39 protein-coding genes and 1 riboswitch are annotated in these 43,558 nt (G+C 43.5%); of the genes, 24 read left to right on the top strand and 15 right to left on the bottom strand.

The genetic code is table 11. The features are described from left to right. Both H6G17_RS26765 and H6G17_RS26760 read left to right on the top strand, forming a co-directional pair. Positions 1 to 506: tetratricopeptide repeat protein (locus H6G17_RS26765; protein WP_206757177.1), on the top strand; the 506-nt coding region annotated here is incomplete at its 5' end. Positions 507 to 586: 80 nt separating this feature from the next. Then, positions 587 to 1,141: an exonuclease domain-containing protein gene (locus H6G17_RS26760; RefSeq protein ID WP_192161613.1), complete on the top strand. Its 555-nt coding sequence runs from the start codon at positions 587 to 589 to the stop codon at positions 1,139 to 1,141. A gap of 46 nt (positions 1,142 to 1,187) precedes the next feature. Here the strand turns inward: H6G17_RS26760 and H6G17_RS26755 are convergent, their stop codons facing one another. Further along, the gene (locus H6G17_RS26755; RefSeq protein WP_192161612.1) at positions 1,188 to 1,769 is read right to left on the bottom strand and encodes a Crp/Fnr family transcriptional regulator; all 582 of its coding nucleotides are present in this window, start codon (positions 1,767 to 1,769) and stop codon (positions 1,188 to 1,190) included. A 390-nt stretch (positions 1,770 to 2,159) separates the two neighbouring features. After that, positions 2,160 to 4,079 carry a 4-Cys prefix domain-containing protein gene (locus H6G17_RS26750; protein WP_192161611.1) on the bottom strand — a complete coding sequence of 640 codons (1,920 nt, stop codon included), beginning with the start codon at positions 4,077 to 4,079 and terminating at the stop codon, positions 2,160 to 2,162. 112 nt (positions 4,080 to 4,191) lie between these two features. On the opposite strand from H6G17_RS26750, the gene H6G17_RS26745 reads away from it, so the two are divergent. The 5 genes from H6G17_RS26745 (at position 4,192) to H6G17_RS26725 (ending at position 9,180) form a co-directional block, all read left to right on the top strand. Then, the gene (locus tag H6G17_RS26745; RefSeq protein ID WP_192161610.1) at positions 4,192 to 5,169 is read left to right on the top strand and encodes a Gfo/Idh/MocA family oxidoreductase; all 978 of its coding nucleotides are present in this window, start codon (positions 4,192 to 4,194) and stop codon (positions 5,167 to 5,169) included. A 169-nt stretch (positions 5,170 to 5,338) separates the two neighbouring features. Next, the gene (locus tag H6G17_RS26740) at positions 5,339 to 6,832 is read left to right on the top strand and encodes an MFS transporter (protein WP_192161616.1); all 1,494 of its coding nucleotides are present in this window, start codon (positions 5,339 to 5,341) and stop codon (positions 6,830 to 6,832) included. A gap of 85 nt (positions 6,833 to 6,917) precedes the next feature. Next, a complete protein-coding gene (locus H6G17_RS26735; RefSeq protein WP_192161609.1) occupies positions 6,918 to 7,127 on the top strand; it encodes a hypothetical protein in 210 nt (69 codons plus the stop codon). Position 7,128: 1 nt separating this feature from the next. Continuing rightward, a complete protein-coding gene (locus H6G17_RS26730; protein WP_192161608.1) occupies positions 7,129 to 7,641 on the top strand; it encodes a GNAT family N-acetyltransferase in 513 nt (170 codons plus the stop codon). A gap of 201 nt (positions 7,642 to 7,842) precedes the next feature. After that, positions 7,843 to 9,180 (top strand): hypothetical protein, encoded by a 1,338-nt coding sequence (locus H6G17_RS26725; protein WP_192161607.1) that lies wholly within the window; start codon positions 7,843 to 7,845, stop codon positions 9,178 to 9,180. A gap of 75 nt (positions 9,181 to 9,255) precedes the next feature. Here the strand turns inward: H6G17_RS26725 and H6G17_RS26720 are convergent, their stop codons facing one another. The 3 genes from H6G17_RS26720 to H6G17_RS26710 form a co-directional block, all read right to left on the bottom strand. Next, a complete protein-coding gene (locus tag H6G17_RS26720; protein WP_192161606.1) occupies positions 9,256 to 10,602 on the bottom strand; it encodes a DUF3370 domain-containing protein in 1,347 nt (448 codons plus the stop codon). A gap of 92 nt (positions 10,603 to 10,694) precedes the next feature. Next, positions 10,695 to 12,071, bottom strand: coding sequence for a serine hydrolase (locus tag H6G17_RS26715; RefSeq protein WP_192161605.1), 1,377 nt, complete (start codon positions 12,069 to 12,071; stop codon positions 10,695 to 10,697). Continuing rightward, a complete protein-coding gene (locus H6G17_RS26710; RefSeq protein WP_347276475.1) occupies positions 12,072 to 12,704 on the bottom strand; it encodes a peptidase C15 in 633 nt (210 codons plus the stop codon). Between the two features lie 58 nt (positions 12,705 to 12,762). On the opposite strand from H6G17_RS26710, the gene hisH reads away from it, so the two are divergent. Together hisH and rsmD are read left to right on the top strand one after the other, a co-directional pair. Beyond that, positions 12,763 to 13,398, top strand: coding sequence for an imidazole glycerol phosphate synthase subunit HisH (gene hisH, locus H6G17_RS26705; protein WP_192161604.1), 636 nt, complete (start codon positions 12,763 to 12,765; stop codon positions 13,396 to 13,398). Positions 13,399 to 13,487: 89 nt separating this feature from the next. Further along, entirely contained in the window at positions 13,488 to 14,063 is a 576-nt protein-coding gene (rsmD, locus tag H6G17_RS26700) for a 16S rRNA (guanine(966)-N(2))-methyltransferase RsmD (protein WP_192161603.1), read from the top strand. A 59-nt stretch (positions 14,064 to 14,122) separates the two neighbouring features. Here rsmD and petG read toward each other — a convergent pair whose 3' ends face one another. Further along, positions 14,123 to 14,239, bottom strand: a complete 117-nt coding sequence (gene petG, locus H6G17_RS26695; protein ID WP_015154651.1) for a cytochrome b6-f complex subunit V — start codon at positions 14,237 to 14,239, stop codon at positions 14,123 to 14,125. Positions 14,240 to 14,495: 256 nt separating this feature from the next. On the opposite strand from petG, the gene H6G17_RS26690 reads away from it, so the two are divergent. After that, entirely contained in the window at positions 14,496 to 14,870 is a 375-nt protein-coding gene (locus tag H6G17_RS26690; RefSeq protein WP_192161602.1) for a cytochrome c, read from the top strand. A gap of 31 nt (positions 14,871 to 14,901) precedes the next feature. Continuing rightward, entirely contained in the window at positions 14,902 to 15,234 is a 333-nt protein-coding gene (locus H6G17_RS26685; protein WP_192161601.1) for a YlcI/YnfO family protein, read from the top strand. A 631-nt stretch (positions 15,235 to 15,865) separates the two neighbouring features. Here H6G17_RS26685 and H6G17_RS26680 read toward each other — a convergent pair. From H6G17_RS26680 to ahcY, 3 genes are all read right to left on the bottom strand, one after another. Then, entirely contained in the window at positions 15,866 to 17,590 is a 1,725-nt protein-coding gene (locus H6G17_RS26680) for an ABC transporter ATP-binding protein (protein ID WP_192161600.1), read from the bottom strand. 89 nt (positions 17,591 to 17,679) lie between these two features. Beyond that, a complete protein-coding gene (locus H6G17_RS26675) occupies positions 17,680 to 18,279 on the bottom strand; it encodes a DedA family protein (protein ID WP_192161599.1) in 600 nt (199 codons plus the stop codon). Between the two features lie 87 nt (positions 18,280 to 18,366). Continuing rightward, the gene (gene ahcY, locus H6G17_RS26670; protein WP_192161598.1) at positions 18,367 to 19,644 is read right to left on the bottom strand and encodes an adenosylhomocysteinase; all 1,278 of its coding nucleotides are present in this window, start codon (positions 19,642 to 19,644) and stop codon (positions 18,367 to 18,369) included. 351 nt (positions 19,645 to 19,995) lie between these two features. Here ahcY and H6G17_RS26665 point away from each other — a divergent pair, with 351 nt between their 5' ends. The 5 genes from H6G17_RS26665 (at position 19,996) to H6G17_RS26645 (ending at position 28,106) form a co-directional block, all read left to right on the top strand. Beyond that, complete coding sequence (locus H6G17_RS26665; RefSeq protein ID WP_192161597.1) at positions 19,996 to 21,801, top strand: mechanosensitive ion channel domain-containing protein; 1,806 nt, start codon at positions 19,996 to 19,998, stop codon at positions 21,799 to 21,801. Positions 21,802 to 21,991: 190 nt separating this feature from the next. Beyond that, positions 21,992 to 22,519, top strand: a complete 528-nt coding sequence (locus tag H6G17_RS26660) for a universal stress protein (protein ID WP_192161596.1) — start codon at positions 21,992 to 21,994, stop codon at positions 22,517 to 22,519. An 86-nt stretch (positions 22,520 to 22,605) separates the two neighbouring features. Beyond that, positions 22,606 to 26,217, top strand: a complete 3,612-nt coding sequence (locus tag H6G17_RS26655) for a response regulator (protein ID WP_192161595.1) — start codon at positions 22,606 to 22,608, stop codon at positions 26,215 to 26,217. Between the two features lie 38 nt (positions 26,218 to 26,255). Next, the gene (gene dtd / locus H6G17_RS26650) at positions 26,256 to 26,708 is read left to right on the top strand and encodes a D-aminoacyl-tRNA deacylase (protein ID WP_192161594.1); all 453 of its coding nucleotides are present in this window, start codon (positions 26,256 to 26,258) and stop codon (positions 26,706 to 26,708) included. A 51-nt stretch (positions 26,709 to 26,759) separates the two neighbouring features. After that, positions 26,760 to 28,106, top strand: a complete 1,347-nt coding sequence (locus tag H6G17_RS26645) for a hypothetical protein (RefSeq protein WP_192161593.1) — start codon at positions 26,760 to 26,762, stop codon at positions 28,104 to 28,106. Between the two features lie 82 nt (positions 28,107 to 28,188). On the opposite strand, the gene H6G17_RS26640 is transcribed toward H6G17_RS26645, so the two are convergent. Then, positions 28,189 to 29,571, bottom strand: a complete 1,383-nt coding sequence (locus tag H6G17_RS26640) for a heterodisulfide reductase-related iron-sulfur binding cluster (protein WP_192161592.1) — start codon at positions 29,569 to 29,571, stop codon at positions 28,189 to 28,191. Between the two features lie 78 nt (positions 29,572 to 29,649). Continuing rightward, the gene (locus H6G17_RS26635; protein ID WP_192161591.1) at positions 29,650 to 30,966 is read right to left on the bottom strand and encodes an FAD-binding oxidoreductase; all 1,317 of its coding nucleotides are present in this window, start codon (positions 30,964 to 30,966) and stop codon (positions 29,650 to 29,652) included. A 113-nt stretch (positions 30,967 to 31,079) separates the two neighbouring features. On the opposite strand from H6G17_RS26635, the gene H6G17_RS26630 reads away from it, so the two are divergent. Then, entirely contained in the window at positions 31,080 to 31,832 is a 753-nt protein-coding gene (locus tag H6G17_RS26630; RefSeq protein WP_192161590.1) for a hypothetical protein, read from the top strand. Positions 31,833 to 31,850: 18 nt separating this feature from the next. Next, positions 31,851 to 33,920 carry an ATP-binding protein gene (locus H6G17_RS26625; protein WP_192161589.1) on the top strand — a complete coding sequence of 690 codons (2,070 nt, stop codon included), beginning with the start codon at positions 31,851 to 31,853 and terminating at the stop codon, positions 33,918 to 33,920. A gap of 46 nt (positions 33,921 to 33,966) precedes the next feature. Here H6G17_RS26625 and H6G17_RS26620 read toward each other — a convergent pair whose 3' ends face one another. The 3 genes from H6G17_RS26620 to H6G17_RS26610 all read right to left on the bottom strand — a co-directional run bounded on the left by H6G17_RS26620 (position 33,967) and on the right by H6G17_RS26610 (position 35,885). Beyond that, on the bottom strand, positions 33,967 to 34,569 hold the full coding sequence (locus tag H6G17_RS26620) for a tetratricopeptide repeat protein (RefSeq protein ID WP_192161588.1): 603 nt from the start codon (positions 34,567 to 34,569) through the stop codon (positions 33,967 to 33,969). 147 nt (positions 34,570 to 34,716) lie between these two features. Continuing rightward, entirely contained in the window at positions 34,717 to 35,361 is a 645-nt protein-coding gene (gene raiA, locus H6G17_RS26615) for a ribosome-associated translation inhibitor RaiA (RefSeq protein ID WP_192161587.1), read from the bottom strand. 245 nt (positions 35,362 to 35,606) lie between these two features. Next, entirely contained in the window at positions 35,607 to 35,885 is a 279-nt protein-coding gene (locus H6G17_RS26610) for a hypothetical protein (protein WP_192161586.1), read from the bottom strand. On the opposite strand from H6G17_RS26610, the gene lipB reads away from it, so the two are divergent. Continuing rightward, positions 35,884 to 36,561, top strand: a complete 678-nt coding sequence (lipB, locus tag H6G17_RS26605) for a lipoyl(octanoyl) transferase LipB (protein ID WP_192161585.1) — start codon at positions 35,884 to 35,886, stop codon at positions 36,559 to 36,561. The genes H6G17_RS26610 and lipB overlap by 2 nt on opposite strands. Here lipB and H6G17_RS26600 read toward each other — a convergent pair. Next, on the bottom strand, positions 36,531 to 37,259 hold the full coding sequence (locus H6G17_RS26600; protein ID WP_192161584.1) for a pentapeptide repeat-containing protein: 729 nt from the start codon (positions 37,257 to 37,259) through the stop codon (positions 36,531 to 36,533). The genes lipB and H6G17_RS26600 overlap by 31 nt on opposite strands. A gap of 198 nt (positions 37,260 to 37,457) precedes the next feature. Beyond that, positions 37,458 to 37,553, top strand: a riboswitch (TPP riboswitch). Between the two features lie 7 nt (positions 37,554 to 37,560). Between H6G17_RS26600 and thiC the strand changes: the two genes are divergently transcribed. The 5 genes from thiC (at position 37,561) to H6G17_RS26575 (ending at position 43,292) form a co-directional block, all read left to right on the top strand. Next, positions 37,561 to 38,931, top strand: coding sequence for a phosphomethylpyrimidine synthase (thiC, locus tag H6G17_RS26595; RefSeq protein ID WP_015154628.1), 1,371 nt, complete (start codon positions 37,561 to 37,563; stop codon positions 38,929 to 38,931). Positions 38,932 to 39,190: 259 nt separating this feature from the next. After that, on the top strand, positions 39,191 to 40,108 hold the full coding sequence (locus H6G17_RS26590; RefSeq protein WP_192161583.1) for an SDR family oxidoreductase: 918 nt from the start codon (positions 39,191 to 39,193) through the stop codon (positions 40,106 to 40,108). Between the two features lie 128 nt (positions 40,109 to 40,236). Next, positions 40,237 to 41,430: a succinate--CoA ligase subunit beta gene (locus H6G17_RS26585; protein ID WP_192161582.1), complete on the top strand. Its 1,194-nt coding sequence runs from the start codon at positions 40,237 to 40,239 to the stop codon at positions 41,428 to 41,430. Next, positions 41,430 to 42,314 carry a CoA-binding protein gene (locus H6G17_RS26580; protein ID WP_192161581.1) on the top strand — a complete coding sequence of 295 codons (885 nt, stop codon included), beginning with the start codon at positions 41,430 to 41,432 and terminating at the stop codon, positions 42,312 to 42,314. The genes H6G17_RS26585 and H6G17_RS26580 overlap by 1 nt, the downstream gene beginning before the upstream one ends. Before the next feature lie 75 nt (positions 42,315 to 42,389). Then, positions 42,390 to 43,292: a DMT family transporter gene (locus H6G17_RS26575; protein WP_192161580.1), complete on the top strand. Its 903-nt coding sequence runs from the start codon at positions 42,390 to 42,392 to the stop codon at positions 43,290 to 43,292. Positions 43,293 to 43,558 lie beyond the last annotated feature (266 nt).

The raw sequence follows: 43,558 nt of genomic DNA, 5'->3' as shown, positions 1-43,558 counted from the left end.
TACACAACGTCAACCACACGTTGTACAAAACTTTTTTCGTGAGAAACATGTTGCTTACTCCGCTGCCTAAAACTGTTCACCATTCTATGCTCTGGTTAGTAGATCCTTGCGAGCTTTCAGCGTATAGTAGTCGTGCTTGGTTGAGATATAAATCGGGAGACAAGCAGGGTGCGATCGCAGATTATACGCAAGCAATTAAGTTTGGCAACGAGACAAGTTTCTCTGCTTTTAATTATTACGGTAGAGCTGAGGCGCTTTTTGCTGTGGAAGATTATCGAGGTGCGATCGCTGACTATACAACAGCTATTCAACTCGATCCAGCATCAGCTGCTACAACTTATTCTAAAAGAGCTATGGCACGCGATCGCATTGGTGATAAAAAAGGTGCAGCCGAAGATCGAAAAATAGCAGCTAGCTTACCTCCAGAACCAGAACAGCGAGTATTTCAAACCATAGATTTCAGTCATAGACAATGTGAAGATAAATCTAATTCTTTCTCACCCTAATATTTTTTTACGTTCTTCTTGGCGACTTTGCGACTTTGCGCGAAACAAAAACGATCTTTAACCCTAATGAGTATAAATAAGTGGCTAAAAAAACAGATCGAATTATAGTCATTGACATCGAATCTACTTGCTGGCAAGACAAACCACCAATCGGACAAGAAAGCGAAATTATCGAAATTGGAATTTGTACAGTTGATGTAGCTTCAGGAAAAAGACTAGAAAAAGAAAGTATTTTAGTCAAACCCGAAAAATCTCAAGTCAGCGAATTTTGTACCCAACTTACCACTCTAACCCAAGCCCAAGTAGAACGAGGTATTTCCTTAAAAGAAGCCTGCACAATTCTGAAAAACAAATATCAATCGCAACAGCGAATTTGGGCAAGCTTTGGAGATTATGATAGAAGACAATTTGAAAAACAATGCCAGTTCAAAAAGATAAATTATCCTTTTGGTTCCAGACATATCAACGTCAAAACTCTATTTGCAGTTATTCATGCTCTACCCAATGAAATCGGCATGGCAGAAGCATTAGAAAAACTCAATTTTCTCCTCGAAGGCACGCATCATCGCGGTGGGGATGATGCTTGGAATATTGCCTTGATTTTATCAGAACTGTTGTTGAAAAGTAGATGTTAATCTGGTGGGCAATGCCCACCATAAGCTAATAATAAATCGTTATAAATCAGGCAAATTTAGTTTGACGATCTAATAAGACAATGAAATGGCGGCGGGGGCGATCGATGATACCTTCTTGTTCGAGCTGAGATAGCAGGCGCGTCACGGATACGCGAGTCATACCAATAAATTCTGCGATCTCTTGATGAGTCAGGCGTAGGTCAATTAACCGTCCGCGTTCCACAGGACGGGCAAACTTACGCGCTAACCACAGTAGCATTTGTAGCAGGCGATCGCGAGCGTTGGTTTGACGAATAATACTTAGTAGTTCCTCCGCTTGTTGTACGTGCCGGCAAATTGCCGTCAATACCCATTCTCGTTGGTACGAGGGAACGTAACTGACTTCTACACTCGTAATGCACTCAACTTGATAAGGTTGGATATTCGACAAAGGCTGACCGATGACATCACCTGTACCCCAATACCCCAATGTCATTACTGTTCCCTCCTCACTCCAAGTGACAGTGCGAACAACTCCCCGCTCGATATGCAATAGCATCTCCGATTTTAGGGGAATTGAGTCATGACGCTTGAACATTTGCTGAGATAAATTCTCAGCTATAGTAATCGTCGGCGAGAGAGATGACATAAGCAGTTACCAGATGTAGATTTCCAAATTCAGGTATGTTAAATGGCATTATTGACGAGCGTAAGATCTATATTTCAGAATGTAATTAGGTAGGTTTGCGCTTGAGCGGAGGTCTAGAAAACAAGAATTGCCTCACAAGAGAGTATAAAGTCATTCAAACATTGTTGCAAGCTAATTGAGAATTTTTATCACTTGCATCAAGAAAATTGAGGAAAGTTTCTTCTCCTCTGGTTTATCTTCCTTGGCTAGTTATTTCTAGGGTAGAAATACCCAAAATATACTGAAAATATACTAAAAAATATGTACTCTTTGTCAAATGACGAGCTGTCAAGGACGGGGACAAGTCAAACGTCACAAGTCACAAGTCATAATTCATTCCGAATTCTCCCCTCATTGCGGTACGCGCCACACCTTAACTGTTTTGTCCTCACTCGTACTTACCAACTTGCGCCCATCAGGGCTGAATGCCACAGCCCAAACTGCTGCTGTATGCCCTTTAAACGTGGCGAGTTCTGCGCCCGAAACGATGTTCCAAAGCTTTATTGTCCGATCGTCACTACACGTAGCGATTGTTTGCCCATCTGGACTCACAGCCACGAAATTAATATCGGCAGTATGACCTGCGATCGTCCGAATTGCTCTACCAGTGTTGAGATTCCAAACTGCGATCGCCGTGCCGTCGCTGACGCTGTAAAGTTTCTGGCTATCTGGACTAATGGCAACAGACCAAACCGCACCTTTGTGTCCTCTGAGGGTGCGCAATTCTTTGACTGGATTATGGTTTAAATCCCAAATTTTCATAGTCTTATCGCCGCTTCCAGTGACTAGCTTCTGTCCGTCGGGGCTGATGGCAACGGTGAGAACTTCCGCTGTATGCCCTGTAAGGGTAATATTTTTCCCTGTTTTCAGATCCCAAATTTTAGCCGTCTTGTCATAACTGGCACTGGCAATCTTTTGTCCGTCTGGGCTAATGGCAACGTAATTGACATAGCTTTTATGCCCGCGTAGAGTTTTGAATTCTCGCCCAGTGTTGAGATTCCAAACTTTTACGGTATTGTCTTTACTGCCACTGACAAGGGTTTGATTGTCATTACCGATCGCCACCGAATAAACCCAGTCTAAATGTTCCTCAAGCGAGCGAATTTCTCGCCAGCTAGTTGCATCCCAGATTTTGACAGTGAGATCGTCGCTACCAGTAGCAAACTTTTTACCGTCAGGAGTAAAGGCAACACTATTCACTTCATCTGTATGCCCTGTTATGGTAGTGACTTGCCTTTGTTGCCAGTAATACAAATATGCTACTAGTGCCAGTAACAGCAGAAAGCAGCCACCTAAAAGCCGACTCCGTTTAGATGGTTTTGCTGCTGGAGTTATGACTGTGGGTTGAGGCGATGTGGCTGAAGTGTTTGCCTGCGGGGATACTAAAGCTGCGGTTTCTACTGCGGTTAACGGGGTTGTCAGTGCAGGTACAATCGGCTGAGGCGATCGCGCTACTGCAAGATAGTTTTGCTGAGGTTTTTTTTGTAGTAACCGATCGATCGCCTGCGCGAGTTCCTGGCTAACTGTTTGTAATAACTGGTGGCGTTGCCAATTCGCACTCCAGTTGCGATCGCCTTGAAGCCAAGAAAAATAGGGATGTCCAGATAATAAATGCAGACAAGCTACACTTAAATCGTAGAAATCGATATTTGTTTGTGATGCCCAGTCATCATCAAATGAGTTGTTTGGATGTACATTGTTTGGATGAAATAGCTGTTTGGTCAGATCGAAGTTAATTAACATCAACCTGTCATCACTATTACGGCGGATAATACTTTCTAAGTTTATATTTCCGTGAACGATCTGGCGCTTGTGGATGAAATAGAGTAACGGCAATATTTGACCTAAGACATCCCAAATTTGTTGCTCGCTAAATGTTCCTTGCTGAACTAATTCCTGTTTTAAGGTTTGCCCCGAAATTGCTGGTTGAACTAAATAAAAATAATTTCCTTGGGTAAAATAAGCCGACAGAGTAGGAATTCGCTCGTTTTCGCCAATTTGTGCTAATTTCTTCGCTAGAGACTGAAAAATATTCGAGACGAGACGGTAGTTATTAGCTCTAGGCAACGTCAATTGTTGTACCACGTAAGATTCTCGTACATCTCGATCTTGAGCGAGAAATATTTGACTCAAGCCACCACCAGCTAGGGGGTAAAGTGGACGGAAGCGATCGCCCAAACTCGGAACGAGCTTTATGCCACAACTGAAGCAATATTCCCGATCGTCAGGGTTAACTGGATTTTGGCAGTTGGGATTGAGGCAGCAGAGCATAACTTCAGCACCTACTAGCCGTTTCGGAACATCATAAACAAGTTAAAAGTCAAAAGTCAAAAGTCAAAAGTCAAAACTTTTCTTCTTATCTTTTACCACGCACCACTCACTAATGACCAATAACCAAATACATATCGGAATAGTAGGTACTGGCTATGCAGCGAAGTTAAGAGCAGAATCTTTTGGACGAGACGAGCGATCGCGTGTCGTTGCAATTGCTGGGCATACTCCCGAAAAGACAGCCACTTTTAGTCAGACATATCAAGCCCAAGCGGTTGATTCTTGGCAACAGTTAGTAGCACGGGAAGATATCGATCTCGTTGTTATCTGTACGATTAACTCAGATCATGGAGCGATCGCCAAAGCTGCTTTACAAAACCATAAGCACGTCGTTGTAGAATATCCTTTGGCTTTGGATGTGGCTCAAGCAGAGGAAATTATTGCTTTAGCTAAAAGTCAAAATCGGTTATTGCACGTCGAACATATTGAGTTACTCGGTGGCTTACACCAAGCTTTAAAACAGTATTTACCACAAGTTGGTAGCCCGTTCTACGCCCGTTACAGCACGATGAATCCCCAACGCCCCGCGCCTCGACGTTGGACTTACAATCAAGAGATGTTTGGCTTTCCTCTATGTGGTGCGCTATCGAGAATTCATCGCCTTACAGATTTGTTCGGTACGGTTGAGACTATCAGTTGTCAAAATCGTTATTGGGGTACAGATCCCGAGTCATTTTTTCAAGTGTGTTTGTGTACGGCGCAAATTCGATTTACTAGCGGAGCGATTGCCGAAGTTAGTTATGGTAAAGGGGAAACTTTGTGGCAAAACGAGCGCAAATTTGAGGTTCATGCCGATCGAGGTGGTTTAATTTTTGATAAGGATGATGGCGTTTTAATTCAAGCAGAGGAAACAACAAAAATTGATATTGGTTCTCGACGTGGATTATTTGCTAAAGATACAAGTATGGTATTAGACCATTTACATATGGGTGTGCCTTTGTATGTATCTCCAAATGAAAGTTTGTATGCTCTGAAAGTTGCAGATGCAGCGCGGCGATCGGCTCAGATAAAAGAGACGATTGTGATGTAGGGGCGGGTTTGCTCAAGATATTTAAGAAAATTAATGTCGCGCAAAGTCGCAAAGTCGCAAAGAAGAGCGCTAAAGGTCTTTTGCGTGAGATTCTAAAGGTTTGATTAAGAAACCACCAGAAAAGCGATCGCTGATTTAATGCTGTTGTATCTGATGGGAGTCTTTGAAAGTGACAGCAATGCGATCGCTGGTACAAGTTTTTCAAAGTCGCAAGATGGCGGCTTTGTTGCTGCTGGGTTTTGCTTCGGGTTTACCGTTGTTTTTAACGAGTCGAACTCTGCAAATCTGGATGAAGGAGGCAAATATCGATTTAGGGGTTATTGGCTGGTTCAGCTTAGTGGCTTTACCCTATTCTTTAAAGTTTTTGTGGTCGCCTGTGTTGGATCGGTTTGTACCCCCTTTTTTGGGGCGTAGGCGGGGGTGGTTGGCGATAACTCAAATTGGGTTAATTGTGGCGATCGCTGCTTTGGCTTTTCAACAACCTACTCAAGATGTAAGAGTCTTAAATTTATTGGCAATTACTGCTTTAATTGTTTCTTTCTTCAGTGCAACTCAAGATATTGTGGGTGATGCTTATCGAACTGATGTACTGAAGCCACAAGAATTAGAAACTGGGGCATCTGTTTGGGTACTCGGTTATCGGATGGCTTTGTTAGTCACGAGTTTTTTAGCTTTAGTTTTAGCTGATTATTTACCTTGGCAAGTTGTTTATTTGTTAATGGCGGCTTTGATGGGAGTTGGACTATTTACAACTTTTTGGTCGCCCCAACCAGAGAACGATATTTTAGAGGAGCGATCGCCTCCTACTGTTAAAGATATAGTCTTTTTAATTGGCGGTGGCTTGTTAATTTCAGGACTCCTTTTAGCAGTGGGGATGGGTTATCTACCTTTACCTATATTTTATTGGATAATCGCAGCTTTAATTGTAGTGTGGTTGGCTGTATCATTTTTGTTACCAACAAAAACTAGGGAAATAGCCACAGAGCGATCGCCACAAACATTGCAAGAGGCAATTTACTTACCCTTCCAAGAATTTTTTCAGCGTCAAGGACTTGGGGCAGGAATTCTAATTTTACTATTTATCTTGCTTTATAAGTTAGGAGATGCCTTAGTAGGAAATATGGCAAATCCATTTTTAGTAGATTTAGGTTTTAGTAAAAGCGCAATTGGCGCAATTCAAGGAGGAATGGGATTTTTAGCCACAACTGTAGGAGTATTAATTGGCGGAGTTATTTTAACAAAAGTTGGGATTAACCGCGCCTTGTGGGGATTTGGAATTCTGCAACTGATGAGTAATTTAGGCTATTATGCCCTAGCGATCGCCGGAAAAAATAGTTCGCTACTCGTCATAGCAATTAATATTGAAAATTTCTGTGCTGGCTTAGTCACAGTCGTAACTGTTGCCTACCTAATGAGCCTATGCGATCGCCGCTTTACTACAACTCAATTTGCCTTATTTTCGAGTTTAATGGCAATGAGTAGAGATATTTTAGCTGGACCGGCTGGTGAAATTGCCAAAGCAACAGGTTGGGCAACCTTCTTTTTACTAACAATAGTTGCTGCCATACCAGGACTGTTACTTTTACCTATCGTTGCCCCTTGGAACTCGAAGTATATATTACCCAGACCAGGACTAGATGAAGAAGACTGGCAACAGTTGTAGGATGGAATAGGTAATAGGTAATAGGTAATGGGTAATTGGTAACAACACTCAACCAACAACCAACAACTAACAACTAACAATCAAAATGGCTATCTTCCGTCAATACATCGCCCCGTTATTAGTCGTACTCGTATTCTTAATTGCTTTAGTTGCAGTCAGCGCCCGTATATTCATTCCGGCTGATATGGCTGCACCCGCACCTACCGAAGAAGTCAGTCCTCAATCAGACAACGCCCAAGTTAACTTAGATAGAACGATCGCCACCGCAGGTACAATCGCACCTCACATACTTTGAAGTGACTCAACAGCTACTACCAGGCTACTTAATTTATCCTGGCTCTAGCTCGGAGCGATCGCTGCTGATCCAATTCATGCAGCAGAGTTACCGAGAAATCTTCCCCAAACAGAACTTTGCTCATCTGGCGCGCACCGTCGAGCAATATTTTTCCAAGGATACACCCTTATGGTGGGTGGAGGAAAGTCAAAATTCAAAATTCAAAAGTCAAAATACCATTCCCGACTCCCCTGAAAAAGTAGCATGTCTGTGGGTAGGAAATGCCGTAGATCAAGTCAAAGGCGATCGCCATACATATATATTCTTACTCTACGTCAAACCCGAACACAGACAACGGGGTATCGGTAAAGCATTAATGAGATATCTTGAAGATTGGGCGCGGACAAAAGGCGATCGGCAAATTGGTCTACAAGTCTTTCAATCTAATACCCTAGCCTTAGACCTATACCACAAACTAGGCTATCAAATTCAGTCTCACTGGATGATCAAAACACTAGAGGAAGAGAGTCGGTAGGGGCGGGTTTCCAAACCCGCCCGTACAGGAGTAGGGAGTCGGGGAAGAGATACTGTAATTCTTGCAAGTTTTCCTTTTGCATTCTTACTTTGCGTCTTCGCGTCTTTGCGTGACATAATTTCTGTCAATCTCACACCAGTCAGATCCTCAAATTCCCATACAAGCTTTAACCTAGTAAAAGCCATATTACTAAAAAACCTCATGGTAGAAGCAATCCTAGAGCGATCGCGCCAACTCAAACAAGACTTAACCGATTTCGTCCTCGATGCAGAAGGAGAACTCGCTGAGGCTTTAGAGGCTTATGCTGCTGCCAATGCGCGTAAAGATCGCTATGATGCGGTTCAGCAAGAGATAGTCATCGATACTTTCATCACCGAAGGACAGGTTGGCGACAAAACACCCATAGACTTATTTATCGAAAACCAACCTGAGTTGACTAAGAGCGATCGCCAATTGCTAAATAGTTGGAAACGTAGTTTTATCGGCTTATTTACTATTACTAAACTTCTACCTGATGGTTTGGAATTCATGAACTGGCTGACAGCAAAACACTACACTGTGAAGCCAAACGACGAGAAAACATTACAAGAAATGTCTCGGTGGAAAGAGGGAGAAATCTTACTGACTCGCATCGCACCCGTCACCGATGATTATTGGACATTTTCTTGTGCTTACACGCTGATGGGTAAATTAGGCAAACCCAAACTTGCCGTAGCAATTGGTAATTTTAAAGACAACTATAGAAAACATCTTTACAGCGATGCTCCAGATTTATTAGCAGAAGCTTGGCAATCTGTGGCTAACTATCATCAAGAATTTATAGATTTCTTTGGAAATGAAGAAGTGACGATGCCTGGTTATCAACTTAATAAAAAAGTCGCTGAATTTCAAGAAATACTAACTCAACAACGCCTCAAAGCAGCCGGAGTTGACGAATCTAAAAGCTTATCAGAACTGGCTGAAGAAGCGGGAGTAGGAGATGAGGAAATCGCAGCAGCCGCCAAGGAAGTAGGCGCAGACTCGCAAGCAATTTCTCAGATTCTTACTGATAAAAGCAAGACTAAAATGGTAGCACCAAAAGTAGAATTACCAGCAGATCTGAAAAAAGCCGAACAGGTGACGGCGATTTCTCATCCTCGCTGGGGACAAATGTTTCTACCTACATATACTAAGTTCGTAGAGTTGTTAGAAGCTGAGGACTGGCGATCGCAAGAAGGTGCGGAAAAATTAGTTAAGTATTATTTAGAAAATGCTACTATCAACACTTTTATCTGGCAGAAATTAGCACGACAATACCCCAAGCAATTAGAAAAAGTATTGCAAACGATCTTAGAACGCCCTCAGCTCAAACTTGACAGCGACTTAGAACTGCTATTGCAAGAATACAATAAACCGATAGAACCCGAATTGCCGGAAATTGCTAGCGTTCCTATTCATCTACACAACTTATTTGAAGAAGCTTTTGTAGAGGTGAATAAATCTAGTTCTAAAAACAAGGGTGGAAGTAAGAAGAAGACGGGTTTTGGTTTAAAAAAATAAGATTGCAAATCTCGTTTGCATCTATGGCATGTGTAGAGACGTTACATGTAACGTCTCTACAATTATGTAATGTCTCTATTTTGTACCAATTGTTAAAACCTGCGGAGGGGTTGCATCTGGCGGGTAAAGAAAGTCTAATCGTACCAAACGGCGATCGCCCGGTTTCATCTGTAAAGTTACTAATGGTTCTCCCTGCTGTCCCCTCGTCTGAACCAAATGCACGTACTTCGTCCGAGGTAAGTTTTGGTCGTCGTTATAACGCAACCTTACCGTACCGCGAAAGAAGACTTGCTTTGCTGGCGAACTAAAGAAACGCAATCCGCCTTGACTGAGTTTGTCTTCCTTCAGGGGTGTTTCTAGAGATACGGTGACAGTTCGATCGCGATCGCTATTGTTTTGTAGTGGCAAACTCAGACTATATTGAATCCCATAGTTACCGTGAGCGCGATAAGCTGTATCTGGGTAACGAATCAGCATCGGCGCACTTTGAATTTGACTCGTTCCCAACGTCCCTTGGTTCAACATACTCAAACCATAGGAAAAAGCTTCACCTGGCGACGGGATACTTAAAGAAGAAGCACCCGAACTATCAACCAATTGCGATCGCCATTGAGAACCCTGCGCCACTCCCGCCACGCGACCGTAAACAACTTTACCGCTCGTTTGTTCTGGTGGTGTAGGAGTTTTATCGCGGGGTCCAGCTAAATTCCCACGCTCTAAGATTTGCTGCCATTCTTCTAGAGTAGGCGATCGCTCTTGTCCGCTAGCATCGGTCGGCGCGTACATTGCCAAACTTGCAGCATATACCGTTCCACTACTCCGCAAGCGCATGAATGTAGACCGTCCGTTAATCGGCGGTTCTAAACCTTGTACTGGAATTGGCAAGTTAACTAACATCTGGCTTTGTCCGGGGGGAATAATCAGTTGCGGCGGAAAACTCGACTGTCGCTGTCCGCGCAAAATCTCATTCATGACGCGATCGCCTGGTCCTGCAAATATCGTACCCAAGTTATTTTCAGTTACAGGTGGTAATTCTGCAAATGGTGCATCCGGTTGGCTGAGATAACTGGCTGCTTGCAAAATATCTACACGGATCGATCGCTTGCCAGGATTGTGTAATATGACTCCTAAATAGAGCGATCGCAGATCGTCCGGTGTAGTCGGTTGAAAAACGTGATGAGCAAACAGATCGAATCTACCCCTAAAAGGAAAATTCAGATGAGCGGATTTAGATTTTTTCCCACCAGGCGGAAAAGTGGAAAGTAAGATTCCTTCTGCCTGTACTTTTTCGGGACTATTACTATTAAATACTGGCACTGCATCCAAACTGCCAGCTAAAGGACGCACAATTCGCGGTTGTACGATTTCTTGTGGTGGGGGAGTGGTTTGAGCAATGGGGAAAATTGGCAACAAAGGCAGCATAAGCAAGTCAAAAGTTAAAAGTCAAAAGTTGTAGAGGCGGTTTCACGAAGCATCTTTGACTCCAACAAATATTTCCTGTAAACCCATCCAAATTAATTAGCAAAAGCCGCTAAAACGCGAGGAATAAATTGTTGGCGCGTTCTGTTTTTATTCCTACCAAGATGAACGATAACGAGTTGGTGTGAAGGAATAATAGCAGTGTACTGATCTTGAAATCCTTGAGCGGTCATAATTTTGCTGTGTCCAGAGGGTGTAGAAACATTCATTAACCAAAAATGAGCGCCATAATTTTTCTTGGGTGCTGCTGGAGTTGGCGTGCGACTGTACTTCACCCAGCCTTCGGGTAGAATGCGTTGCCCTTCCCACATGCCATCTTGTAAATAAAGCAAACCAAACCGCGCCCAATCCCTTGCCGTAGCATACATGAAAGCAGAACCGATAAAGGTTCCCGATGCATCCGGTTCGATAACTGCACTAGACATCCCCAGAGGATTGAATAGAGCGCGACGGGGAAATGTGAGATAATCGGCATCGCGATCGCCGATCGCGCGGCGCACAATCCGAGAGAGAATGTTGGATGTACCGCTGGCATACTGCCATTTACTACCTGGATCGGCTTCCAGAGGTTGACTTGCAGCGTAAGCAGCTACGTTACTCTGACCGAATAGCATTTGAATTAGATTACCCAAAGGATTGCCCTCATTCTCATCAAACTTCAAACCGCTACTCATGCGGAGCATCGAATCTAGCGTAATTTGGCTGCGGCGATCGCCTGGATGATTCCACTCTGGCATGAGATTTTTGTCGGTTAGCGACAGCTTACCCTCCTTGACTAAAATGCCTATCAGTGAATTCATCACGCTCTTAGTCATCGACCACCCTAGCAAAGGCATTTGAGCTGAAAACCCTGATACGTAGCGTTCTGCCACAATCTGACCTTTGTAGACAATGACAACAGCTCTAGAGTCATGCTGGGAACTGAAAATCCAGTCCATAGCTGCTGTAAGTTGTTTTTGGTTAATTTCAGGTGGAAGTTGGTTTGTCTTTTCTGTCAACCAACGTCGATCTTGTTGTGGAGTTAAGTTGAGTTGCTGAGCCTGCGATCGCAACTCTTGTACAGAGCGATCGATAACCAAAGTACAACCAAGCCCAGGACGAAAAATCGCTTGGTGTTTTGCCAAGCCCAAAATACTTGCAGTGACAGATTGCTGCGGGCGATCGATATTTACTTGAATTGACTTGACAATTGACTGTTCCAAAGTTGATAAACCCGCAATCTCAGCCAAGACATCTCGATTGAAAATAGACTCTGGAGTGCGTTGAGAGACAAACACACCCGAACAAAATTGTTTTGCTTGATAAGCCGTGCCAATACTCAAGACTCGCCATAAGGTAAAGCTAACATAGCCAACAATACCTAAACTAATTACTCCAAAACTCCACAAGACATATTTGAATGCTGGTTTCATCTAATAGTTGCCAAGTTTTTGCAAAATGAATTCAAAATCATTCACAACTAAATCGAAATTTTGCTCTGTCAAGATAGGTACGTGGATAAAAATACAACTTGTCGATAATTGATGACGAACAATCCATTCTAAAACTGAATAATAGAGTCCTTCGCAAACAAACTTACCTGCATCGTAACTAATTTTTACTCTCTCATTTTCCTGTACTAACTTTTCTAAATCGATATTTGTCTGTAAAATCCTACCATTACAAGTTGCATTAGATTCAATAGTCAAATGCTGTCGGCGTTCTGCCATACCGCAACAAATAATTAAATTAGGTTCTAAAACCCAAGCTTTTTTCATCACTATATTGCTGGCAAGTCGAATGTTGACAGGCAACTGGCGCAAAAAGTTGAGAACAACAAATGTATAGTTAAGTTGAGATATTTTTTCTAATAGGTCGTCAGAAGAATTCGTTGTGTGATGGGGTAGCCAGGTTGTAAAGGAAGTTAGCAGAATTTTTTTTGCCATCAAAGAATGTCTAACTCCAAAGATGAGTTTAGTCTTGGTAAAGGTAGGAAAAATTGTACACTCATTGACCAACAGCCTCAGCACGGCGATCGCCGCATCATACATGACTTGCTTTCCCACTCGCTACCTACTACTCACTTTGAAATAGAATAAGAGAGTGCCGGAATGAGGATGAAATATGGCAACGATCGCAGTTGTAGATTATGACATGGGAAACTTGCACTCTGCCTGTAAAGGACTAGAAAATGCAGGCGCAACCCCAAGAATTACGGATTCCGCTCGAGAAATACTACAAGCAGATGCGATCGTCCTGCCAGGAGTCGGCTCATTCGATCCAGCCGTGCAACATTTGCGATCGCGGGGTTTGGAAGCACCCATCAAACAGGCGATCGCCAGTGGGATACCTTTTTTAGGAATCTGCCTTGGTTTGCAAATTTTATTTGAAAGCAGCGAAGAAGGTAAAGAGCCAGGGTTGGGAATTATTGCTGGTACTGTCCGCCGCTTCACCTCCGAACCAGGAATTACAATTCCCCACATGGGTTGGAACCAATTGCAATTTACTCAACCCGAATGCACGTTATGGCAAAAGTTGCAACCTAATCCTTGGGTTTATTTCGTTCATTCCTACTACGTCGATCCCGTCAATTCTGAAGTTCGCGCCGCTACAGTCACTCATGGCAGCCAAATCATCACAGCTGCGATCGCCCAAGATAATCTCGTAGCTGTCCAATTTCACCCCGAAAAGTCTTCTACATCAGGCTTGCAAATTTTATCTAACTTCGTGGCGCAGGTAAGGGAAACAGTTCTTGTATAGTCGGGAGTTAATTCAATTCACAATTCACAATTCACAATTCACAATTCACAATTACCCATTACCCATTACCAAAGCCCCACTCACTTCCAATGAGTCTCAGAATCTCTGGTAATCGCCAATTAAAATCCCTCCCAGGTAGAGATACTCGCCCTACTAGTGGTAGAGTGCGGGAGGCTGTTTTCAATATTTGGCAGGGAAAAATTACCGATTGCCGCTGGTTAGATCTCTGTGCTGGAACTGGATCGATGGGTGCGGAAGCATTATGTAGAGGCGCTAATTATGTAGTCGGGATCGAACAATCCAGCCGTGCTTGCAGCATTATTCAACAAAACTGGCAGAAAATAGCCAAACCAGAACAACAGTTTCAAGTATTACGCGGTGACGTATTGAAGCGGTTGAGAACTCTAGCCGGACAGCAATTCGATCGCATCTACTTCGATCCACCCTATGCCAGTGGATTGTATCAGCCAATATTAGAGGCGATCGCCCAATATCAACTATTGCATCCAGAGGGAGAACTCGCTGTAGAGTGCGATCCTGTTCTTTGGCAACCCCAAGCCTTACCTGGTTTAGAAATCTGTCGTCAAAAAGTTTACGGTAACACAACTTTAGCTTTCTATACTAGGGAGTCGGGAGTTGGGAGTCGGGAGTCGGAAGAAAAATGAGAAAGATAGTAGTACTCTCCTCCTTGTCTCCCTTGTCTCCCTTGTCTCCTGAAACGTTCTTAGTCAATCCCCAGCTTTTTACCGCGCTTGAATTGCTCGTAAGCTTTGAAAAACAGCCCTGCCAGGGTAACAAAAATTAGACCTAGTACCATGCCATCGAGTAAGGGTTCAACCACGTCAAATCTCCTGAATGTCAGATGTAGTAATATGTTTGCTTAGATTAAGTTTTTCTGCACGTCTTTAATCATACCTCTGTTTACTTGTATGTAGAGGGCTGACTTAAAACTCTTTAGCTGACTGAATGCTAGTCGATTTTAACAAAAATTTAATGGGTATAAATTAGCGCTATTTGCTTGCCGATAAGGTCAAGAACTTTTAAGCTATGTGTAGGATATAGAAAAGATTTGTCAATTTGACTTTTAGTGAAACCTTTTGGATAACCAGCACGTCCTCAGTCAAAATTCGCTCCAGCGGTTCGCAACGATCGCTCTAGCGCTATTATTGGCGATCGCCATAGCGATTGTGGGTGCTTACTTGCTCAGTCCCGCCGATCCCTATATTAAGGGTGTTTTATCTTTATCTGGCGATCCGATTCAAGGCAATGCGATCTTCCAGATGAACTGTGCTGGTTGTCATGGTTTTCAGGCAGAAGGTAATGTTGGTCCCAGCCTGCAAGGAGTTTCTAAACGGAAATCTGGCTACGGTTTAATCCATCAGGTGATTAGTGGGGATACACCACCAATGCCAAAATTTCAGCCTAGCGAAAAGGAAATGGCAGATTTGCTCAGTTATTTGGAAACGCTTTGAACAGGAGTCAGAAGTCAGAAGTTAGTTAAACATGAGTAGATTAACAGTACGTCTACCAGAAACGTTGCATCACCAGTTAGTGCGCTTAGCCGAAAGCGAAGGTGTCTCTTTAAATCAGTACATCGTGTATGCTTTGACTCGTCAAGCAACATCAGCTTACACGGTTGATACTCTACCTGAAACAACACGCGATCGCCAAAAAGAATCTTTTAATACTCTATTACAGAATTTAGGACAAGCTTCGCCTGCTGAGATTGAGGTAATAATAGCTGAACGAGAATTTGTTGAGCCAGAAGAAAGTTTAACTTCTGAAGTTATTAGCCGCTTGCAAGAGCGTATGAGTAATAAAAAATTGTCACGCTAAAAAATCAATAAAATGCTAGGTTATTTCACTAATTGTAACACTCGTGGATTAATTCTTTCCTAAGAATTCCAGGGAATACTCTTTTGTGTCTCACCCAAGCTCTACAAATATTTCCGTTATCGTGAAAACCATAAGTTGTATACTCATACACGCTAATAATATTGTCTTTTGACTCTTGAAATTTACGTACAAGTCTCCCATCGCCAAATACAATTCCAGGTAGGACAAAAGCTGAATATACTATAAGAGTAATTATGCTAAGAAAAAAGAATGTCAATATGCTCAAACCTTTTATCCACTTGTTTTTAAACAAAAAGCTATTAATAAATAAAAATATTAGGATTAAAAATGCAAAATTCAGTACAATTAGATTTAAAAATTCTACTTCAAAAATGAATCTACTTGAATATGCCTGATAATTACTACACAAAGCTAAAAAAATGAACAATAATATAAGTAAATTTTGTCAAGGACTTTTACTTCTACTTGCAAAAAAATTATAAAACTTGTGACTGATTTTCTTTCCCAAGATTAGCAAGAAACCAATTATTTTCATTTCTCTCATCCATTACAGTAGACTCTGTAGGGGCGCACAGCTGTGCGCCCCTACTCTGCGATATATATTAGCAGTTTAACTAAACTGCTGCGCGTAAAACCGCGCATAACGTCCCTCTAATACCAACAACTCCTCATGCGTACCCGATTCGACAATTTGTCCTTTTTCCATTACCAAAATGCGATCGCTACGACGTACAGTAGTTAAGCGATGGGCAATAATAAATACGGTGCGATTTTGCATCAACCGTTCCAAAGCTTCCTGTACTAAAGCCTCTGATTCTGAGTCTAAAGCAGAAGTAGCTTCATCTAATATCAGAATACGCGGATCGAGTAAAACGGCACGAGCGATCGCAATTCTTTGTCTTTGTCCTCCTGATAAATTTACGCCTCTTTCTCCTACTTGGGTGTAATAACCATCAGGTAATTGCATAATAAATTGATGAGCATTGGCAATTTTGGCGGCTGTTTCTACATCTTTTAAATTATAGTTAGCTTGTCCAAAAGCGATATTTTCAGCGATCGCACCTGAAAATAAAACTGTTTCTTGAGGCACAATTCCTATTTGTCGTCGCAGACTTTTCAATTGCACGTCACGAATATCAATACCATCAATTAAAATTTCTCCCGACTGCGGATCGTAGAAGCGTGGGAGTAAGTTAACTAAAGTTGTTTTTCCCGCCCCAGAAGCACCAACTAAAGCAATTCTTTCGCCTGGGTGCGCAATTAAATTTAGGTTTTCTAGTACTGGTTGACCGAGTTTATAGGCAAAACCGATCTGACGATATTCTACTTTACCGCTAACTAAAGGCAGAGCGATCGCCTGAGGTTTTTCTTCTACTGTGGGTTGAATTGCTAATAATTCAAATATGCGATCGACCGAAGCTTCTGCTTGTTTAAACTCGTTATAATTATTAGTTGTATGACTAATAGGATCTATAATCGAAACTGCTGCTGTTAAATAGCTGAAAAATCCGGCTACAGTCAAATTATTTTGAGAGATTTGCCATGCTGCAAACAACAGGACAAATAGAAAACTCACTGCTTGCAGAAATCCCACTACTGGAATTTGAATGGCTTTGAGTCGTTCTGTAGAATATTTAGCTTGTAAAGTCCGTTCGGCTTCGTGGCTGAATCGAGCAATTTCTCTTTCTTCTGCTGCAAAAGCTTGAATAATCCGAATACCACTAAAAACTTCAGTTAAAATTGCTGATAAATCTGAAATACGATTTTGACTCTTGAGCGAAAATTTTCTAACTCGTTCGCCGAACCAAGTAATTAAAATACCGATTAATGGTACGACTAAAATAATTGCGATTGTCAGCCGCCAATTTAGATATAACATGTAAATTGGAATTGCCACCAACTGCAAAAGACAAGGAATAAAATCGTGAAAAATCTTGTTTACGATTTCTCCAATGCGATCGATATCTTCAGTCAGTCGATAAGATAAATCGCCAGCTTTTGCAGTTTCAAAATAGCTGAGGTTAAGTTTTTGTAGATGGCTGTAAACGTTTTTGCGCAGGTAAAAAGCAACTTTTAAAGCTGCTTTCGCCATATAAATATCTTGGATTGCTTGAGCAATTCCTCTAATTAGAAAAACGGCAGCGCATAAACTAGAAAGTTGAGCGATCGCAACGACATTACCTTGTCCAAACGGTGTAGTCAATCTTCCAGCTAAATGAATTAAGGCTAACGTAGCGATGACAAAGCCGAAAATTCCTACGCCACCTTTAGCGAGATTTTGCCATTGGGGACGAATGTACGGTATTAGCTGCCAATAGTAAGAACGAGTTTTCAAAGTTGCGATCGCACAAATCAGATATTCTTTACATTATCTGTAGGGTGCGTTATTAACGCACCCTACTATGGCGCAAACATTAATATATTTTACCGCCGCTGTCTCCGTCTAATAATCACTATTATTAAACCAATAACTAGAGCTGCAAGTACAATTTTAGAAACAGGTGCGAGGTATTCCTCTACTATTTGGTAGTGATCTCCCAAAACGTATCCAGCAGCAGTTAAAAGTCCTACCCACAATATCGTTCCGACAGTTGAGTAGATCAGGAACGGTACTACATGCATATCACCGATTCCGGCAGGCAGGGAAATCAAAGTGCGTACCCCAGGAACCATGCGACATAGAAGTACGGCTTTAACTCCGTGTCTGTCAAACCAGTGTTTCGACCTGTCAATATCTTTACCAGTGATAGTTATCCATTTCCCGTATTTATCTGCCCAATCCCTTAATCGTTCTTCGCCTAAGAATTTACCTGCATAGTACCAAGGTAACGCTCCAATGATAGTTCCTATTACACCTGCCGCGATCGCCCCTACAATATTCAACTTACCTTGTGCTGCTGTAAAACCCGCCAATGGCATGATCAATTCTGAAGGAATGGGGGGAAAAAGGTTTTCTAAAAACATCAACAATCCGATTCCCAAATAACCAAGGGAAGTCATGATATTTACAATCCATTCAGTCATTGAACTGCCTCGACAAGAACGTTGAATATGCAATAGGGTGGGCAATGCCCACCCTACATCTAGATCCCTAAGAGAATCTCAGATCGATTATGTTCCAGAAGTCCAAGAATTGATGTATTCAACTTGTTCTGGTGTGAGAGTATCAACGCTGATACCCATTGCTTGCAGTTTCAAACGAGCAATTTCTTGGTCAACTTCAACTGGGATGGAATGTAAGCCAGGAGCGAGTTTACCCTTGTTTTTCACCAGATATTCGCAAGCCATAGCTTGGTTAGCAAAGCTCATATCCATGACAGCACTGGGGTGTCCTTCTGCTGCTGCCAAGTTTACAAGTCTGCCTTCACCGATGACGACAACTGATTTGCCGCTATTGAGTTTGTATTGTTCGGTGAACGGACGAACGTTTTTGACTTCTGCTGCTTTAGATTTTAAAGACTTGAGGTCAATTTCAATATCAAAGTGACCGGAGTTACAAACGATCGCGCCGTCTTTCATTACGTCGAAATGCTCGCTACGAATAACGTGCTTGTTACCTGTAACTGTAATGAAGATATCTCCTTGAGGTGCAGCTTCTGCCATTGGGAGGACGCGGAAACCATCCATTACTGCTTCAATTGCCTTGATTGGGTCGATTTCGGTCACGATGACATTAGCACCCATGCCACGCGCCCGTAGTGCCGTACCCTTACCGCACCAACCGTAACCAGCAACAACTAAAGTTTTGCCAGCTAGCAGAATATTGGTAGCGCGAACGATCCCATCTAGGGTAGATTGACCCGTACCATAACGATTATCAAAGAAATGCTTAGTATCGGCATCGTTAACATTCACCGCTGGGAATGTCAGTACGCCATCCTTTAACATCGCTTGCAAGCGAACGATACCCGTAGTGGTTTCTTCGGTTGTACCGATTAAATCAGCGATTTGGTTTTGCCGCTCTTGGATTAAAGTTGCAACTACGTCACTGCCATCATCGATGATAATGTTGGGGCGATGATCGAGGGCGATTTGGACGTGTTTGTTATACGTGGCGTTGTCTTCCCCTTTGATGGCAAAGACAGGAATGCCATGATCTACAACTAAGCTAGCTGCTACATCATCTTGAGTAGACAGGGGGTTGCTAGCAATTAAAACGGCATCTGCACCACCAGCTTTGAGGGCGATCGCCAAGTGTGCTGTTTCTGTAGTGACATGACAACAAGCGACCAAGCGAATTCCGGCAAAAGGCTTTTCTTGGGCAAAGCGATCGCGGATCTGCCGTAACACTGGCATCTCGCGCCCAGCCCATTCAATCCGCTGCTTACCTAAGGTTGCTAGAGCAGGATCTTTGATTTCGTACTTTAGTTTATCGAGAGCAACCGTCATGTAGTTAATTCCTAAAGAGTTAATTTAGGTGGTCTTACTTAGCTTAACTGCATTTTTCTAGAAGGGGAATTATTCACTGAACATTAGGTACAGCACGCATATCCCCTGCACAAATACCAGTCCAGACTATGAAGACCATCTAACAGCTGTCAACCCATCAATAGCTGTTACGCGCAAAATTTACACTTATTTCATACTTTAGCGAACAAACTTTATGTTTTTTTAATCGGGAGTCGGGAGCTGAGGGAGAGTCGCGGAGAAAAACAAAAGTGCCTCTCGCCTCTTAACAAATGACAAATGACAAATGACAAGTAGTAATGTGTATAAATGTGAAAAGTAGGAGGTGTGGAAGTGCGCTCTCAAATTCAGGCGATCGCTAAACCAAAAAGCAGACGACGGCTAGTCATGTGTTTCACTTGTGGCATTTTGGGTTCAATCGTGCTGAATGCTTTAGTTATTGCCCCCACTCTAGCCAAGCCGACACAACCAGCTAATTTACAGCAATCGTTACCTATTCCAGGTTTACATTCATTCGATCTCCCAGGAATAGACAATTTTCTATCTGCTTACCAACCAACTCGCGATCGCAATAATCCTCAAAGACAGATCTATACTGACTGGATTACCTTAGATGGTCGCCGTTTGTTTCAGGTTACGGCATCTTCTAGGGAGGAGTTAGCCAAGCGGGTAAATGAGGTGCAGTCAAACTTAGAAAGAATCAGCGAAGATTACTTTGCAAGCGATTCTGAGGAGGAACCGGAAGTCAGATCTCAACGCCAAACGATTACGGATGCCAATAGCCCGACGGGTGTATCTCAAACTCTGCCAACTATTTCGATTAATCAGCAGTATCTCTTCACTCCTACCGATTTAGATGCTGAGGTTCAAGGAGAAACAAGCGTGCAAAATTTGGCACGCAAATTAGTACAATCTCTGCCACAAGAGCTGAAAGCAGCAAAAGAGGAACGAAAACCTCCAGTTTTGATCCGCCGAGGTGCGATCGCCACTGGAATTTTTGTGGGGATCGTAGTGGCTAGCTGGGGAATTCGCCGTTGGCGCGATCGTTTAGATCGAGTCATACCGATTCCGACGACTCCCACAGATCCCTCAGAGTCAGTCACGACACAATTAACGCAGCAACAGCAAACTAACTTACGGGAAGTCAGACGAAGAATATTTCAACTATCTCAAACTGGCGTATGGGTTGGCGGAACGTTAGTAATTTTAGGGTTGTTTCCTTACACGCGGTTTATTCCAGTTTGGATTTTGGCGTTATTGCAAATTCCAGTCATTAGAGTTCCTGCGGTGATTGGGCTGGTTTCAATTGGAGCCTATGTCGCCACTCGCGCTAGCTATGTGGCGATCGATCGCTTTACTCATGCATTGGCAAATAATGCTTTATTAGGCGCTCAAGACTACGTGCGCTTACAACTGCGGGTAATGACAATTTCTAGTGTTGCTAAAAGCGTGACTACCATTAGTATTGCTGCTTTGGGCGTACTCCTTACCCTTTCTACTTTGGGTGTAGACTTAGTTCCCGTCCTGGCTGGTGCGGGGCTATTAGGTGTAGCGATATCTCTAGCTTCCCAAAGCATAATCAAAGACGCGCTCAACGGCTTTTTGATTATTTTAGAAGACCAGTACGCCGTAGGTGACGTAATTAACGTCGGTATTTTTGGCGGTTTGGTAGAAAATCTCAATCTGCGAATCACTCAGTTACGCGATGCCGAAGGTAGACTAATTACTATTCCCAATAGTGAAATTAAAATTGTGGCAAACCTTTCTAGTCGGTGGTCGCGTGCCGATTTAAGTATACCCGTTGCTTACAATGCCAACCTCGACCAAGCATTATTTTTAATTGAGGAGGTGGGTGTAGAAATGGATCGAGATCCCCAGTGGCGAGATCAAATTCTAGAAAGACCAGAAGTACTAGGAGTTGATAATTTTGGCGATCGCGGTTTAATTATTCGGGTTTGGATTAAAACCCAACCCCTCAAACAATGGGATGTAGCCAGAGAATATCGCCGTCGATTGAAAAAGGCTTTCGATCTCGCCGATATTGCTATTCCCGTACCGCAACAAGCTGTCTGGGTGCATACTCCTCCTGTTTTGCGATCGCACCTCGATACTAATGACACTTCTAAGGTTGGGAAGTAATTTTTGTAGAGAAGCACTATAGCGCTTCTCTACCTATTCCCCATAATGTCCCCCTGTTACCTTGCCTCTAAACACGACATATTGATAACCAATCGCCGATTCCTCACAATTTCCTCAAATTATTTTTATATATTGAACATTGACTCGATTCATAAATAATTACGAATTACGAATTGCAAAGGCGGTTGTTATGTTCCAGAAAATTTTGGTTGCAGTAGATACGTCAAAAAGTAGCAAACAGGTGTTTGATACAGCTTTGTCTTTAGCTAAGGCAAACAACGCCAGCCTGTTGTTGTTGCACGTAGTATCGGAAGAAGAACTCGGCAGCCCTACACCGATTTTACCTAGCTTGGAATACTATCCATCGGTGTATGAAAAAAATATGGAATTGTACCAACAGCAGCGAGAAGCGTTTACAAAACAAGGTCTGGACATGTTGCGATCGCGCCATCAAGAAGCAATGGCTGCTGGGGTCAATGTGGAATTTCGGCAATTATCGGGTAGTCCTGGGCGGCTGATTTGCGATTTTGCTTTGGCTTGGAAGGCAGATTTAATTGTCACCGGACGCAGGGGACGCAGAGGTTTATCTGAATTTTTTATGGGTAGTGTTAGCAATTACGTCTTGCATCACGCTTCTTGTTCTGTCTTAACGGTACAGTCCCCAGTACAGCCAGCAGAGAAACTACAGTCGGCTGAACGTGAAGTATCGGTAAGATAAAAGATTAGCAATTGACAATTGCGCATTTCCTCTGTACTTTGCTCGTTAATTGCTATCTTCTATCGCCAGGGAAAAGCTAGTTAGCAATGAAAATCTTAGTTGTAGAAGATGACGAATTAGTCGCCCATGCGCTAACTGCCGTCCTCACCGATCGCAACTATGCAGTTGAGATTGCTGTCGATGGTCTTGCTGCTTGGGATTTAGTCCAAGCTTTCGACTACGACTTAATCCTACTGGATGTCGTCATACCTAAACTGGATGGCATTAGTCTTTGCCGTCAAATCAGAGCTAAAGGTTTGTCAACGCCAATTTTATTGTTAACTGGTCGAGATAGCAGCCACGATAAAGCGGTTGGACTAGATGCGGGTGCAGATGATTACTTAATTAAACCTTTTGACGAAGAAGAATTAGTTGCTCGGATCAGAGCGCTATTGCGTCGTAGCGGCTTAGTTGCTCAACCAGTACTACAGTGGGGTGACTTGCAATTAGACCCCAGTAGTTGTGAGGCAACCTATCGTCAAAAGCATTTATCATTAACTCCCAAGGAATACGCACTTTTGGAGCTGTTTTTACGTAACAGTCGCCGCGTTTTTAGTTGTGGCACGATCTTGGAACATCTCTGGTCTTATGAAGACCTTCCCAGCGAAGAAGCCGTGCGAACTCATATTAAGGGATTGCGGCAAAAACTCAAAGCCGCAGGAGCTAATAGCGATCTGCTTGAAACTGTCTACGGCATTGGATATCGTCTCAAGCCTTTGGAGGACAAGGGAGCAGGGAGCAGGGACGAGCTGGGAGCAGGGGGGCAGAGGAGCAGGGGAGCAAGACAAGTCACAATTCACAATTCACAATTAATTCCGAATTCCGAATTCTCCCCGCGCACCACCCAACAAACAACACTATCGGCAGTTGTAGGAATTTGGCATAAATTTAAGCCTAGGATTGCAGAACAGATCGGTGTGTTGGAGCAAGCATCTGCTGCTGTCAGCGCAAATAATACCTTGTCTCCAGAACTGCTCGAATCAGCACGAAAAGAAGCGCATACCCTAGCAGGATCGTTAGGAACTTTCGGCTTGGCGCAAGGATCGAAACTGGCGAAAGAAATTGAGCAGATGCTAAAAGGCGATCGCGCACTCTTGCAATCTGAAGCAACAAATTTTTGCCGTTTAGTATTGGCTCTGCGTCAAGAAATTGAGCAGGAAGAAGAAGCAGGTAAGCCACAAGCAGTGGCGCAAGCATTAGAAAATGTACCCAATGCAGAAGCTCATCTACTCGTTGTGGACGACGATCCAAAAATCCTCGCAGTGTTACCAGCATTGCTCAATCCTTGGGGATTGAAAGTGACAACTTTAGAAGATCCGCGTCGGTTCTGGGAAACTTTAGAAGCCACTGCACCGGATCTGTTGATACTAGATGTGGAAATGCCCTATGTCAATGGCATCGACCTATGCCAGGTGGTACGTAACGAGCCGCGCTGGAGCGATCTACCAATTTTATTTTTGACAGTCCATCACGATGCCGACATTGTAGATCGGGTTTTTAGTGCTGGTGCAGATGATTTTGTGAGTAAGCCGATTGTAGGTTCCGAACTCGTAACTCGGATCGTCAATCGCTTAGAGCGGATGAAACTACTACACCGGATTAACCAAGTCAGAGCAACGAACAATGTCGAAAGCAAAAATCGCTTCAAGCTGAACGAGCAACTCCAGTCAGAGTTAAACGAGCGCCAGCGCACCCAAGCAGCATTGCAAAATTCTCAAGCCTTATTTGCCGGAATCGTCGCAATAGCCGATGACGCGATTATTTCAATCGATAGCAATCAACGCATCACCTTGTTTAACTCTGGAGCCGAGAGAATATTCGGCTACTCAGCAGCAGAAGCGATCGGACAACCGCTTGACTTGTTGCTACCAAAGCGTTTTGCCGCAGCACATCGTCAGCACGTAGATGAATTCGGTCAATCCCCAAATTTAGCTCGCCGGATGGGAGAACGACGCGAAATTTACGGTTGTCGCAAGGATGGGACTGAATTTCCTGCCGAGGCGAGTATCTCCAAGTTAAATTTGGGAGGAGAAACAGTATATACGGTTTACTTGCATGATGTGAGCGATCGCAAGCAAATCGAGCGGATGAAAGATGAGTTTATTTCCGTTGTCAGCCACGAACTCCGCACGCCTTTGACTTCGATTCACGGTTCTTTAGGGATGCTTGCTAGTGGTTTACTCCAGCCAGACTCACCGCAGGGACAACGCTTATTGCAAATTGCCACCGATAGCACCGAACGCTTGGTGCGCCTGATCAACGACATTCTCGATATCGAGCGGATCGAGTCGGGTAAGGTGAAGATGGAAAAAGAAAGCTGCGATGTTACCGAGTTGATAACTGAAGCAGTGAACGTGATGCAGCCTCTCGCCGACAAAGCTGGGATTACCTTATCTGTCTCTAGCCTACCGATTCAGGTATGGGCAGATCCAGACCGCATCGTTCAAACTCTCACCAATCTACTTTCTAACGCGATTAAATTCTCGCCTAGTGGTAGTACTGTTTGGTTGAGTGTGGAATTAGGGAGCAGGGAGAAGAGAGCTGAGGGAGCCCAGGGAGCTGAGGAAGCTGAGGGAGAAAAAATCCCACTCACCACTTTCTCACCAACTACCAACGTTATATTCCAAGTGCAAGACACCGGACGCGGTATTCCAGCTGATAAGCTTGATAGTATATTTGAACGATTACAACAAGTTGACTCAACAGATTCTCGCAAGCATGATGGGACTGGTTTAGGGTTGGCAATTTGCCGCAGTATCGTACAACAGCATGACGGGCGCATTTGGGTTGAAAGCGTTCTGGGTGAGGGCAGTACTTTTTACTTTACGCTGCCTGTCTTGCAAGCTAAGTCTAGTCGCGAGTCAGATAGCTCTTTAAATCTTCCCTCACTCCTTACTTCTGACTCTTCTCCCCTCATACTTATCTGTGATGACGATCCTCATGTTGGGACTGAACTACAAACCTTGCTGGAGAATAAAAGCTATCGCACGGTCGTCGTGCATTCTGGACAAGAAGCGATCGCCTCTGCTGCTACCTTACATCCTGATGCAATTTTACTAGATTTGCTGATGCCAAAAATGAATGGCTGGGAGGTAATGGCAAAGCTGAAAGAGCGATCGGATACGAAAGACATTCCCATCGTCATTTGTAGTATTTGCGCTCCTAGTCAGAGTCCGCTCAGTCAAAATTCGAGCGCTTGGGTGAGTAAGCCAGTTGATGAAAACTCGCTGTTTGACTCTCTCCAGCTAGCTCTAGCTAAAAGCGCTCGACCAGTCCGCGTATTGCTGGTTGAGGATGATGCCGAGTTAGCCGAACTTTTGCTTGCACTGCTTAAAAGTCATAATATTGAAACTTTTCTTGCCAAAAATGGACGCGAGGCAATTCGTTTAAGTCAAGAAATCAAACCCGATCTACTGATTCTCGATCTGATTCTGCCTCAAGTGGATGGATTTGGTGTCGTTGAGTGGCTGCATCAACACGATCGCCTTTACAGTATTCCTTTAGTCGTCTATTCTGCCAAAGACCTCGACCACTCGGAGCGAAATCGGCTCAAGCTAGGACATACGGAGTTTCTGACCAAAGGACGAGTCTCTCCTCAAGAATTCGAGCAAAGGGTATTGGAGTTAATCGGACAAATGACTCAAAGCAAACAACAATAGTAATATGGCGATCGCTCTCTACTCTCGATTCCCTTGTTATGCGCGTCATCATTCAGCGAGTTAAATCTTCTTACGTCACCGTTGGCGAACAAACTATTGGCAAAATTGGACGGGGTTTAAACTTGCTGGTGGGAATTGCCAATACTGATACGGAAGCAGAACTGGACTGGATGGCGCGTAAATGTTTGGAATTGCGTCTATTCGGTGCAGAGGAAGGGAACGATCGCTGGCAAAAATCCGTCACAGAAATCGATGGCGAACTCTTAGTTGTCAGTCAGTTTACTCTGTATGGCGATTGTCGTAAAGGTCGCCGCCCTTCCTTCGATCGCTCGGCTGCACCAGAAGCAGCGAAAAACCTATACAATCTGTTTGTGGAAAAGCTACGCGACAGTGGTTTAAAAGTAGAAACGGGAGAGTTTGGCGCGATGATGCATGTTTTTATTGATAATGATGGTCCCGTGACTTTGCTACTAGAGCGAGAAGCCATATAAAAAAGTCAAAATTATTGATTCATGATGTTAAATAAAGTTGTTGTGAAAAGAATGCAGATATTTTTTGCATTCTTATTTTTGGTTGCAATATTAACAAAATTAGAAACCAATTCTTGGAACGATGCTTCCAGAATGGCAACGATTGAGTCATTGGTGGACTTTCACACTTTTAGTATCGATCGCTCTACTTATATCTGGACTGGCGATAAATATTTCTATCAAAATCATTTTTATTCTGACAAGCCACCAATTATGGCTTTGTATAGTTCGGTATTTTATTTATTTCTAAAATCTGTCTTTAGTCTGACTATTGCCACGCATCAATCTGCAACCTACTTTCTATTAACAGTTCTAATCATGGGCGTTATGTCCAGCTTAGGACTAGTTTGCTTGTACGAGATTTTCAAATTTTTTCGGATTGACGAGTGGTGGACAAATATTGTGCTGCTGCTTGCGGGGGCGGGAACGCTAATTTTACCATATTCAATTGTTTTTAACAACCATGCTTTTAGTGGCAGTCTTTTACTCTTCAGCTTTTACTTTTTATTACTCAGACGACACGAAGTAAGAAATGCCGCGATCGCCGGATTTTTTATTGCTTTTGCTGGTAGTACTGATATTACAATGTTCGCCTTAATTCCGTTGTATTCTATTTTGTTATTCGATCGGAGTCATCGAGCTAAACTTTCTTTCGTTTTGGCTTGTATTCCCGTCATATTGCTGTATGTATGGTTGAATCTTTATACTTCTGGCAGTATCATTCCTCCAGCAATGAATGCTAAATTATGGGACTATCCAGGCTCTTATTTTGGTGCAGGTAATCTTTCAGGATTGGTAGGACACGATTTACAGAGTCTCGCTATTTATGCTTTTCATATGCTTGTTGGTAGTAGAGGGCTGCTATCCTATACTCCAATTTTATTATTTGCAATTTATGGTTGGAGTAGAGCCATAATGCAACCAGGTTTTAAATATAAGAAAGAGTATTTATTCATTGCTGCAATTTGTCTAGCTTACGTAATGTTTTATATTTTTCGTAGCAATAACTATAGCGGTCATAGTTATGGAGTCAGATGGTTCGCTTCAATTATGTTATTAGCGTGCGTGCCGTTAACTCACGTTCTCGAACCCATCCAAAAATCAAAACTACTGCGAGGAATTTTTCTCGCGATCGCCTCAGTTTCAATTCTAATTTCCTTAGTAGGTGCGATCGCGCCATTCGGTGGAATCAACGTCAACGGTTACAGTTCATTTTTCCTGAATCTAGAACTGTGGCAGAAACAACTGTTATGGGACAAAGTAAAAGTTATCGTAGCTGCGATCGCGGTATACGCAACATTCGCTTGGTTTTGGATACAGTTTAATCCAAACTTGGGTAGGCGATCGCAATCTCTGTGAAGATTGTCATTTGTCATTCGTCATTTGTCATTGGTGAATAGCTAGTGACAAGAGTTGAGTCTAGTCACTAGTCACGCTTTCACTAGTCACTGGTCACTGATAACTGTATGCCTCGGATTGCCAAATCTAACAATTCCATCGGATGCATGACAGAAATCTTTTTCTCTTGTAATTTCAAATGCTTGCTAATTTGCAGCGTACAACCAGGATTGGCAGATGCAATCAAATTCGCACCTGTATTTAATAAATTTTGAACTTTTTGCTGACCTAATTCATCGGCAACATCTGGTTGCAGCATATTGTAAACTCCAGCGCTGCCACAACACAAAGCTGCGTCGATTGGTTCGCGCAACTGCACTCCTGGGATTTGTCGCAACAACTGACGGGGTTGGACGCTGATTTTTTGCCCGTGCAACAGATGACAAGCATCCTGATAAACCAAAGTTAAAGGTTTTTCAGATAGGGGTGAAAGTTTTGTCGTTAAGCCGACAGTAGCGAGAAACTCCTGTACGTCCTTGACATTGGCTGCAAATGCTTGTGCTTTTTCCCGATATTCTGGATCGTCTTGCAATAAGTGTCCGTACTCTTTCAAAGTATGACCGCAGCCAGCAGCGTTAATAATGACCGCATCTACGCCTGTATCGGCAAAAGCATCTATCATCTGTCTGGCTAGTGCTTTCGCCTGTTCTTCTTGTCCCTGGTGATGCGGTAGCGCCGCACAGCAGCCTTGAGATTTAGGAATAACGACTTCACAGCCATTTGCTGTTAATACCCTGACAGTAGCTTCATTAATCGGGGAGAAAAATAGCCGTTGAACGCAACCTAAAATTACTCCTACCCGATAGCGCTTTTCTCCCTGTGCTGGAATTACCGTAGGCAAATCGTCCCGAAAAGATTTCAGCGTAATTTTGGGTAAGATTGATTCCATCGCCGCCAATCTAGGAGAAATGTATTTCAAGATTTTGGTAGCGCGGACGAGTTTTTGCACGCCTAACAATTGATACAAAAATAAAGGCACTAGCATCCACCGCAGGCGATGGGGATAGGGGAAGAAGGAGAAAATAAGCTTTCTGTAGAGGCGATCGCCTAAACTACGAGGATAGTTGCGTTCTACTTGGGGACGAGTCGCAGAAATTAATTTGTCATACTGCACCCCTGAAGGACAAGTGGTGACGCAAGCAAGGCATCCCAAACAAGAATCAAAGTGTTCCACTGTAGCGGCATTGAGGGCAATTTCGCCTTCGTTAATTGCATCCATCAGGTAGATTCGACCTCTAGGCGAATCCATCTCTTTGCCAATGACGCGATAACTAGGACAAGTAGATAGGCAAAAGCCACAGTGAACGCAGGTATCGATGAGTTTCGGATCGGGGGGATGTTGTGGATCGAACCCTTTTAAATTCTTAATTGACCCTGTTTCTGGATCTAGTAAATGATGATTTAAAGGATTTTCTGAAGTTTGCATAGTGGTTGATGGTTGATAGTTGATAGTTGATGGTTGACAGCGATCGACAATTAACTATCAACAATTAACTAATGTTTATTAAATCTCGCCGACAAACCTTTGCGGACTCAAAACATTTTTTGGATCGAACTGTTGCTTGATGCGTCGCATTAAATCTAAAGCATTGCCTCGATAACCCCAGACATCAAGCTGCTGCTTAAATACTGCTGGGGCTTCTAAAACAGACAAATAACCTCCTTGATTTTGGCAGTGAGTTCTCATACTTAAAACCGTGTTTGCCTTGACATTAGTATTGTCAAATCTGATAACTCCTAAACCGCTACCAACATGGATTGTACCGATCGCCGATTCTGGCGCAATCCGATCTAAATAGAGCAAAGTTGCAACAGCAGTTGCTGGTAATACTCCTATTTTGCAAGTAACTGCTTGCATTGGTTGAGGAGAACGTATTTGTACTTGTAATTGTTGCCATAAGTTAGCTTCGTCCGCATCTGAGTAGGTGGTGCTTTGCAATCCCAATTGTTGTCCCATTTCTACTAGCCGTGCGGTTTGTTCTCGGACGCTAGCACTCAGGCTTTGGAAGCGAACCATTAATCCTAATCCTTGACCTATTCCTATGGTAGTGACTAGATGAGAAGATAGCAGGTCGGCTTGGGTGGGAGTTAACGCCGAACTCCTGATTTTAGATGTCGCTTGGGCGATCGCCTCAGCTGTGCCTGTCAGCGTCACCGTCCCCGATGCGGGTGGTAGGGGGTAAACCCGTAGTGTTACCTGGGCGATCGCGCCTAGCGTGCCGTAAGAACCTGTAAATAGCTTCATTAAGTCGTACCCAGCGACGTTTTTAACGACTCGTCCCCCAGCTTTGGCAATTTCTCCATCAGCACGGACAAAGGAAATACCTAGTAGTTGATCGCGCACGCCGCCGTAACGTTGTCGGAGTGAATTGGTATCAGCCGTGGCGACAATGCCCCCGATTGTAGCTGATTCTGGTGCGGTGGGGTCGAGGGCAAGAAATTGTCCTGTAGGGGCTAACACTGCTTGTAGATCGGCAAATTTCATCCCCGCTTCTACAGTTACGGTTAAATCTCCGACAGCGTGTTGGATGAGTCGGTTTAGGCGTGCGGTACTGACAAGCACCTGGATATTTTTTGCCAGTCCTCCCCAGCTGAGTTTTGTACCGCTACCATAAACTAAAATTCGCCAGTTGTTGCTGTCGGTATATGCCATGACTGCTGCTAGTTCGGCTGTCGTTTGGGGATAGACAATGCAGCTAGGTGCGATACTGGAGGCGATCGCCCCCTTGATGTGTTCTTGTCGCATCGCATCTATATCTTCCCATTCCAAGACAGATTCTGGGCTGACAATAGCTGCAAGTTGGGTCGCGATCGCTTTCATCAGTAATTTTACTCATCCTGAAAATTTCGGAACTGGACTAATCTAACAACAGTGGTTTTGCCCGTAATTACTACGAGGCGATGCTAAAAAGCCGCAGTAACTAAAAGTTAACCATGTTACTACCCCCAATTCCTAGACGCTCGTGGTTGCCAATGGCGATTTTGCTATTGGCAGGGTATGCAGGTAATTATTTCAGCTTGCCGCTCTTTTTTGGCGTAGATTTTTTGTTTGGTAGTATTTCTGTTTTATTAGTAGTGCGCTTTTTCGGTATTCGCTGGGGAACAATTGCCGCAGCGATCGCCTCCGTACACACTTTCTTTCTCTGGAATCATCCCTACGCCGCGATCGTTTTGATTGGCGAAGCATTATTTATTGGTTTACTGTGGCGCAACCAAAGACAGAGTTTAGTGCTATTAGATGTCTTTTACTGGCTGCTATTAGGTATTCCGTTGGTGTGGCTGTTTTATTCCCGCTTGTTGCATGTCGATTCGGCTCAAACTTGGTTAGTGGTGTTGAAACAGTCTGTCAATGGCATTTTTAACTCTATTATCGCTAGCTTGACGATTAATTACTTACCTATTTCTAGATGGGTGAGTCGTTCTCAAGTTAGGCATACTCCATCCATGCGACAGGTTTTGTTATCTCTTTGTGCGACTTCCTGTTTTTTACCTGCACTAATTTTAGTTGTTTTAGATTGCAATTTGGTTTTCCAACAGATCCACAACACAATTCAAGTTGAACTTAAAGATACCGCTCAAGAGGTGATAGCTGGTTTGGCAGATCGCCAGCGCGAATATTTAAATGTTTTATCTCAACTCGGTCAATTAGCTACTAATAATGCGGACGCTAACGCGCCTTCATCATAATTACAGCACAGCCTGGAGTTGCTACAGCGAGTTTATCCCGAATTAATTCTATTACAAGTTATTAATGCTACCGATACTATTGTTGCCTCTGCACCCCAAATCGATCCAGCCTTAACTTCACCTGGTAAATTAGATGCACAGCATGTAAGAACTTTAAAGCAGATCGAAACTAGTCTCAAACCTACTATAGGCAACGTTCACATCCATCCGACTGAACGAATTCCCCAAATCGATATTGGCGTACCGATACTAACTAATAATCGCTTGTCTGGTGTAGTATACGCTCACCTCAACCTCTCCTATTTAGAGGACTTTTTGCGATCGCAGCTTTCTCAAAGAGTTCACCAAATTATTCTTCTCGACTCTCATAACCAGATCGTTGCCAGTAGCAATTCCAAATTACAACTGATGCAAAATTTCGATCGCCTGCGTGGGGGAGAAATGCGGTCGCTGAGTCAAAAGACAGCCAGTGGGAATATATATTTTGAAAATACATATTTATGGTTACCACCTAAAGGCAAACTTCCGGCGATGGTACGCTGGCGACGCTCTCTATATGTTAAAGAACAGCCGCTGAGCGATCGTTCTCAATGGAAACTTATTTTAGAAATTCCGGCTGCACCTTATATCGACCACCTACAACAAACTTACATCAACGACCTTACTTTCATGCTAGTTACGGTATTGATTGTTTTAATTGGCGGCATACTACTCAGCCGTAAATTAGCAAATCCATTAACCCAGTTAGCTACCGTAACTACAGATTTATCCTCTCAGTTGCCAGAAAAGAATTTGATGCGATTTCCTACTAGCCAGGTAGTAGAAATTAATTCGTTGATTGGTAATTTTCAGTTCATGACAGTGGCTTTAAATGAAAAGTTTCAAGAAGTGCAGACAGCAAACGAATCTCTACAAAAAAGAGTCCAAGAGCGTACCAAAGAACTATTGCGAACTAATCAAAAGTTAGAGCGTGAAATTAACGAGCGTCAGCAAGCTGATGCGGCTTTAAGAGAAAGTGAAGAACGCTATAGAGATTTATTTGAAAATGCTAGCGATCTAATTCAAAGTGTTACACCGGACGGTCATTTAGTATATGTAAATCGAGCCTGGAAAGAAACTTTAGATTATAGTGAAGATGAAATTTCTCGTTTGATAATTTTTGATGTTATTCATCCCGACAATTTAGAGCATTGCCAGAAAACTTTTCGGGAAGTCATGTCAGGAAAACAAATTTCGGAAATTGAAACCGCATTTATAACTAAACAAGGTGAGAAAGTTTGGGTTGCAGGTAGTATTAATTGTAAAATTATCAATGGTAAGCCAATCGCTACCCGTGGTATATTTCGCAATATCACAGAACGAAAGTTAGCCGAAGCTGAGATGATTTACGCCTTAGAAAAAGAGAAACAATTAGTAGAGTTGAAATCGCGATTTATTACTACAGCATCTCACGAATTTCGGACTCCGCTCACGACAATTCTAATGTCAGCTAAGCTCCTCGAACAATTTGGCGATCGCGCTTCAGAAGATAAAAAACGCATGTATCTCGATCGAATTCAAATTGCCACCAAACGCATGACACAATTGTTAGATGATGTTTTATTGATTGGTAAAGCTGAAGCCGAAAAACTCGAATTTAATCCCACACCAGTATCCTTAGAAAAATTTTGTCATGACTTAGTAGAAGAAATGCGAATGAGTGCTAGTAGCAAACACTCAATTATTTTTACCAGTCAAACACAACAGATAACTGCTAATGTCGATGAAAAATTGCTCCGTTATATTTTGAGTAACTTACTTTCCAATGCAATCAAAGACTCGCCAAAAGGCGGCGACATCGATTTAAGCTTATCTATTAAAGCCGGAAAAGCAATTTTTTACATCCGCGATCGAGGAATTGGTATTCCTACTCAAGATATAGAACAACTCTTCCACTCTTTTCATCGCGGTAGTAACGTAGAAAATATCTCTGGTACGGGCTTGGGAATGTCTATTGTCAAACAGTGTGTGGACTTGCACGGCGGCGAGATTAGCGTCACTAGTGAAGTTGGAATAGGAACGACTTTTGTGGTGACTCTGCCGATATAATCAGTTATCAGTGACCAATTACCAATTACCAACTACCAACTACCCATTACTTTTCCATCTGTTGCAAAATCTGCTCTACATAACTTATGCCTGTTGAGTTGTTTTGCGTGGAGTAGAGATCTTTGGCTTTATGCAAAGATGCTTGTGCTTCGGGCAAATTTCCTTGACTCCAAAATGCTACACCGAGGTTTTGGTAAGAGGTTGGATCGTTGGGTTTGAGTTGAATTGCTTGTCGAAAAGCAGCGATCGCTTCTGCAAATTTGCCTTGACTACCGAGGGCGATTCCTAAATTATTGTAGGTTTCAAAATTACGCGGATTGATGGCAAGAGCATGTTTGAAGGCGTTTTCTGCTTGGATGTACTGTTGCTGATTGCCAAAAGCAAGCCCTAAATTATTGTGAGCGTTTTCGTACTGAGGATAAATATCAATTGCTTGATTGAAAGCCGCGATCGCTTCTGAGAATTTTCCCTGTTCGGCTAACTCTACGCCTCGATTGTTGTGCGTTGCTGCTACCTGTAAGTTTTCTTGCGGTTTGACTTGCCTTGGTAACGTTTCTACAGCATAGCTAGGTTGCATCCCTAGCATCAGTATGCTGACACCGACAAATGCAGCTCGGAATTTTGTCAAGAAAGCCTGTGGTACTCTCATCGCTACCTTCCTAGCAACTTCTCGCCTAATTCCATTGTAGGGCTTAGACAGTGTAGAGACGTTACATGTAACGTCTCTACAAAAGTTGTTGTGACTAGCGAGTCAGCTAAAAAGTAAGAAGTAAGAGGCAGAACGCCAACTTAGGAGTTACGACTTAGAAACCTGTGGCTTTTCTACCGAAGTTTGGGCTTTACCATTCTTAGCATTACCGTGCGTGTGTCCGTTGCCGTTGCGGGGTTGAATCACGCCATAACCGCCATGATTGCGTTCGTAAATGACGTTTATTTCTCCAGTTTCGGCATTGCGGAACATATAAAAATCGTGATCGACGAGTTGTAGTTGTTCTAGGGCTTCATTCAGCGTCATTGGTGGCATGGCGAAGTATTTCGTCCGAACGACTTCGCTAGGTAATTCGGGAGTGCGATCGCCAATCAGATCGGTAACAACAGGTGGTTCTACTGCCTCTAAGCTGGTTTTTGGCTGAGTTTTCTTGTCTTGCAGTCTTTCTTTATACTTGCGTAGCTGTCGGGCAATTTTATCGGCAACTAGATCGATGCTGGCGTATAAGTTCTCGCTACTTTCCTCTGCCCGAATTACAGTTCCGTTGGCGTAAATTGTGACTTCCGCTGCTTGTTTTGGGTTGATCCTGGGATTGCGGGCTACTGACAAATGAACATCTACTTCAGTGGTTAGAGTTTGAAAATGATTGACTGCCTTTTCTATTTTCTGATTCACGTACTCGCGAATGGCATCGGTGATTTCGATGTTTTTGCCATGGATCACAAGCTTCATATTTAATTCTCCCGATGGATACGAACCAAATTTGTGTTAGGTTAAATACAAAGCAGCAACAATTTGCTGTCAGTGTCTACTTACTAAAAGCCCGAATTCTGGTGTTTTAAGTACTCCAGAAATCAATCGATTGGTGCGCTCTTTGTCACCATTTCACCACGCTTTAGTTTATCAACTTCGCTATTTTGCGATGAAAATTTACCAGTCGCACTTCCTGTCGAAAAGGGTTTGTTCCTGCTGATAAACTACAGGTATTTCCCAGTTGGAGGGCGATCTGGGATTTTTCCTAGTAGAATCTCGACTTCCACATCGAGTCTGGCGTGGTGGTAAAGCCTTCCTCCCTGCTGTGTTTGTGTTTCTACTTTCAAGTTAGCACTTTGTATTCTGGAAAACAGAGAGGTTTTAGTTCTTTTTAATATCCTTCGCATTCCTTGACATTTCTTGATGTAGTCAATCGCAAATGCAATAAAATTTGGTAAAAAATACGCTTGAATTTTTCTGCGATCGCTTGTAGTCATCTCCATGAAACGCCATCAATGCTATCTTTATAATTACGGACTCGTCTGTTATGCTAAGGCTTGGAATTGGCAAAAAAATCTGTTGCAACAGCGCCGCCAAGATCCCGATTTACCTGATGTCTTAATTTTGTTGGAACACCCGCCAGTCTACACTTTAGGACACGGAGCTAGTTTAGATTTTCTGCAATTCGACCTTGACAAACATGCAGAAAAAGTATATAGGATAGAAAGAGGTGGAGAGGTAACTTATCACTGTCCCGGTCAACTGGTAGGCTACCCGATTTTAAATCTGCAATTCCACCACAAAGATTTGCACTGGTATTTGCGGCAGCTAGAAGAAGTCTTAATTCGCGTATTAGCAGTTTACGGGTTGCAGGGCGATCGCGTCCCTGGTTTAACTGGGGTATGGTTGGAAGGATACAAGGTAGCAGCGATCGGGATTAAAGTCAGTCGCTGGGTGACAATGCACGGTTTTGCTTTGAATGTCTGTCCCGATATGGCAGGTTTTAGTAAAATTGTCCCCTGCGGGATTGCCGATAAACCCGTGGGTAGTTTAGCTCAATGGATACCAGATATTCAACTAGAGCAGGTGAAATTGCAAGTTGCGCGATCGTTTGCAGAGGTATTTGAAGTAGATTTGGTTGATTCAGATTACTCATTTCTCATACCATCAGGTAAATAAACACCTTTAAGATCTGCACCGCGCAGATTAGTTCCTGCTAATTTTGCCCCTTGCAAATTTGCATCTTGTAGAGAAGCATTTCGTAAATCGGCATTTCTTAAGTTTGTATTTCCCAAATAAGCATCATCTAGTACAGCATCTCGGAGAATCGCCCGTTGAAAATTAGCATCTTGAAGATTAGCATTTTCTAATATTGCGAGTTGCAAATCGGCATCTCGAAAATTAACGCCCCTGAGATAAGCAGTATCTAGTTTTGCACCTCGAAGACTGCTACCCTCCAGATTGGCATTTTCCAGGTTTACTTTTTCTAAGTTGGCATTATTCAAGTTAGCATTGTCTAAATCGACAGATCTCAGGTAAGAATTTTCTAATTTTGCACCTCGAAGATTGCTACTTGCTAAATTAGCATTTTCTAAATTTGTATTTTCTAAGTCAGCATTTTCTAAGTTGGTATAGCTAAGATCGGCATTTCTCATATTTGCACCTCTCAGTTTTGCGCCCCTCAATTTTGCACCTTGAAGATCGGCATTTTCTAAGTTACATCCTTCACATTCATTAGTAGATAGTAACTGTTCGATCGCGCTATTTTGTTGCTTAACTAATTGGACGCTGCGATCGCTCGATCGGATGCTGGGATTGTAGGGTGCGATCGGTGGAGCGTTCGCGTAAGCCAGTAAACTTAGTATAGGAGCTAACATCGCGTATAAAATCCTGAAGCGATCGGTTATTAATTTTTAGTCTAATCTTTTCGGAAATAGACGGTGTACTTTTCCCGCCAAATATTATTTTTACGATTTTTCGCTTTACTCCAACAATCATTTAGCTTGCATACATAGAAAAAATTAATTAACTCAAAAATTAACAAACTGCGGCTAGGTAGAAGTGATACAATCGACAACCATAGCTAGGGGTGTCTGGGAAACCAGGCTGAGACAGTCCCTTAGAACCTGAGACTGGGTAATACCAGCGGAGGGAAGCTGTTTATGCGAGGAACTCGAAATGCGTACAGAATGGATCGCGAAGCGTCGCGGGCAAGATAACGTGTCTCAAATGCACTTTGCCCGTAAAGGTGTGATAACCGAAGAAATGCATCATGTCGCCCGACGGGAAAATTTACCCGTGGAGTTGATTCGAGATGAAGTAGCACGGGGCAGAATGATTATCCCTGCCAATATCAATCATCCCAATTTGGAACCGATGTGTATTGGCATCGCCTCCAAATGTAAGGTGAACGCTAATCTTGGTGCTTCGCCCAACTCTTCCAACTTAGATGAAGAAGTTGCCAAGCTCAATCTAGCGGTAAAATACGGAGCCGATACCGTCATGGACTTATCCACAGGCGGCGGTAACTTAGATGAAATTCGCACTGCAATTATTAACGCTTCTCCCGTGCCAATTGGCACTGTACCAGTTTATCAAGCTTTAGAAAGCGTCCACGGCAGTATTGAAAAGCTCACTGCGGAAGATTTTCTCCACATCATCGAGAAACACGCCCAGCAAGGTGTAGACTACATGACAATTCATGCTGGGATCTTAATCGAGCATTTGCCATTAGTCAAAAACCGAATTACTGGAATTGTCTCCCGTGGTGGAGGTATTTTAGCGCGGTGGATGTTGCACCACCACAAACAAAATCCGCTGTACACGCACTTACGCGACATTATTGAGATTTTTAAGAAATACGACGTGTCTTTTAGTTTAGGTGACTCTTTACGCCCTGGCTGTCTCCACGATGCATCCGACGAGGCACAGTTGGCAGAATTAAAAACTTTGGGACAACTGACTCGTAAAGCCTGGGAACACGATGTCCAAGTCATGGTAGAAGGACCAGGACACGTCCCGATGGATCAAATCGAGTTTAACGTGCGCAAGCAGATGGAAGAGTGTTCGGAAGCACCCTTTTACGTGTTGGGACCACTGGTAACGGATATTGCTCCAGGCTACGACCATATCACTTCTGCGATCGGGGCAGCAATGGCAGGTTGGTATGGTACGGCAATGTTATGCTATGTCACACCTAAAGAACATTTAGGCTTACCCGATGCTGAAGACGTGCGGAATGGTTTAATTGCCTACAAAATCGCCGCCCATGCTGCGGACGTGGCAAGACACCGCATCGGTGCTAGAGATAGGGATGACGAGCTTTCAACCGCCCGTTACAATTTCGACTGGAATCGTCAGTTTGAATTATCCCTCGATCCAGACAGGGCAAAGGAATATCACGATGAAACCCTGCCAGCAGATATCTATAAAACTGCTGAATTCTGCTCGATGTGCGGTCCCAAATTCTGCCCGATGCAAACAAAAGTTGATGCTGATGCGCTGACCGAACTAGAGAAGTTCTTGGCGCGAGAAACTGTAAAAGGATAAAGGATAAAGGACAAAGGAGACAGAAAAGGTGTGGGGAGAATTCGGAATTCGGAATTCGGAATTAATTGTGACTTGCGACTGATGGCTGGTGGAACCAGAATTGTCTCCCTTGTCCCCCTTGTCTCCCTTGTCCCCTGCTGCCTTAATTGTGTCTCCTCAGATATAAGACAAGTTTGCCCTCGTCGCTTTAAAATCTTTGCAGAACATAGGGTAGGATTGTCTGTCTCGCCCTAATTGTTGCTCGTTAAATTGACTAAAAATGCTTTCTTTATCCGAACAAGTTGTATTAATTACTGGTGCTTCTACTGGCATTGGGGCAGCATTGGCAAAAATTTTAGCAGAACGATTTAAGACGATTCGCTTAGTCTTGGCAGCTAGAGATGCAGACAAGTTGGAAAAGGTCGCTAGCCACTGTCGGCAATTAGGGGCAGAAGTTCTCATCGTTCCCACAGATTTAGCACAGACTGACCAAGTTGAAGCCCTAGCCCAAGCCGCGATCGCAAAATTCGGTCGCGTTGATGCTTTAGTTAACAATGCTGGCTACGGACAGATGGGACCCATAGAACTCATTCCTCACGAAGCTGCTGCCAGACAATTTCAAATCAACGTGCTAGCACCCTTAGCACTGATCCGCAGCTTAATTCCGCTGATGCGCGATCGCGGTGGTGGCAGAATTATCAATATTAGTTCGCTGGGTGGCAGGATGGCTTTTCCGTTTGGCGGTTTGTATAGCGGTTCAAAGTTTGCCCTCGAAGGACTCAGCGATGCTTTGCGGATGGAACTAGCACCATTCAATATTAAAGTCAGCGTCATCGAACCAGGTCCAGTCAGCACGGATTTTTTTGCCGCCGCCGCCCAAGCTGTAGAATCAACGGTAGCCACCCCCGAACGCACCCCCTATCGCGCTGCTTTTGAAAAATTAAAAGATTTAGAGAAACACACGAGTAGCCGTGCTTGGAGTGCCGAACGAGTTGCAGAAGCAATTGTTAAAGCACTGACAGACTCTCATCCCCGTCCGCGCTATATTGCAGCAACAGGGGGAAATTTTTTGGTGTTTATGATGACGAAAGTTTTATCAACTAAAATTGTCGATCGCTTTTGGCAGCGATTTTATGGCATTAACCTCGTAGCGCAAGACTGGCAAAAGCATCGTTTAGGCTTGAAGGATGAAGTATAAATGAATTGGTAATTGGTAATTGGTAGTTGGTAGTTGGTAGTTCTCGATCGCTACCCCAATCCCTTAGTGCTAAATCCTAATCCCTCCTTACCCATTACCCATTACCTATTACCTACTACCATCAAAAAATGGATCTACTAGAGTATCAAGCTAAAGAATGGTTTCGCGAGATTGGTATTCCAGTTTTACCTTCCCAAAGAATCGATCGTCCCCGCGATTTGAAGGGGTTGAAGATTCCCTATCCAGTAGTACTCAAATCGCAAGTGCGAACGGGAGGTAGGGGAAAAGCTGGGGGAGTAAAGATCGTCACGAATACGATCGACGCGATCGCTGCGGCGCAAACGATCTTCAACTTACCAATTTTAGGGGAATTTCCTGAAGTTTTACTAGCGGAGGCAAAATACAACTCCGATCGCGAGTTTTACCTAGCCATAGTTATCGATGCAGTTGCTCGCCGTCCGTTGCTTCTGGGTTCTACGCAAGGGGGAGTCGATGTTGAATCCAATCCAGAAGCTTTACAACAAGTCATAGTCGAACGAGATTTTTCACCCTTTTATGCCCGCCGATTAGCAGTCAAAATGGGCTTGCAGGGAGATGCACTGGCATCGGTCAGCGCTATCGTGGAAAAAATGTACGGTTTATTCGTGCAGAAAGATTTGGATTTGATCGAAATCAATCCTTTAGGGGTCAGTTCGACTGGGGAGTTAATGGCATTGGATGGTAAAGTTACTGTCAACGACCAAGCGATCGCCCGCCATCCCGATATTTTGATGATGGCAGAAAAAAAAGCTAGCCGTCCTAACGGTTATCCATCAGTCGCTCAAGTTGGCAAGTGGAATGAGGTAGATAAGTCAGGGAATATTGCAATTTTGGGCAATGGCGCGGGGTTATTGATGGCAACTTTAGATTTGATCGCCACAGCCAGTCACCGCAAACCATCTGTTTGTTTAAATGTCGGACATGGAAGAATTGGCGCAAATGGGGGGTTGAATTTTTGCGATCGCGTCATCCAAGGTCTAGAATTGATCGCTCAAGATAAATCTATCCACGCGATCTTAGTTAATATTCTTTGTAGCGTGCCGACAACTGTAGAAGTGGCTGAGGCGATCGCAACTTTCGTACAACAGCACGACAATAAGACGCACAAAACCCGTTCTCATGCGCAATACCCTAAACTAGTCGTGCGCTTGGCAGGAACGGATTTAGCAGATGCCAAAGCAAAGCTAGATGCAGTACAAGTCTCATCAATGGAAGATTTAGACGAAGCGATCGCCCAAGCCGTCCGTGTTGCGAAAAGTTCGTTGCCTAGAAGAAGTGAGTGATGAAATTAAAGCCTGATAGTAAAGTTTTAATTCAGGGCATGACAGCATCGCTCTGGTCGCCGTATATTGCTCGTATGCAAGCCTACGGGACGCAGATTGTTGCCGCAGTTAGTCCCGGTCAAACGACATCTATTGACGATTTACCCATGTTCGATTTGGTCGAACAGGCAGTAGCGGCAGTTGGGGCGATCGATACGACGATTATTTTCGTCCCTCCCTATCAAGCTTTAGATGCTGCTTTAGAGGCGATCGCTTCTGGGATAAAACAAATTATTATCATCTCTGCTGGCGTACCTCCTTTGGATATGGTGCGCTTGTTGCGTAAAGCAGAGGCAAACGAAACCATAATTGTAGGACCAAACAGTCCGGGTATTATCATTCCTGGCAAATTACTTTTGGGAACCCATGCCAGCGAATTTTATACTCCAGGTTCGATTGGTATTGTCAGTCGCAGCACGACTCTGACTTACGAAATTGCCTTGGGATTGACTAAAGCAGGGTTAGGGCAGTCAATTGCTGTCAGTATCGGCAGTGATGCAATTATTGGTTCTTCTTTTCTACAATGGCTGCAAATTTTTGATGAAGACGATACTACAGAAGCGATCGTTTTAGTCGGGGAACCTGGGGGAAATAGTGAAGAAGCTGCGGCGCGTTACATTGCCGAGGCGATCGATAAACCAGTTATTGCCTACATTGCTGGCTGTCATGCACCAGCAGGTAAACACTGGGGGCATACCGGGACGCTAGCAGCCGTGGTTGGCAGAGGAGATAATGTCGGTACGGCAAAAAGCAAGTTAGAAGCTTTCAAAGCGGCAAAAGTTCCAGTTGCAGAACGCCCTTCGCAAATTGCTGAATTGGTGAAAAAGGCATTAAAGAAAAAATAAAAGATGCAGTTTGATACTTCCGAATTTACTTGAAATCTTTGATTAACAGGGAACAGTCAAGGCTATGAAATCTAGATGACTCAACCCACACTAAACACCCAAGGCTTGATGGCGGCTCTATGTGCCGCAGCTACTTGGGGTATGGTAGGTGTCTTTGTCCGCTGGCTTCCAGGATGGTCTCCCTTTGCAGTTTTGGCAGGTCGCTTTCTCGTCGCCACTACTGCAATGCTGCCGATACTTTTTCTAGCGCCGAGTGTCCGACACGATCTGATTCGCTCCCTTCGCACTTCAACGATCTGGTGGCTGAGTTTGCCAGCTATTGGGGGTTATGTCTTAGGCACGACAGCATTTCAGCTAGCACCTGTAGGAGAAGTGACATTATTATTCACAACCTCACCCTTATTTATCATTGCCTACAAATATGTCGCACGCTTACACGTTAAACGAAGTGAAGGCTTTGGAATGCTGCTGGCTATGGCTGGAGTCAGTGCGATCGTGCTGCCTCAGCTATCTACCGATCGCGCTGTCTCTTGGACAACTCTAGCAGGCTACCTTTTGGCATTAGGTGCTGCTGGTTCGATCGCAATTTATACACTTTGGTTTAATGCATTTGCTAAGCAAAACATTGCTCCAAAATCGATAAATATTGTTTTTCTCACCTGCTTGCTTGGAAGTATTCTATCTTTTTTGTGTGCGGTTCTCTTTCAAGCGACAATTGGAATCGAAGTCGATCGACAAGTTATTCTCATATTATTAGGGTTGGGAATTTTCTCCACTGCTTTACCATTTTTATGCTACACAGTGGCAGCGCAGCGTTTACCAGTATTACTGACAACTGCAATATTACTGCTAGAGCCAATGTTTGCAGTGTTATTTGCATCTGTAGTTCTACAAGAAATTCCGTCGCTTTGGTTTGGCATTGGCAGCGCATTAGTTTTCTGGGGATTGCTGTCGATCGCTGGCTTCGCTTCTAGGTGATGATACTAACCCAGTATTTTTAGCATTTCCATGAAGTTTGAAATTTCTACACCGCTTGGATTTACAGTTAGAACATCCGAAGAATACTGGCAACGGCTAATTGTCAAGCATCCGGATCTTGAGGAATTAGAGGAGCTAATTCGATTAGCTCTTGCTGCACCGGACGGTAGTGATACGGAAGTAGTGGTGAGGTATAACCCCTGCCCCGTCAGCATCCTGTATAATATTAGCTAATGCAAATAATCCTCACATAATCGCCCAGTAAT

The sequence above is a fragment of the Chroococcidiopsis sp. [FACHB-1243] genome, assembly GCF_014696895.1.
GTDB lineage: Bacteria > Cyanobacteriota > Cyanobacteriia > Cyanobacteriales > Chroococcidiopsidaceae > Chroococcidiopsis.
Note: the sequence above shows the minus strand (reverse complement) of the source record. Positions and strands in the feature narration are given on the sequence as shown.

Bases quoted from the DNA above. Each gene is read 5' to 3' on its own strand.
- H6G17_RS26755 (WP_192161612.1), bottom strand. From the start codon at position 1,769: ATGTCATCTCTCTCGCCGACGATTACTATAGCTGAGAATTTATCTCAG.
- H6G17_RS26750 (WP_192161611.1), bottom strand. From the start codon at position 4,079: ATGCTCTGCTGCCTCAATCCCAACTGCCAAAATCCAGTTAACCCTGAC.
- H6G17_RS26745 (WP_192161610.1), top strand. From the start codon at position 4,192: ATGACCAATAACCAAATACATATCGGAATAGTAGGTACTGGCTATGCA.
- H6G17_RS26735 (WP_192161609.1), top strand. From the start codon at position 6,918: ATGGCTATCTTCCGTCAATACATCGCCCCGTTATTAGTCGTACTCGTA.
- H6G17_RS26725 (WP_192161607.1), top strand. From the start codon at position 7,843: ATGGTAGAAGCAATCCTAGAGCGATCGCGCCAACTCAAACAAGACTTA.
- H6G17_RS26720 (WP_192161606.1), bottom strand. From the start codon at position 10,602: ATGCTGCCTTTGTTGCCAATTTTCCCCATTGCTCAAACCACTCCCCCA.
- H6G17_RS26715 (WP_192161605.1), bottom strand. From the start codon at position 12,071: ATGAAACCAGCATTCAAATATGTCTTGTGGAGTTTTGGAGTAATTAGT.
- hisH (WP_192161604.1), top strand. From the start codon at position 12,763: ATGGCAACGATCGCAGTTGTAGATTATGACATGGGAAACTTGCACTCT.
- rsmD (WP_192161603.1), top strand. From the start codon at position 13,488: ATGAGTCTCAGAATCTCTGGTAATCGCCAATTAAAATCCCTCCCAGGT.
- H6G17_RS26685 (WP_192161601.1), top strand. From the start codon at position 14,902: ATGAGTAGATTAACAGTACGTCTACCAGAAACGTTGCATCACCAGTTA.
- H6G17_RS26675 (WP_192161599.1), bottom strand. From the start codon at position 18,279: ATGACTGAATGGATTGTAAATATCATGACTTCCCTTGGTTATTTGGGA.
- ahcY (WP_192161598.1), bottom strand. From the start codon at position 19,644: ATGACGGTTGCTCTCGATAAACTAAAGTACGAAATCAAAGATCCTGCT.
- H6G17_RS26660 (WP_192161596.1), top strand. From the start codon at position 21,992: ATGTTCCAGAAAATTTTGGTTGCAGTAGATACGTCAAAAAGTAGCAAA.
- H6G17_RS26655 (WP_192161595.1), top strand. From the start codon at position 22,606: ATGAAAATCTTAGTTGTAGAAGATGACGAATTAGTCGCCCATGCGCTA.
- dtd (WP_192161594.1), top strand. From the start codon at position 26,256: ATGCGCGTCATCATTCAGCGAGTTAAATCTTCTTACGTCACCGTTGGC.
- H6G17_RS26645 (WP_192161593.1), top strand. From the start codon at position 26,760: ATGCAGATATTTTTTGCATTCTTATTTTTGGTTGCAATATTAACAAAA.
- H6G17_RS26640 (WP_192161592.1), bottom strand. From the start codon at position 29,571: ATGCAAACTTCAGAAAATCCTTTAAATCATCATTTACTAGATCCAGAA.
- H6G17_RS26635 (WP_192161591.1), bottom strand. From the start codon at position 30,966: ATGAAAGCGATCGCGACCCAACTTGCAGCTATTGTCAGCCCAGAATCT.
- H6G17_RS26630 (WP_192161590.1), top strand. From the start codon at position 31,080: ATGTTACTACCCCCAATTCCTAGACGCTCGTGGTTGCCAATGGCGATT.
- H6G17_RS26620 (WP_192161588.1), bottom strand. From the start codon at position 34,569: ATGAGAGTACCACAGGCTTTCTTGACAAAATTCCGAGCTGCATTTGTC.
- raiA (WP_192161587.1), bottom strand. From the start codon at position 35,361: ATGAAGCTTGTGATCCATGGCAAAAACATCGAAATCACCGATGCCATT.
- lipB (WP_192161585.1), top strand. From the start codon at position 35,884: ATGAAACGCCATCAATGCTATCTTTATAATTACGGACTCGTCTGTTAT.
- H6G17_RS26610 (WP_192161586.1), bottom strand. From the start codon at position 35,885: ATGGAGATGACTACAAGCGATCGCAGAAAAATTCAAGCGTATTTTTTA.
- H6G17_RS26600 (WP_192161584.1), bottom strand. From the start codon at position 37,259: ATGTTAGCTCCTATACTAAGTTTACTGGCTTACGCGAACGCTCCACCG.
- thiC (WP_015154628.1), top strand. From the start codon at position 37,561: ATGCGTACAGAATGGATCGCGAAGCGTCGCGGGCAAGATAACGTGTCT.
- H6G17_RS26590 (WP_192161583.1), top strand. From the start codon at position 39,191: ATGCTTTCTTTATCCGAACAAGTTGTATTAATTACTGGTGCTTCTACT.
- H6G17_RS26585 (WP_192161582.1), top strand. From the start codon at position 40,237: ATGGATCTACTAGAGTATCAAGCTAAAGAATGGTTTCGCGAGATTGGT.
- H6G17_RS26580 (WP_192161581.1), top strand. From the start codon at position 41,430: ATGAAATTAAAGCCTGATAGTAAAGTTTTAATTCAGGGCATGACAGCA.
- H6G17_RS26575 (WP_192161580.1), top strand. From the start codon at position 42,390: ATGACTCAACCCACACTAAACACCCAAGGCTTGATGGCGGCTCTATGT.